Raw genomic sequence first — 57671 nt, forward strand, 5'->3', positions numbered from 1 at the left:
GCTCCAGCGCGACAACGCGACGGTCACCGGCGCGATCACCCGCCTCACCGCGCGCGGCGCCGTCGACGACCAGGGTCGCGAACACGAAGTCGACACGGTCGTGTTCGCGACCGGGTTCACCCCCACCGAACCGCCCATCGCGTCGGCGATCACCGGGCGCGACGGACGCACGCTGGCGCAGGCGTGGGCGGGTTCGCCGCGCGCCTACCGCGGGGTCGAGGTCCACGGCTTCCCCAACCTGTTCTTCCTATACGGCCCCAACACCAACCTGGGTCACAGCTCGATCGTGCTGATGCTGGAGCCGCAGGCGTACTACATGAGCAAGGCACTCACCGAGCTGTCCCGCAGCGGCCGGTCGACCTTCGAGGTCACCGAGGACGCACTGGATCGGTACAACTCCGACCTCGATCCCGAACTCGAACGCACCGTGTGGAACTCGGGCGGATGCTCGAGCTGGTATCTCGACTCCACCGGACGCAACTCGGTGATGTGGCCGAAGTTCACGAGCGACTTCCGCCGCATGATGTCGTCGTTCGATCCCGCAGACCACCGCTTCGATGACGCAATACCCCTCGCGCCGGTCGACCAGGCCGCCGGCACCGGCGCCACCGAATCCGACACCGAGAGGACCGTCGCACCGTGAGTTCCCTCCCTGTCCACTACGACGCCGTCGTCATCGGCTCCGGTTTCGGCGGTTCGGTTGCGGCCCTGCGACTCACCGAGAAGGGCTATCGGGTCGCGGTCGTCGAGTCCGGGCGGCGGTTCGCCGACGGCGACCTGCCCAAGACCAGCTGGCGCCTCAAGGACTACGTCTGGGCGCCCGCGCTGGGACTGTTCGGCGTGCAGCGCATGCACCTGCTGCGCGACGTGCTCGTGATGGCGGGCGCCGGCGTCGGCGGCGGATCGCTGAACTACGCGAACACCCTCTACCGCCCGCTGCCCGCCTTCTTCGAGGACCCGCACTGGGGTTCGATCACCGACTGGGCGTCCGAGCTCGACCCGTACTACGACCAGGCGTCGCGGATGCTCGGCGTGACCACCTACCCGAAGGTGACACCCGCCGACCGCGTGATCCGCAAGGTCGCCGAGGAGATGGGGGTCGGCGACACCTTCGTCCACACCCCCGTCGGCGTGTTCTTCGGTGAGGCGGGCAAGACCGTCGACGACCCGTTCTTCGGCGGCGCCGGCCCGGCGCGTACCGGTTGCACCGACTGCGGTGCGTGTATGACGGGATGCCCGGTGGGAGCGAAGAACACGCTCGTCAAGAACTACCTGTACCTGGCCGAGCAGGCCGGCGCGGACATCATCCCGATGACGACCGTCGACACCGTCCGTCCGCGTCCGCGCGGCGGATACGTCGTGGAGTCGCACCGGTCGGGCCGTCGCTGGTCGCGCCGCGGGCGCCGCACGTTCACCGCCGATCACGTGGTGTTCGCCGCAGGCACCTACGGCACCAACAAGCTGCTGCTGGACATGCAGCAGGGCGGCCACCTGCCCGGGCTGTCGTCGCGCCTGGGCAAGGTGGTCCGCACCAACTCCGAGGCGGTGCTGGCCGCCACCGCGCGCGACCTCGAGACCGACTACACCGAGGGTGTGGCGATCACGTCGTCGTTCCATCCCAACGCGCACACGCATATCGAGCCGGTGCGATACGGCAAGGGCAGCAACCTGATCGGCTTGTTGCAGGCGATCCTCGTCGACGGCGGCGGCCCGCTGCCACGGCTCCTGCAGGCGCTGATCGAGATGGCCCGCCACCCGGTGATCACGCTCCGCGGCCTGTCGGTACGACGCTGGTCGGAGCGCACGATCATCGCGCTCGTCATGCAGACCGCCGACAACTCGCTTGAACTGTTCTCCCGCCGTGGGCGATTCGGCCCGATGCTGCGAAGCAGACAGGGCGACGGCGATCCCCCGCCCACCTGGATCCCGGAGGGGCACGACGCGGTCCGCGCCGTCGCACGCGAGATCGACGGTGACGCGGGCGGTTCTGTCGTCGACCTGTTGAACATCCCGATGACGGCGCACTTCCTGGGCGGTTGCTCGATCGGGCGGTCGGCACAGGACGGCGTGGTGGACCCGTATCACCGGGTGTTCGATCATCCGGGCCTGCACGTCGTCGACGGCGCAACCGTCTCGGCCAACCTCGGCGTCAACCCGTCGCTGACCATCACCGCACAGGCCGAACGCGCGCTGGCGATGTGGCCCAACGCCGGTGAGGCCGACCCGCGGCCCGAGCTCGGAGCGTCGTACCGCCCCGTCGAGCCGGTGGAACCGAACCACCCGACCGTCCCCGCGCACGCCCCCGGCGCCCTGCGTCTCCCGATCACGCCGGTCTCCGACGCCACCCGCGCCGGTTGAGCACACTCGAACACATGTGCGATTCCGGTGTAGTCTGTACCCATGTCTCTTGGCACCCAGGGTTCCCTGTTCGCCGTGGAGTCCGCGGAGCCAGCACTCGGCAGTCTGTCGGCGTCGCTCTCGCGGCGCCCTCTCACCGAGGGGGCGTGGGTCGATCTGTGTCCGGGTTGGATCTCTGGGGCAGATGACCTCTTCGACCGGCTCCGCGAGTCGGTGCCGTGGCGAGCGGAGCGGCGTCGGATGTACGAACGTGTCGTCGACGTCCCCCGGCTCGTGTCGAACTATCACGCTGACCAGGAGTTTCCCGACCAGATCATCACCGAGGCGAGGACCGCCCTGAGCGAGCACTACCGCGGCGAGCTGGCTGAGGGATTCGCGACGGCGGGGATCAGCCTCTATCGCGACGGCAGCGACTCCGTCGCATGGCACGGCGACCGCATCGGTCGGGGGTCCGTACACGACACGATGGTGGCCATCATCTCGCTCGGCTCACCTCGGCCGCTGATGCTCAGACCCCGTGGGGGCGGCAGGTCGCTGAAGTTCACGCTCTCATCGGGCGATCTTCTGGTCATGGGAGGCAGCTGCCAACGCACTTGGGAGCATGCCGTGCCCAAGGTGCCCGGCGTCGGGGCGCGTATCAGCATTCAACTGAGGCCACCCGGGGTGTGGTGAGGTAGGCCTTCTACCGCTGGCCGAGCAGCGCCTCGCTTCACTCGGAGCCCGCTCAACCAGCGGGGGCGGTTGCCTACGCACCCGCCGATCCTCGTGCTTTAATCATTTCGTTATAAACCGCGAGGACCGAGAGAAGTCATGAAGCGCACCCGTATCGCCGCCGCCCTGCTCGCCACCGCCGCCCTGGCCCTGCCGGTCGCCCCGGCGACGGCCAGTCCGCTCGACACACTGTTCGGTAGCGCGAGCGGCAGCCTCGACTCCGGCAGTGCCGCCCTCGGCTCGTCGGGTGGCGACAAGGTGACGCACTACGGCAAGCTGGGTCGTCCCGGCGCACCGAACGGCATCAAGTCGATCAACGTGTGGGTCTACACGCCCGACAAGACCCCGGCGATCGTGCCCAACACCTACCCGAAGAACTCGCGACTGGGTGTGCGCTGGAACTCGATCATCGATGCCGGGCCGATCGTCGACGGCAACGAGTGCCGCATGGAGGTGCGCCTGTCCGGACCCAAGGTCCCCAAACAGGCCTCCCTGTTCAAGACCCAGGACTGCACCGCGGTGAAGTCCTACTTCTTCAAGGGCGCCGGCGACTTCACCATCCGCGTCACCGACACCATCTCGGGGGCGTCGAACAGCATCGCGTTCAGCGTCCAGTAGCTCAGCCCGCGGCGCCGACGTCGAACTTCTCGCCGGTGAGGCGCTCGGACTCCTCCCACAGCGCCGCACGGAATCCTGCGTCGTCGGCGGCCTTCTTGTAACCGCTACGACCGGGCGCGCCGCGCATGCCGAACATCTCCGTCGGCCCGTAGAACGTGCCGGACTCGACGTCGGGGACGGTCGCGGCGTACAGCTGAGGCAGTGCACCGTCGGCGGCCGGCTGGGCGATCGGCAGCTTGTTGCCCAGCTTCGCGAAGAAGTCGGAGAAGTTCTCGCTCCGGCCCTGCAGTTCCGTCGAGGCATAACCCGGGTGCGCGATGAGCGACTTCTTCGACGACCCGGCCGCGGCCAGCCGCGCGGCGAGTTCCTTGCCGAACATCAGGTTGGCCATTTTCGAGTCGCCGTAGGCCCGCCACCGGCGGTAGCGGCGCTGCTCCCAGTTCAGGTCGTCGAGTTGGATGTTGCCGATCTGGTGCATGGTCGACGACACGGTGACCACCCGCTCGGTGATCTTCGGCAGGAGCAGCGCGGTGAGGGCGAAGTGCCCGAGATGATTGGTGCCGATCTGCATCTCGAAACCGTCGGTGGTGCGCCGGAAGGGCACCGCCATCAGCCCCGCGTTGTTGATCAAGACGTCGGCGCCGGTCACCCCGGCGGCGAAGCTGCGCACCGATTCGAGGTCGGCGAGGTCCAGCTTGGCGACGGTTGCCTTCGGCCCCAGCTCCGACGCCACGGCGTCGGCTTTCGCGGTGTTCCGGCACGCGAGGACCACATCGGCGCCGGCGCGGACCAGGACCTTGGCGGTCTGATAGCCGAGACCGCTGTTGGCACCGGTCACCACGAACGTCCGGCCCGTCTGGTCCGGCACATCTGAATTCGTCCAACCACTCATCGCGACCCCCTGGATGCGTTGTCTCGCCCGGCACCGACGCCGGATCCATGCGGCCCACGCTATTGACAGGCCGGGACGACGTCAACGAGTCGTCTCCGACGGCCCAGGGCGTGCGGCGGGCTCACCCGCCGAAGAATGTCGTCAGCCGCAACGGATTCGCGCCGACGATCCGCCGGGCAGGCCGCAACAGTTCCGCGATCAGATTGGTCGACGATCCGAGCCGCTCGACGAGCTGGATCGGTGCATAGAAAGCGGTCGGCTCCGATCGCCCGCGCATGATCCGGGCGCCGAGGAGCTTCCATTCCTCGGCTTCCTCGCCGGCCGACTCGACCGCCGCACCGCTCGCCAGGGCGGGGATGCGTCCGGTCTTGGCCATGTCGGACAAGCGGGCGCACTCGTTCACCGGGTCGCCGATGACGGTGTACTCGTAGCGTCGCTCGGCACCGATGTTGCCGGCGAACGCCTCGCCGTAGGAAACGCCGATCCCCCACCGGATGTCGAGGCTGCTGGCCAGGCGGTCGGCGAGATCGCGGGCCGCACCCAGCGCGGCGCCGGCCGGGTCGTCGATCTCGACGGGTGCGCCGAAGACGGCGAGCGCGGCGTCGCCCTCGAACTTGTTGACGAAACCGGAGTGCTGATCGACCACATCCGCGACGATGCTGAAGAACGCGTTGAGTAGCGCGGCGGTGTCATCCGGACTGCGCTGCTGTGCCAGCCCGGTGGACCCCACGATGTCGACGAAGAGGACGCCGACGCGGGTGTTGGTGCCGTGCATGCCGACCCCGTCGGAGATCGCGAGATCGGCCACGGTGTCACCGACGTGCCGCGCGAATATCTCACGCATGCGGTCACGTTCGGCGAGGCCTTCGACCATCTGGTTGAAACCGTGTTGCAGCACACCGAGTTCCGACGAGTCGTACACGGGTACGCGCGCCTTGTAGTCGCCGTGGTCGACGCGGTGAACCGCGCGACGCATCTCGGTCAGCGGGTCGGTGATCGCCTGTCCGACAAGCGCGATGACGCGGGCTCCGGACGCCAGACCGACCAGGGTCAGAACCACCGTCGTCCAGTCGACGGCACCGTAGACGTCGGGCAGCAGACCGGTCCACCGGCCGGCGTTGACGGTCAGCAGACCGACCATCGGCACCGCCGAGCTCACCGCCCACACGGCCAGCATCCGTACCCGCACGCCGTTCATCACGTGATTCGTCGGGAAGTCCTCGAGAACGACGACGGCAAGGGGCCGCGCCGCGCGCTCGGCGAACAGGTATGTGAGACAAGCACTCGACAACCCGGCAAGGGCGAAGGCCACGGCGACACCCGCGACGGTGGCGGTTGTCAGCTCCTCGGCGATGAGCACGTAGAACAGCACCGCAGCGCTCCAGGAGACGACCGTGACCCCGAGTTGGACGATCGGTATCCGCTGGACGGCGCGTCGGCGGGCATGGTCGGCGGGTTGGCAGCTGATGAACCAGCGCAGTTGGGGCCGGACCGCGAGCATCCCGAGCAGCAGGTTGGTGAGGATGCCGACGACGATGGCCCCGACGACCACGGGGAAATTGGGTGCGCCCAGGGTCTCGTCGAACGTGAGTTGCCCGCCGTTGAAAGCGAGTTGGACGAGCAGGAAGGTCTCGACGCCGATCACCGCATTGCTGGCGATCACGGCCGTCATGGCCGTGACGGTGGCATGCAGCGCGATCTTGCTGCGCATCGGCGGCCCGATCCGGGCCCAACCGCGCGGACTCGGGACCGTCGACACACCCCACAGAAAACCCGCGGTGCGTCGGCGCAGACGTGTCCACGGCGCACCACGGCGGGTCCGGCGCGGTCGTCCCATCGGCCTCTCCTGCCTGACGGCGTTCCCCGCAGCCTACCGCCGAGACCACGAATGGACCGGCACCATAGCGGTGCCGGTCCATCGGGGTTCGGTTGCAGATCAGGCCTGCAGGGCCTCGATCTCGAGCGTGATGGTGATCTTGTCGCCGACGACGACGCCACCGCCCTCGAGCGGCATCTCGATGTCGATGCCGAAGTCCTTGCGGTTGATGACGACCTTCGCCTCGAAGCCGGCAACGGCGCCCTGGCCCATGCCGGGGTTGGTGCCCTCGAACTCGAGCTCGAGCGTGACGGGCTTCGTGACGCCCTTCAGGGTGAAGTCACCGTCGAGCAGGTAGTCGTCGCCGTTCTGACGCACACCCGTGGAGACGAAGGTGGCCTTCGGGAAGGTCTCGGCGTCGAAGAAGTCGGCGGACTTGATGTGACCGTCGCGCTGCTCGTTGCGGGTGTTGATCGAGGTGACGTCGATCTCGGCCTGCACGGCGGGGGTGCCGTTCTCGTCGACGGTGATGGTGCCGGAGAAGGTGTCGAAGCTGCCGCGGACCTTGCTGACCATGAGGTGCTTGACGGAGAAGTTGACCGCCGAGTGCACGGGGTCGATGGTCCAGGTGCCGGCGGGGATGGGTGCCTTGACGGAGGTTGCGGAGGTCATGTCGTGGTCCTTCCAGAGGTGTGTCGTTCGGGTCTCGAATTGGTGGCCGTGGGCCTTCGCGACCCATCACCAGACTCTAACCGGACCGCGGTCCGATTTCATCCCGCACCCACAAGTGATGTGCGTCACATATCTACCGCCAGGCGAACACCGGCTGCTCGAAGCCGTCGACCCGGGTCGGCCGATCCCGCAGGACCACCTCGACGAACTGGTAGATCACCGCGGCCGTGGGCGCGTGGACGAGGGAGCCGACGATGGGCAGCTGGATGACCGGCAGATCCGACTGCGGAATCGTGAGGAACCGCGGTTCGACGAGCAGTTCCTCGAACGTGACGAAGAACAGCAGTGCCACCTCGTCGGGGTTGGGCGTCGGTTCCTGGTACTCCTCGGCCCAGCAGACGATCGGGGTGATCACGAAGCCCGAGCGTGTCGGATAGTCGTCGAGCGCCCCGAGTACCGAACTCGACGGCAACCGGATGCCGAGCTCCTCGTCGAGTTCACGCAGGCCGGCCGTGATGTGGTCCTCGCCGGGGTCCAGCCGACCGCCCGGAAGGGCGAACTGGGCGGCGTGGCGACGCATGGTCGGCGGGCGCTTGCACAGCCAGATCCCCTGGTGTCCGTCCTTTTCGGCGACGGCGAGGACGACGGAGGCGGCCCGGGCACCCGGGACGTCGGCGGTGCGCCGGTCGAACGCTTCGACGCGCGCGGCGGCCACTGTCCGATCGAGAAGAGTCACACCCTCAGTTGATCATGTCGGCCGTCCGACGTGACCGCCTGCGTGAGGTGGTAGCTCACGATACTGAGGGCGAACAACCCGAGGGCGAGGTTGAAGAGGGCGCCGAAACCCTCGAGCGCGAAGTCGACGAGGGCGTTCGACAGCATGAACACCAGCGCGGCGATGCGCAGCCCGCGCAGCGGCCAGGCCGAGGCGACCCCGCGTCGGCGCGCGACCATCGCCGGGAGGGCCAGAGCCAGGGTGACGACGCCACTGAGCAGCAGGATCCACGTGGCCGGAGTGCTGCCGGTCAGTTCGATGTAGATGTCGAGTTCTTCGCTGCGGTCACCGGTGAAGTAGAAGCTCAGGGCGCCGACGACGATCGTGAGTGCGGACGCCAGGACCAGGCCCCAACCGACGATCGGAATCCATCGGGGACTTCGGAAGAAGCCGGGGATCAACGCCACCGCCCGGTCACGGAGCCGCATCAACCGGTCCGGCGTGCCCTCGCTCGACTCGAGCAGGGCCCGGATGTGCCCGATCGTCTCGGCATCGAACCGCTTGTCCTCCGCGACGACGAGAAACTCCTCGGCTTGGCGTCGTCGACGCTCCGGAAGTCCGTGCGCGACCCCATCGGCCGCGATGACCGCCGCATTGGCGAGCGCCTCGGCGCCCGTGGGACGCTTCACATCTCGGACGATACGACTGATCAACAGGATCATCACGACGAGCACGTACATGATCTCCGCCGACGGACCGTAGAAGTAGTCGTTGGTGCGGGTGACGAATTTGCCGACCTCGTCGAGGAACAACCCGAAGCCGATGCCACCCAGCACGATCGCGACGATCCGCGCCGTCGCCCCCAGGAACAGCCATCCGGTGATCAGTGCCAACATCATCAGCGCCCCACCCCACAGCGCGTGCGCGATGTGCAGGGTCCCGCCACCGATCTGCGGGTAACCGGTCAGATGGAGGTACAACCGGGTGACGATAATCGTCGCGATCGCGATGATCAGGAACCACTCGACGGCCGCGGTGCCGTACACGCTGCGGACGACCACCGTGGTCGTGCGAGTTCTCATCGGACGAGTATGGCCGGTTCCGGCAGCTGCACAGCCTGAATCGGCGGGAAGCGACACGATCCCGCTGATCGGCCGGGCGTTGCAATTCGTCGACCGTGCCTCACATTTCGTCGACTGTGCGTCGCGTTTTGTCGACTGTGCATGTACCCTCCCGCTGGAGGAGCCACTTCGCTGCTGGTTGAGCCGGAACCGAGGTCGAGGCGCCGTGTCGAAGCCACCTGGTGACCACGGCGCCGATCGCCACCATGGACTCGAGCCATTCCCCGTGTCGGTCGTCGATGACGAATATGACTGCACAACAACACCTCCGGCCGGAAACGGATCTCTTGTGGATCGATTCCCGGACTTGTCGGTGGTGGGCTTTAGATTGGTGGGTAACAGATCACACCCCGGTCAGCGGGTGGGTCGGGGTCAACGTATCGGGGGGTGCGTGGTGGGGGTGTGGACTGATCTTCCGGGCGAGTTCGTCGCCGGGGTCGATCCTGCCCGGGCCGGGGAGACCGACATGGTGGTGTTGATGGCCGGCCTTGGCGCGGCACGTCGTGGTGCCTCGTATCTGGCGTGGCATCAGTATCAGACGATCGCGGCGATGACCGACCGCCTCATCACCACCAACGCCGCCGGGTTCGTGATGGACGGTCACGCCGACTGCGCGGCCCGCATCTCCCGCCAGGCCGCGGTGTCACGCCGGCAGGCGGAAATCCTGATCGACGACGCCATCGCGCTACGCGACCGGCTCCCCGAGGTTGCCGACACCCTGCGTGACGGGATCCTGTCGCAGTGGCAGATCCGGTTGATCATCTCCCGTACCGAGTTGATCCCGGCCGATGACCCGATCACTCCCGCGTTGGATGCCGAGATCGCCGCGACGATTCGCCGCCGCACCGGGGTGTGGGATCGGGCGCGGCTGCGGGACATGGTCGACCGCCTCGTGTTCCGCCACGATCCGGATGCGGTACGCCAACGCCGCAAAGACGCGATGGACCAACGTGGGGTGTGGACCCACGAACTGCCTGATGGCACGGCCGAACTGACCGCCGTCATGTCGGCGGAGAACGTGCGGATCGCAGCCAAAACCGTCAGCGTCCTTGCTGATGCGGTGTGCGCCCGGGATGGCCGCACACGCGGGCACCGCCGATCCGATGCGATGTTCGCCCTGCTGACCCGGACCAGTTTCGACTGCCACTGCGACAGCCCGGAGGAATGCACCGCACAGATCCCCGACCCGCAGGATGTGCTCGAGTACGTCGGTACCGAGGTCGTGATCCATGTGGTCACCGACGCCGCCACCCTCGCGGGAGCGCCAGGGGTGGGGTTCCTCGACGATCACGGCCTCATCTGCGATGAGCATGTGCGGGACCTCGCTGCCCGCCCGGATGCCACCCTGGCCCCGGTCACGCCTGCCCGTACCCAACCCACCTTTGTCGCCGGGACCGCCGGCGACGCTCCAGAACCGGGCGAGGTCGAACCCGGCGCCGTCGCCGTGGTGTATCCGGCGACCCATCCCGGCAACGGGTACCGGCCCACCGCGTCGTGCGCCGATTTCGTGCGGGTGCGGGACGGGTACTGCACCGAACCGGGTTGCACCCGTTCCGCTTTCGACTGCGACCTCGACCACGTCGTCGAATACGACCACACCCACCCCGCCCGGGGCGGGGCGACGTCGAGTGAGAACCTCAACAGCAAATGCCGGGGTGCGCATCTGTTGAAAACCTTCGGCGACTGGGTTGATGTGCAGTACCGCGACCGCGAGGGTCGTCTGGTCACCGAATACCTAACCCCCGAAGGCCTCACCCTGTACGGGGACGCCGAAACSCTCGAAGACACCTTCCCCAACCTGCGGCGGATCCGGTTCGAACAGCCTGCCCAAGCACCACCCACACCACGCGTCATAACCCCGGCCGACAACCCCGAACGCACCCGCAGCCGACTCGACGCCAAACTGGCCCGCCGGCGAAACGAACGCGCCCGCAACAAGAGGCAACGCGAAGAACTCGATCGCCTCGACCCGCCGCCCTACTGAGCCGGGAGGGCCTAGGACTCCAATCTGATGACGCGGGTTGTCAGACTTGGTAGCCTGGCGCCACGAGTTCGCCCGACCGACCGCGTATCGGGGTCGCGCACGGTGGACCGGTTATGGGATGCGGTGAACGGTGCAGCGCGATAACCGATATGGGTGAAACGGACATCAGCCGGCTGGGCCGGCAATATCCTGGACCTGTGTCGCGGCTGGTGACGAAGGTGACCAGCGGTGCGTCGACAACGCAGCCAAACCCGAAGACGGCACGACGCGGCCCAGCCGCGAAAGGTGGGGTGGACATGGTCTCGGTGACCGGTGCAGTCGGCACGGTGGTCGAATCGGCGCAGGACGCCTTCGGCGCGTTCAAGGTCCTGAGGCGTTCGGGTCTGGTGGACCCGACGCGACCCAAGGAACTGTTGACGACGGTCAAGCGTGCCAAGATCATCGGCCCGTGCGCGGCGGCGGTGGCGCATGGCGCCGACGAGTACCCCGAGGCCGGGGCGGTCGCCGATGAGCACGGCGAGCTCACCTTCGGCGAACTGAACGCACACGCGAACGCGCTCGCCAACTTCTTGCTGTCGTCGGGGATCAAGCCGGGATCGGTCATCGGCGTCATCGCGCGGGACCACCGAGGTCTGTTGACCACGATGAGTGCCGCGGGCAAGGCCGGGTTCCGTCTCGCGATGATGAACACCGGCTTCGGGAAGACACAGTTCGCCGAGGTGGCCGAGCGCGAGAAGATCGTCGCGATGCTCTATGACGAGGAGTTCACCGACCTCGCCGACACCCTGCCCGCCGACACCCTGCGCATCGTCACGTGGGTCGACGGCAATCGCCCGATCGGCGACGGCGTCCGGACCCTCGACGACATCGTCGACAGCGGTGACTCGTCCACTCCGCCCGAGCCGGCCGAGTGGGGCGGGCTCGTCATCCTCACCAGCGGTACCACCGGCCTGCCCAAGGGCGCTCAGCGGTCGAAGATGTCGCCGTTCGCCAGTGCCCTTCTCCTGGACCGCATTCCGATTCCGCAGCGCAGCGCCATGGTGATAGTCTCGCCGATCTTCCACTCGACCGGTTTCGCGCTGTGGGGCGTGGGGACCGCGTTGGGCAACAAAACGGTGGTGATGCGCCGGTTCGACGCCGAGAAGACCCTCGCCGCGATCGCCGAACACAAGGCCGAGGTGCTGGTCGCGGTCCCGACCATGCTGCACCGCATGGTCGCTCTCGGACCCGACGTCATCGGCAAGTACGACGTCTCGTCGCTGAAGATCATCGTGCTCGCGGGTTCCGCACTGTCGCCGACACTCTCCGAAGCAGTGCAGGACACCTTCGGCGACGTGCTCTACAACCTGTACGGCTCGACCGAGGTCGCGATCGCCACGGTCGCCCAGCCGAAAGAGCTGCGTCTGGCGCCGGGCACGGTGGGCCGCGCACCGGTCACCAGCCGGCTCGCACTGTTCGACGCCGACGGCAAGCGGATCTCCGGCACCAACGTGCGCGGACGGCTCTTCGTGCGCAACGGCGCGCCGTTCGAGGGGTACACCGACGGCCGCAACAAGGAGATCATCGACGGCTACATGTCCACCGGTGACATGGCCCGGTTCGACGAACACGGACTCCTCCACATCGACGGGCGCGACGACGACATGATCGTCTCCGGCGGCGAGAACGTCTACCCGCTCGAGGTGGAGAACCTCCTGGGCCGGCATCCCGACATCGACGACGTCGCGGTCATCGGCGTCGACGACGACGAGTACGGAAAACGGTTGCGCGCCTTCATCGTCGTCGCCGAACACGCCAATCCGACGCCCGAGGACATCAAAGCCCACGTCAAGGGCCACCTGGCCCGGTACAAGGTGCCGCGCGACGTCGTCTTCGTCGACGACCTGCCGCGCAACCCCACCGGCAAGCTGGTCCGCCGGCACCTGCCGACCGGGCCGCTCTGACCCTTCGTGGCTCGTCGCTTGCGCTCCTCGCACCTCAGGGAGCGGAGGGGCGGTCGCTTGCGCTCCTCGCACCTCAGGGAGCGGAGGGGCGGTCGCTTGCGCTCCTCGCACCTCAGGGAGCGGGGGTCACAGCCGCGGATCGACGGCCTCTGACTCCATCGCGAGGACGCCGAACACGCACTGGTGGACGCGCCACACCGGTTCGCCGGCCGCTGAGCGGCGGAGTGCTTCGAGTCCCAGCGCGTACTCGCGCAGCGCCATCGACCGTTTCAGACGGAGGTTGCGGTTCTTGAGACGGGACAGGGTCGACGGATCGGTGTAGTCGGGACCGTAGATGATCCGGAGGTACTCGCGCCCGCGGACCTTGAGTCCCGGCTGTACGAGGCCCTTGGGTCCGCGCACGAGATTGGCGAGCGGCTTGACGACCATGCCTTCGCCACCACGGGCGGTGAGGGCTTCCCACCAGGACACGCCGGCCGCGCGCGACGATTCCGCGGTGGTCTCCACGACGACGCGCCGGGTGGTCCGGAAGAGCTCCGGATCCACCGCGACCAGGCGGTCGGCGATGTCGAGGTGCCACTGGTGGTCTCGGGTCTCATACGTCTCGGCCTCTCCGGCGAGGACCTGGAAGGGCGCCACCTGCACACCCAACGGTGACGCGATCGGTTGAACGTGGTGGCGATAGGAATCGACGAAGAGGTCGGCGTTCACGGCGCGCACCCGGGTCCTCGCGAGTAGATCGCCGACGTCCGCGCCTCGCGCCGCCGCAGCCGTCAGTACGTCGATCGTGGCCGGCAACGCGGATGTCGCCGCGGCCCCGACCCTGGCGTACTGGCCACGAATCATGGCCTCCGCCTTCGCAGTCCACGGCAGTATCTCGGCATCGACGAGGAGGTGTGCGGTGTCGAGTTCCGCCCACAGGCCCGCGGCAGCGACGGCCTCGGCGATCCGCGACAGCACTTCCGTCTGCCGTTGATCGGAGAAGAAGGCGCGTCCGGTCCGCGAATGAACGGAGCCGGACCCGTCGCTCGTCACCCGGATGACGGCGCGGGACCCCATGTGCTTCTCCTCGCAGATGACCCGACCGACGGAGTGCTTCGCGTAGTGGTCGAACGCCTGATCCGGGTGCTCCAGGAATTCGTCGCGCGACGAACTGTCCACCGGCGACATCGTCGGCGGGAGGTACCGCAACTCGGCCGGCGGGATCGCGAACCTGCTCATCACCTCCAGTGCGCCCGCGGCGGTCTCGTCGCGCAACGAGACACGGCCCAGGTGATGGGTGTCGATGACGCGGTGCCCGAGGACGTCGCTCAGCGCCAGCACCTCTGGGCGACGCGATGGCGCGACCAGGGGGCGGACGGGTTGGTAGTACGTCGCCCGTGCCGGTACCGAGACCACCTCTCGCTCGGGGTACCGGAGCGCCGTCAGGCTGCCCCCGAAGACGCATCCCGTGTCCAGGCACATCGTGTTGTTGATCCACTCCGTCTCGGGTACCGGGGTGTGCCCGTACAAGACCGTTGCGGCACCGCGATATTCGTCGGCCCACGGGTAACGGATGGGCAGGCCGAACTCGTCGGTCTCACCGCTGGTGTCCCCGTACAGGGCGAACGCCCGCACCCGGCCGGACGCCCGGCCGTGGTACTTCTCCGCGAGCCCTGCGTGTGCGACGACGAGTCTGCCGTCATCGAGCACGTAATGGGCGACGAGGCTGTCGCAGAACCGGCGCACCTCGGCGACGAACGCATCGTCCTCGCTCGCCAACTGGTCCAGGGTCTCCTGCAGGCCGTGGGTGGCTTTGACGTTCCCGCGACCGAGTGCACGAACGAGTTTCGCCTCGTGGTTTCCCGACACGCACAAGGCATTACCGCTCGCGACCATGCCCATCACCAGCCGAAGAGTGCCCGCGGAGTCCGGGCCGCGATCGACCAGATCGCCGACGAAGACTGCTCGGCGACCACCCGGATGAACGGCGTCCACAGCGCGGCCGTCGCCGCGGTGGATCACGTATCCCAGGCGTTCGAGCAGGACCTCCAGCTCGTCGCGACACCCGTGCACGTCGCCGATGACATCGAACGGACCGTGCTCGTGTCGCCGGTCGTTGAACAGGCGCGTCCGCACGATCGACGCCGAGGCAACGGCCTCCGGTGAGTCCAGGACGTGGATCGTGCGGAAACCCTCATGCTTCAGACTGCGCATCGACCGACGCAGCTGGTCGTGCTGACGCTTGACGACATGCGCGCCGAAGTCCCGATCCGGCCGAGAAGCATTGCGCTCCACCGCCAGCGCGACCGGGAGGTCGAGGACGATCGCCACCGGGAGCACATCGTGATCCTTGGCCAGTGCCAGCAGCGACCCGCGTGCCGAGGCCTGCACGTTGGTGGCGTCGACGACGGTCAGCCGGCCGCGATCGAGCCGCTTGCCGGCAATGTACTCGAGCAAGCCGAACGCGTCTGATGTCGCCGCTTGATCATTCGGGTCATCGGAGATCATCGCCCGACACTCGTCGCTCGACACGACCTCGGTCGGAAGGAAGTGGGTGGCCGCGAACACGGACTTGCCGGAGCCGCTCGTCCCGACCAGGACGACCAGGGACAGTTCCGGAATGGTCAACTCGGTCATGCCGTTTCCTCCGTCGTCAGTTCGGTGAACACGGCCATCTGCGTCGGCGACCCCAGATCCTCGTCGTGCTCGCCCACGGACCGGAGATCGACGGTGTACCCGTAGAACTCGCCCACCGAGCGGGACCAGATCTCGAACTCCCCCCGGGTCCACTCGAAACGGTGGTCGGGGTGTCGGAAGCCGCCGGCGACCAGAGCCGGATACCGCACGTTGTACTCGCTGTTGGGTGTCGTGACGACGACCCGGCGAGGCCGCATCGTCCCGAAGACGTTGTCGACGACCGCCGGGAGCCGCGGTGGATCGATGTGTTCGATGACCTCCATGAGAATCGCCAGATCAAGGCCGTTGAGTCGATCGTCCTCATACTGCAGCGACGACAGCAGCAATGTCAGGCGCTCTGATTGACGCTCGGTCATCCGGTCGACATGCAACCGCTTGGCCGCCTTGGACAGCGACGAGTCGGACACGTCTGTGCCGATCACCCTTGTCACGCCGCGCACTTCGAGCAGCGCACCGAGCAGCGCTCCCGCCCCACATCCGAGGTCGACGACCGTCGTCGGACGGAACTCCCGTACGACGTCGAGGACCGCATCGTGCCGCAACCGCACCAACGGGCGCGAGACGTCGGGTTCGGTCTCCTCCGCAGCCTCCTCGACCGGTCGGTCGTCCAGCTCGACGAGCCGTTGCGTGGCAGCGTCTTTCAGTCCGCGCTGGTGGACCAGGTAGCGATGGGTGATCAGCTCCCTCTCCGGGTGGGCGGCCAGCCATCCCGATCCGGCGCGGACGAGTTTGTCCACCTCGTCGTCGCCGACCCAGTAGTGCTTGGCGTCATCGAGTACCGGCAGCAGGACGTAGAGGTGATTGAGGGCGTCCGCCAGCCGAAGCGTGCCGACCAGGGACAAGGACACCAGGGGCGCAGGCCCCCAGTCGGGCCGAGTGGCATCCAACGCGATCGTCTCGGCGGTGACGGCCCACCCCATGGGTTCGAACAACCGGCGCACCAGGGCGGGGTCGCCCGGGACCACGGGGAGGGCGATCGTGAGATCCAACTCCGAATCCGCGAGCTCTTCCCGATGCGCGCAGCGTCCGTGCAAGGCGGACCGGAACACCTTCCCCATCGCGACCGCCAGCAACGACGACGCGACGTACGGGCGGTCATTCACGTACTGGCCCAGCGCGAACCCGTCCCGCGCACCCGAACGCCCTCGCACCAGCGCAACCGGATCGACCTCGACGACCATCGCGGCCGTGCACCGATCGTCGCCGACCTCGGGGTAGAAGACATGCGCCGTGCCACCGTATACATCGAACGGCTGCACCTTCGCCGGATGCTTGTGCAGCAGAAAGCCCAGATCGCTCGGTGTTTCGAGGGTCGACGAACGGTCGGCGGAGATGGTCAACAGCATCAGGACAGTCTGACCGACCTTCGATCGTCAGGAAACAGGTTTCTCGGCGAGCCGCCCTTCGAGGCTCGCTCCGCTCGCACCTCAGGGAGCGGAGGGCGGTTGCTTGCGCTCCTGCACCTCAGGGAGCGGAGGGCGGCGCCGGGTGGGTCTGCGGTTCCCTCGGATCAGCGTCGCGGAGCGCGCGCACGACGAGATGCAGTGCGGCGGTTGTGGTCAACGACCGGACGCGCTCGCGGTCGCCGGGGAACCTGCGGGTGACCGTGACCGTTGGCCGACCGCGGAGGGCCACGCCGAAACACACGGTCCCGACCGGCTTCGTCTCGGTTCCCCCGCCGGGACCGGCCACACCGGTGGTCGAGACTGCGATGTCGGTGCCGAATCGGGTGAGCGCACCCTCGGCCATCGCGGCGGCGACCTCCACACTGACGGCTCCGTGCGTGGCGATCAGTTCGGCCGGGACGTCGAGCAGATCCGACTTGGCGTCGTTGGAGTACGAGACGACACCGCCCATCACGTAGGCCGACGAGCCGGGCCGGTCGGTCAACCGGGCCGCGACGAGTCCGCCGGTGCACGACTCGGCGGTCGAGATCAGCCTCCCGTCCAGCGCGGCGACCAGCTGATCGTCGACCGTGGAACCGTCGGTCGAGAAGATCTGCCGCCCATGGTGTTCGACGAGGAGGTCGAGTAGGGCGTCGTAGACCGGCGCGTCTGCGGCGGCGAATCGGGTCACCATGTCGAGCTCGCCTCGCCGCAGGCAGGTGGTGATCTCGAGTCGTTCGAAGGCGGGGATCGCGGTCTCCGCGGTCCGGAGCGTCTCGGCGAGTTCGGCTTCGAGGAGGCCGTAGGCGCGGATGGTGGCCTGCCGGAGGTCGTCGGCGCGGGACAGGACGTCGGCGACCGCCGCGGTGGCGATCGCGGTCGGCCACATGGCCTGGAGTTCGCCGGGTGGGCCGGGCAGGACGACGATCGTCGGCACACCGGCGGCAGCGGGGATGACGACACCCGGAGCGGTGCCGGTCGGCGGTACCGGAGCCGCACCGACCGGGACGAGCGCCTGCTTGCGGATGCCCGCTCTCGTCGGGCCGGATTCGACGTCGAAACCGACCCCGCGCCAGCGCTGGATGATCGCGGCGATGTGTTCTTCGAGCCCGGGATCGAGGAGCAGTTCGCGGCCGCAGAACTCGGCGACGGTGGCCACGGTCAGGTCATCCGCGGTGGGACCGAGCCCGCCGCTGGTGACGATGAGATCCACGTGCTGCTCGGCGAGGAAGCGCAGTTGGGCGGTGAGGTCGGCGGGCCGGTCGCCGCAGATCGTGATGTGGGCGACGTCCACCCCGAGTTCGAGGAGTTCCTCGGACAGCCAGGGTCCGTTCTGGTCGGCGATCCGGCCGGTCAGGACCTCGGTTCCGGTGACCACGATTCCTGCGCGCACACTCACGGCACCGAGCCTAGTGGTACCGACGCAGAACGCGCCCCCGTCAGAGGGCGCGTTCCACGGTTCGGCGAGAAAAAGGTCAGGCCTTCTCGGCCTTGGCCTTCTCCTGCATGGACGAGCGTGCCGGGTTGGCCTGATCGTCCTTCTTGGGGTCGGATTCGTCCTGCTTCTCGGTCACCCCGGACTTGATCCGTGCACCGATGTCGGGGTCGACGCGGTGCCAGTACTCGAACGCCCGCTGCAGGATCGGCTCGGACACGCCGTTGAGGAGGTGCCCGACGACGTTGTCCACGAAGCGTTCACGCTGGTCGTCGTCGAAGACCTCGCGGACCAGGGTGCCCGCCTGACCCCAGTCGTCGTCCTCGGGGTGATCGACGTAGGCGCTACGCAGGATCTCCCCGTTCGCGGCCCACTGCGGTTCGCCCTGGCCGGGATAGAGCGCGGACGGCCCGCCCTTCGAGTTCGGGGCGTACACCGGGTCGGGGACGTTGTGAATCCGCATCGCGCCGTCCTTGGAGTACGAGTGGACCTCGTTGGTCGGCGCGTTCACCGGGATCTGCTTGTAGTTGCCGCCGATCCGGTGGCGGTGGGCGTCGGCATAGGAGAAGACGCGCGCGAGCAGCATGCGGTCGGGGCTGAAACCGATGCCCGGCACGACGTTGTTGGGCTCGAACGCCGCCTGCTCGATCTGCGTGTGGTGATCCACCGGGTTCGTGTGCAGGGTCATCTTGCCGACCTCGATGAGCGGGTAGTCGCCGTGCGGCCACACCTTGGTCAGGTCGAACGGGTTGAACCGGTAGCTCACCGCATCGTCGAAGGGCATGAGCTGCACCTTGAGCGTCCAGCTCGGATGATTGCCTGCGGCGATGTTCTCGAACAGGTCCCGAGTGTGGAAATCGGTGTCGGCGGCGGCCATCTGGTCGGCTTCGTGCTGGGTGAGATGCTCGACGCCCTGATCGGACTTGAAATGGTACTTCACCCAATGCTTCACGCCTTCGGCGTTGACCCACAGATAGGTGTGGGAGGTGTAACCGTTCATGTGGCGCCAGGTCTTGGGAATGCCGCGGTCGCCCATCAGCCAGGTGACCTGGTGGGCGGACTCCGGAGAGAGCGTCCAGAAGTCCCACTGCATGTCGTGGTCGCGAAGGTTGTTGTCCTGTCGGCGTTTCTGCGAACGGATGAAGTGCTGGAACTTCATCGGATCCTTGACGAAGAAGACCGGCGTGTTGTTGCCGACCATGTCGTAGATGCCTTCGGACGTGTAGAACTTCAGTGCGAAACCGCGCGGGTCACGCCAGGTGTCCGGGCTACCGCGCTCGCCCGCGACCGTCGAGAACCGCGCCACCATCTCGGTTTTCACGCCGGGCTGGAACAGCGCCGCGCATGTGTAGGCCGAGATGTCTTGTGTGGTCTCGAAGGTGCCGAACGCGCCGCTGCCCTTGGCATGTGGCTGGCGTTCGGGGATCCGCTCGCGGTTGAACTGCGCCATCTGCTCGATCAGGTAGTGATCGTGCAGGACGATCGGGCCGCCGGCGCCGACGGTCAAGGAGTGTTCGTCACTCCCGGCCGGTGCGCCCGAATCCCGGGTGGTGAACAGAGAATCGTCGGACATATCGCCTCCGAGAGGTCGTCGTATCCGTGCATGAACAACGGGACCCGAGGGCTGCAGGTCCGTTCCGCCGATCCTACGCTGACGGGGTCGGCGGGACGTCGATCCCGAATTCCCGCAACACCGCCTCGGTGTGCTGCCCGAGGGCCGGTACGGGGCCCATCGCCAGTTCCACGTCGTCGAAGGTCAGCGGCGGCAGGAGTGCTCGTACCGGGCCGACCTCGGTGTCCACCTCGCGCCAGCGGTCGCGCTCGCTGAGCTGGGGATGGTCGACGACGCCCTCGAGGTCCCGGATCTCGGCGGCGGGTACCCCCGCGTCGGCGAGGCGCCGATCGAGCTCGTCGGTGGTGAAGCGCTTGGTCTCCGCCCCGATCACGGCATCCACCTCGGCTCGGCGTGCTACCCGGTCGATGTTGGTGCGGTAGCGAGGGTCGTCGGCGAGATCCGGGCGATCGAGTGCGACTCGGGTGAGGGCGTCCCAACCACGGTCGTTCTGGACACCGATGAGGATGTCGCCGTCCTGGGTCGGGTACTTGTCGTAGGGCACGATGGCCGCGTGCCCGAGCCCGGCGCGGGCGATCTGCCGGCCGCCGTAGAGCCGCATGTACATCGGGTGGCCCATCCATTCGACCGTGGCATCGAACATCGCCACCGAGACCCGCGCGCCGACCCCGGTGGTGGCGCGCCGGAACAATGCCGACAGCACGGAGGTGAGTGCGTACATGCCGGCCGCGATGTCCGAGGAGGGGATGCCGGTCTTCGACATCTCGTCGGGGGTCCCGGTCACCGAGATGAGTCCGGCCTCGGCCTGGACCAGCATGTCGTAGGCCTTGCGGTCGCGGTACGGTCCGGCGTCGCCGTATCCGGACATGTCGACGACGACGAGCCCGGGGTGCTCGGCGCGCAGGTCGTCGGCGCCGAGACCGAGCCGGGCGGCCGCGCCGGGTGCGAGATTCTGCACGAAGACATCCGCGCCTGCGATCAGGGTCTGGATGGCCGTGCGCCCGGACTCCGTCTTGAGGTCGAGTGCGACCGACTCCTTGCCGCGGTTGAGCCACACGAAGTGCGACGCCACCGCCCCGCGCACCGCCGCGTCGTACTGCCTCGCGAAGTCCCCGTCGCCGACCCGTTCCACCTTGATCACCCGGGCGCCGAGGTCGGCGAGGTGTCGGGTCGCCAGCGGCGCGGCGACGGCCTGTTCGAGCGCCACCACGGTGACGCCCTCGAGGGGCAGCAGTCCTTCGTCCGGAGTCACCGGCCAAGGATCGCCGACGGTGCGACGCCCGTCAACGAGACCCCTCGCGGGCCTCGGGGTCGTTGGTGGCCTCGGTGAGACGGTGCAGCAGATGGGTGAGCGTGCGGATGTCGTCGGGGTCCCATTGGGCGAGCCGGGCGCGCCAGTCGGTGACCGCGGAGGCGAGCACCGCGTCGATGCGTTCGCGGCCGTGGTCGGTGAGGGTGACCACGCGGGCGCGGGCATCGCGTGGGTCCGGATGCCGCTCGGCGAGTCCGAGACGGACGATTGCGTCGATCTGACGCGTCACCGTCGACTTCTCCATGCCGACGGCGGTGACCAGGTCCGACATGGGCATGGAGTTGTGCCGGGCGAGCACGGTGATGAGCGGGTAACACGACGGATCGAGGCGGGGGTCGATGGCCCGGGCCCGCAGGCGGGTGCGGACCCGCCCCCGGCGCCAGAAGTCGGTGAGCTCGGCCTCGAGGCCGCTGATGGGATCGATGCCGCTGGGATCGGTGCCGCTGGGCTCCGGACCGGCGGAGTCGTCGGTCGACGCGGTCATCTCCGAACCCATGCGGGTCAGATTACCCAGCCGATGTGGGGGAGGCGACGTTGGACAACCACCACACGTGGTGCACGATCGAGTGGTGGCCACCTCACAGCGCACCAAGCCGAATCCCTGGGAGTACGTGAAGTACGCCTACTGGGCGCGTCTGCCGAAGTCGATGCTCGACTGGGTGGCCAACGATCTGGCCGGCCCCGGCGCGTCCGTCCGGATGGTGGTGCGCTGGGCGGTGCCCTGCGTCATCGTGCTGATCCCGATGCTCTTCGTCCCCGCCGACTGGGGTGTCCGGATCACGATGACCATGCCGATCCTGCTGGCCTACCTGTTCTTCTCGATCGCGCTGAACCGGGTGTACCGGCGTCACCGGCTGGCCCAGCACGGCCTCGATCCCGATCTGGTCAACAAGCTCGAGCGGGAGAAGAACTCCGACCTCTACGACGAGTACCACCGCAAGTACCGCGGCGAGCGCCGGCGACCCGGCGCGGCCGGTTGATCCGGTCCGGGATCAGTACAGGTAGTCCTCGCCGCTGGCCCGCACCGTCACGTCGGACAGGCTGATCCCCCACGGCTGGTCGATGACGTGGACGACCGCCCGGGCGAGATCCTCCGGGGTGATGAGCCAGTACTTCACCGAGTCGACGTCGGTGAGTTCCGCGGGCAGCGTGCCCTGCATCAACTCGGTGACGTGCTCGCGATACGACGCGGCGCGCTGTCCGACGATTCCGCGAATCGCGCGGTCGTTGACGATCCAGCTCGCCAGGTTGGTGCCCGCGACGCCGGTGGGTTTGACCGTCGTGACCTTGATCTTGCCTTTTGCCTCGATGCGCAACGAGTCCGACAGCATCGTCACCGCAGCCTTGGTGGCGCTGTAGACGCCCGATCCCTCGAAGCCACCGTTGCCGTAGATCGACGCGATGTTCACCACCTGCCCCCGGCCCTGCGCGATCATCTGGTCGTAGACCGCGGAGATGCCGTTCACGACGCCCTTGATGTTGATGTCGATGGCCTTGTGCCACTTCTCCCAGGCACGTTCGTGGTCGGCGAAGAACGCCAGCGGCATGACCCCGGCGTTGTTGACGATCACGTCGATCGCGCCGAAACGCTCCACGGCCGTCGCCGCGGCGCCCCGCATCTGGTCCATGTCGGTGACATCGGCGACGTGTGCGACAGCCGACCCGCCCGCGGCGACGATTCCCTCGACCACCGCGGCGAGCCCGTCGGCGTTGATGTCGACACCGACGATGTGGGCGCCCTGTGCCGCGCACATCTCCGCGATGACCTTGCCGAAACCTCCTCCGGCGCCGGTGATGATGACGGTCTTGCCCTGCAGATGATCAGACATGCTTCTCCCCGGCTGTGAAAATTTCGGGTCATCGTAGCAACGCCGACCCGGCCCGATCCGACCCCGGCAGAAGCCGGTGGGCGAGCCAGGGAAAGGCGCGTCGGAAACCCTCTGCGGCGAAGGGCCAGCAGTGTCGCCCCGGTCGAGCGGTGACGATCGTGGCGATTCCGTGGGCCCGGCTGACGCTGCTGAGTGCGTTCGTCGCGGCGATCTGCGACGAGGCGAGACGATGTGGACCGGCGACATGCCCCTCGTCGTCGAACCACCCAGCGGAGTCGAGGTAGCTTCCGTGCCGTCGGATCGCGGTGCGCGGGTCGAAGCGCGACCACAGGTCGCCGCGACCGCCATAGAGACGGTCGACGGTCTGCTGGTGGTCTCCCAGATTGGGCCCGACGTCGCCGGAGATGTCGAGGAATGTCGCAAACTGCGACGGATGTTCGACGGCCAGATCGACGGCGCACGTGCCTCCCATCGACCATCCCGCTGCTGCCCATCCCCGGGCATCGGGGCGGGCGCCGAAGACGCGGACGACGTACGGGCGCACTTCGCGGGTGATCCGCGTGTCGACGTTGCCGTGCGGCCCGTCAACGCATTCGGTGTCGTCGGTGAACGAGCCGGACGGATCGACGAACACCAGAATCGGTGCAAATCCATTGTGCGCAGCGGCATATCGACGGTCCGTCGTGATCGCCTCACCGCTCACGGCCCAGTCGAGTGGGGTGTTGATGACGCCACCGAACAACGCGATGGCCGGTAGCGGCGGTGGGTGTGCGCCGGTGAACCAGGCGGGCGGCAGGTAGACGTACTCCGTCCGGTGCTCGAATCCACTGATCCGATGCGGGACGTCGATGGCGACGGTCCGACCGTCCGGCTGCGGACTGCCGCGGAGGGTGCGCAATGCCGACAGTGACGTTTCATTCGGCGGGGACTGACCGATGACGGCGCTCCACGCGCGTCCGACATCGGGATAGAACCCGGCCCACTGGTTGGCGGTCAGCGCGACGCACAGGACTGTGAGGAGTCCGGCGATAGCGACCACGGCTCTGCGGGTCCACGACGCCGCGGCCACAGTGAGCCCGAACATGGCGACGGTCATCACGGTGAGGAACAACCAGACCCAGAAAGCGAGGGGACCCGTTTCCGGGCTCAGATCGTGACTCTCCAGTATCGCGTAGACGACCCCGGTCACCGCCATCGCGCAGACCGATGCCACCACGAGAAGTGCGATGCTCCGCACCGGTTTCCGCCACCGGACCAGTCCGAGCAGGGCGACCCCGGCAACGATCTGCACGGCGATCGGCAACCACCCGTCGAGGAGCGGAAGATCCGCGAGTATCCGCACCGTGAAATGATCGCCCCGCAACGCTGAGTGGACGCTGTGAACAATCTGGAAAAAGGTTATGCCCTCGAACGGTATTCGAGCACCTCGACTCCTTTCGCCATCCGCCGGCTCGTGTCTCGGTTCCCCGCTCGGGGTCCGCTCCCACGTGGAATTCAGTCATATGACTGAGAACGTGTCAAGTACTCGACGACAAGTGAGCTGAATCAAGCGTGGTCCGCGATGTTGCGCTTGACACATCGGCCGATGTACCAAATCCTTCATCGGTAGGCCACGTCCGTTCGCCGTTCGCCGTTCGCCGTCCGCCGGCTCTCCCATCGCGGTCGAATCGCTCTACCGGCCGCGACTTCTCGTCCCCTCTTCGCCCATTTCGCATGCCCACGTGCGACCAACCGCGCAGTGAAGCGCGAGACTTCCTCGCGCACCGACGACAGGAGAACCATGACCGGGGTGTCACCGACGAGACGTACCTTCCTCCGAGCGGCGGCGTTGACCGCGGCGGGAACGGCGACCGCTGTCGTCGCCGGCGCCGGCGCCGGTTCGGCCTCGGCCGACCCGTCGCGCCGGATCCGGCGGACACGCGAAGAGCATCGCGTGGTGATCGTCGGCTCCGGATTCGGCGGTGGCGTCGCGGCGCTCCGCCTCGCCGAGGCCGGCGTGCCGGTCCTGCTGCTCGAGCGGGGACGACGATGGCCGGCGGGGCCGAACTCGGAGACCTTTCCGCGCGCGTCGAGCCCGGACAAGCGGGTGCTGTGGCACGAGTCGACCCCGAACCTCTTCGGGAAACCGCTGAGCGTCGAACCCTATGTGGGACTGTTCGAGTCGGTCGCCGGTGTCAACATGACCGCACTGTGTCCGGCCGGCCTCGGTGGTGGTTCCCTGGTCTACCAGGGCATGACACTGCAACCGAGCGAGGCGGTCTTCGCCGAGCACTTCCCCGACGCGCTCGACTGGCAACTGATGAACCGTGTGCACTACCCGAGGGTCGCGCGGATGCTGAAGGTCGCGGTGGCCCCCGACTCGGTGGTGCGGTCCCCGCAATACCTGGCACCGCGCCAGTTCGCGAAACGGGTCCGGGCCGAGGGGCTCCCGTTGCAGAAGATCCCGATGCCGATCGACTGGGGTTATGCCGCAGCCGAATTGCGCGGCGAGATGAAGCCCGCGTACACCAACGGCGACGGGGCCATCGGGGTGAACAACGGCGGCAAGCACAGCGTCGACGTCACCTACATCCGCGCGGCGGAGGCGACCGGGCGCGTTCAGGTCCGTACCCTGCACACGGTGCGGCAGGTCGCGCGCCGCCCGGACGGCCGGTGGTCTCTCGAGGTCGAACGTACCGACGAGTCGGGAAAAGTGTTGGAGCACAAAGAGTTGATCGCGCGGACTCTCATCCTCTCGGCGGGTAGCGTCAACACCACCAAGTTGCTCGTCAAGGCGAGCGCGACGGGCACCGTGCCCGATCTGCCGGACGGGCTGGGGCACGGTTGGGGCACCAATGCCGACCGGATCTACACCTGGACCAGTCCGAGTATCGACTTCGGAACGGTGCAGGGCGGCCCGGTCGTCTTCGGTAGTCCCAACTGGAGTGACCCGAAGAGCGCGTTCACCATCATCCAGGCGTCCCTTCCGCCGCTGCCCGTGTATGCAGGCACGACGATGATGGTCGGCTTCGGGGTGAGCTCGGGTCGTGGTGTCATCTCCTACGACTCGGCGATCGGGGACGCGCTGATCCGCTGGCCGCACGAAGGCGATTCGGAGATCCAGACCAAGCACATCGACCGAACGGTGCGGCGGATCGCCGGTCCCGACGCGATCCTCACCGACACCAACGCGGTGTTCCCGTCGACCTGGCATGCGCTCGGCGGGGCCAACATGGGTACCGTCTGCGACCTCGAGGGACGGGTCGAGGGTCAGCGCGGACTCTATGTGATCGACGGCGCACTCATGCCGGGCAACACCGCGGCGTGCAATCCGTCGATGACAATCGCCGCGGTGGCCGAGCGGGCGCTCGACCGGATCGTCGCCGAGGACGTCGGCACGGTGATCTAGTCCCGTGTCTCGGCGACACCGCTGGTGGTGTGGGCGGTGACCGGGGCGAGCCACATCCCGGTCAGCGCATCGACCACGAGATCGCGCTGATGCTGCCAGGGGATCGTACGCGCCTCTCCGCCCTCGGCGGCCCGCTCGATATCGGCCAGCGCGTTGACGATGATGTGGCGCGTCAGGTTGTTACGCACCTCGAGCACGTCGTCGGAGAAGGTCGGCAAGGTGGCGTAGAACCGGTCGAGGATCGTCATCAGGACTTCCGACCTCGCGGTCTCCTCGTAGAGGAGGACGGTCGCGGACGGGTCACTCGACACCTGGGCGAAGAACCGGGCGAAGTAGCTGGGCGCACCGAGCTCCGCCAGATACTCGACCTCCGGTCCGACGAGACAGCGGAGCCAGTCGCGGACCCCGGGTTCGGACCCGACCTCGGTCAGGCATCTGCGGCGTAACCGCTCGATCGGGACGTTGTGCGCGGTCAACGTCGCGCGGAGCAGATCGTCCTTGGAACCGAAATGATGGCCGACGGCGTAGTTGTTCCCCTGCCCCGCCGCCTTGCTGATCTGGCGGCTCGAGACGGCGGCCACGCCGTTGAGGGCGATCAGCTTTTCGGCAGCGCCGATCAGGAGCGCACGAGTGCGGGCAGACTGCTCCGTCTTCCCTTCGCTCACGATTTAGATGATGCCCTATCGGAGACGTCCGAACCGGCGGGGCCCCGGCCGCCCCCACGGGTTCGAGAAACGGGCATAGCGGACGAGCCCGCGGTTCGCGGTCCGTCTCGACGCGCGAACCGACCTCCGGCAACGGGGGAAGTCCCTGCGCGGCTGGACACCCGGCCCTAAGGTGAATCGACGAACGCCCGGATGATCCACCGTCCGAACGACCATCGGTCGCAGGACCCGACTGTTGGGAGGGACACGATGGCGACTGCGCCTCCGGCCACCGCGAATCTACGGGAGCTGACTCTCCGGGGCGCCGTCCTCGGCGGGATCATCACGCTGGTCTTCACCGCCGCCAACGTCTATCTCGGGCTCAAGGTGGGTCTCACCTTCGCCACCGCGATCCCGGCGGCCGTCATCTCGATGAGCATCCTGCGGTACTTCGCGAACCACTCGGTGGTGGAGAACAACATCGTCCAGACCATCGCGTCGGCAGCCGGGACACTGTCGGCGATCATCTTCGTCATCCCCGGTCTGGTCATCATCGGGTGGTGGACCGGGTTCCCGTACTGGATCACGATGGCTGTGTGCGCGATCGGGGGAATCCTCGGCGTCATGTACTCCATCCCGCTGCGTCGCGCGCTGGTCACCGGATCCGACCTGCCCTATCCCGAAGGTGTTGCGGCGGCCGAGGTCCTGAAGGTCGGCGACTCCGCGGGCGGTGCCGCCGAGAACAAGGCGGGTCTGCGCACGATCATCCTGGGCTCGGTCGCGTCGGCCGGCTTCGCGTTGCTCACCAAACTGAAGGTGCTCAGCGACTCGATCTCTACGACGATCAAGATCGGCACGGGCGGAACGCTCTTCAGTGCCGGGTTGTCGATGTCGCTGATCGGCATCGGTCACCTCGTCGGGGTGACCGTCGGTATCGCCATGCTCGTCGGCGTCGTGATCTCCTACGTCGTACTGCTGCCCATCGAGACCCAGGGACGGACGGCGGGGGAGGACCTCGGCGATGCCGTCGGTTCGATCTTCGCCAACGACGTGCGACTCATCGGGGCCGGTGCGATCGCCATCGCGGCGATCTGGACCCTGATCAAGGTCATCGGACCGATCGTCCGTGGAATCAAGGCGGCCATGGTCTCCTCACGGTCGCGTCGTGAGGGCGTCACCGTCGACATCACCGAGCGGGACATGCCGATCAACATCGTCGGCGGCAGCATCCTGGTGCTCCTCATCCCGATCGGGGTGCTGCTGTGGGACTTCGTCCACGACACGGTCCTGGAGGGCAGCGCCACCGGGATCATCGCGGTCAGCATCGTCTTCGTGTTCGTCATCGGACTGGCGGTCGCGTCGGTGTGCGGCTACATGGCGGGCCTCATCGGGTCGTCGAACAGCCCGATCTCCGGTGTCGGCATCCTGGTGGTCCTCATCGCCGCACTGCTCGTCAAGCTGACCTTCGGGCCCGCGGATGCCTCGCAGACCGATGCGCTCATCGCCTACACGCTGTTCACCGCCGCGGTCGTGTTCGGCGTCGCGACCATCTCCAACGACAACCTGCAGGACCTCAAGACCGGTCAGCTCGTGGGGGCGACGCCGTGGAAACAGCAGGTGGCCCTGATCATCGGCGTGCTGTTCGGCTCTGCCGTGATCCCGCCGATCCTGCAGCTGATGTACGAGGCCTTCGGATTCGTCGGCGCGCCGGGAGCGACCGAGGACGCCCTCGCGGCACCGCAGGCCGGCCTGCTGACGACCCTCGCGCAGGGCGTGCTGGGGGCGGACCTGAACTGGGGTCTCATCGGTATCGGGGCCCTGATCGGCGCGGCGGTGATCGTGATCGACGAACTCCTCGGCCACGCAGGACGATTCCGGTTGCCTCCATTGGCCGTCGGCATGGGGATGTATCTGCCGATGTCGGTGGTCCTGGTGATCCCGATCGGCGCCTTCATCGGCCACTACTACAACCGATGGGCCGAACGCAGCGGCGGCGCAGTCGAACACAAGAAGCGGATGGGCGTCCTGCTGGCCACCGGCCTGATCGTCGGCGAGGCCCTCTTCGGCGTGGTCTTCGCCGGGATCGTCGCGGCCACCGGCGACGACTCGGCGCTGGCCATCGTCGGTGACGGGTTCGAGCGGTGGGCGCAGATCCTCGGCGTCATCGTCTTCGCCGGGACCATCGCCCTCCTCTACGACCGCGTCCGCAAGATCGCGATCGCGAGCGGATCCGCGTCGTCGACCACGGCCGACACCACGAAGGACTGACCGAGATGAGTGAGGGTTCACTACCGGGGGCGATCGACGACTTCACCGCCGGCGCCCGGCATCTGACGCAGTTGGTCGACCTGATCGGTGACGAGGGGTGGGACGGCCCCGGACTGGGGGAGTGGTCACTGCGATCGCTCGTCGGACACGCGAGCCGATCGCTGACCACCGTGGCCGACTACCTGGCCGAACGGGCTCAGGTGTCGAGTTGGACTCGACAGCAGCATATTTCGCGTCCATCCAGGGTTACGGCGACCCCGCCTCGGTCCGACAACGTGGAGTCGACGCCGGTCTGGCGCTGGGGGACGATCCGCGGGCGGGGGTTCTGGAGCGTCGGGCACGGGCAATCGAAGCCCTTGCAGGAGTCGATGATCGGCCGCTGTCGACACCGTTCGGCGGCATCATGCTGTCCGATTACCTGCCGACCCGGACCTTCGAACTGGCGGTACACGGCCTCGACATCGCCCGCGCGATCGGCGCGGATCTCCCACTCCCGGCGCCGGTGCTCGCGTCAGCTCTGTCGACCGCGACGGCGATAGCAACACTGACCGGACAGGGTGAGCGCGTGCTGCTCACCCTGACCGGTCGGGAGTCGGCGCCCCTGTCCCTCGTCTGAGGCGTCTCGCGCGGAGTCAGCCCGCGACGTTGCTGTGCGCGAATTCGGCGACGATCGCGGCGTTGAAGGCGGCGAGGTCGTCGGGCTTGCGGCTGGTGATCAGCACGTTGTCACCGTCACGGCACGTGACGACCTCCTCGTCGACCCAGGTGCCGCCGGCATTGATCACATCGGTCCGCACGCTCGGGAAGGACGTGAGCGTCCGCCCGCGGACCACGTCGGCCTCGATCAGCGTCCACGGCGCGTGGCAGATGGCCGCCACCGGCTTGCCCGCGTCGAAGAAGCTGCGCACGAAACGGACGGCGGGCTCCGAGGTGCGCAGGAAATCGGGATTGGCGACACCGCCGGGTAGGACGAGCCCGTCGAAATCCATCACGCGAGCGTCCTCGAGCGTGAGGTCGACCGGGAAGGTGTCGGCCTTGTCGAGGTGGTTGAACGCCTGGACGGTCCCGGAGTCGGTGGACACCAGGACGGGCTTCCCGCCACACGCCTCGACCGACTTCCAGGGCTCGGTGAGTTCGACCTGCTCGGCGCCCTCCTGGGCGACCAAGAATGCGATGGTGGTGCCGTTGAGTTCTTCGGCCATGGCTCGTGTACCTCCTCTGTGCACCGCAGATGGCAGCGGTGCCTCGCCATGTCCGGTACCCGGAGGTGCCGCGCACCAAACGGTCGCACCCCGCCCGGACCCGGCCCGGCCCGGGTGTGTTGAATGTCCCCGGGCAACGACTGGGAGGTAGTGGTGGCAGGCTTCGACGGCGTCGCGACGCTGGTTCATCTGGCGCGCGGCGGGGAGATCGGTGAGTCGCACGAGACCCCGCACACGCTGATCGCCGATGGCCCGCACCGCACGCTGCGGCGGTACGGCACCGACGACGAGGTGGTCGCGGCAGCCGCCACGGGACGGCGACCGGTGCTGCTGGTCCCACCGCTCGCGGTGTCGACGGCGTGCTACGACCTCGCCGACGGATTGTCGGTGGTGCAGTTTCTGCTGTCGACCGGTCGGGTTCCGTACGTGCTCGACTTCGGTGACATGACGCGCGCCGACCGCCACCTGGGTTTCGCGGACTTCTTCGACGACATCGTCCCCGGAGCCGTCGCCGCGACGGTCGCGGACTTCTACGGCACCGGTGACCGCGGCGCGTCCGGAACGACCCCGGGTCCGGCCGGGGTCGATGTACTGGCCTGGAGCATCGGCGGGACCATCAGCCTGCTCACGGCGGCAGCGAACCCGGATCTCCCGCTGGCCTCGGTGGTCGCGGTCGGTACCCCGCTCGACTACGCCAAAGTGGCGCCGTATCCGCTGGTGAAGTCCCTGATGCGGCCGGTCGGCCCCACGCCGGTGAAGCTGGCGCTGCGCGCGCTCGGCGGGATTCCCGCGCCGCTGGTCCGCCTTGCCTACCGGGGCACGGCGTGGCAGCGCGAACTGAAGAAGCCCGGCTACATCCTGCGCAACGCCGACGACACCGAGGCCCTCTCGCGGATGAAGGCCATCGACCGCTTCCAGGCGACGATGCCCGGCTACCCGGGCAAGGTGTCCGAGCAGATGTGGGAGAACTTCATCATGCGCGGCGAACTGGCCGGCGGCGTGCTCGACTTCGACGGTCGCGTCGTCGATCTCGCCGACGTCGCGGTACCGGTCGCGCTGTTCGGCAGTCACCGGGACGCGATCGTCAGCTGGGCTGCGGCCCACCACGGGGTGGAACTCCTGGTTGGGGCGCCACGCGTGGACTTCACGACCGTCGAGACCAGTCATCTCGGATTGATCGCCGGGTCCGCGGCGGTGGAACACACGTGGCCGGTGATCGAGGAGTTCCTGAGCGACCTGGATCCGCGCCGCTCGTAGATGAAAAAACCTTCATCTTCGACTCATGGTCGGCTCACCGGAGTCCGACAGAGTCGTCGACATGAAGATCTCACGAGTACTCGCCACCCTCGCCCTCGGTGCGCTCGCGGTCGCTGTGGTGACCGCCAGCTTCTTCCTCATCCGTTCGCCCGAGCCCGACCTGGCCGCCGACTCGGTGTCGGTCGATGTCGCATCGCAGGCGGCCCAGACCGAGGCACCTCGAACCCAGACCACTCCGGCGCCCGTTCCGCAGATCCCGGCCGGCGCGCCGGTGCAGCGGGCCGTCCCGCCGAACCTGAACTCCGACGACGACGATTGGTGTGACGTCCGAGTGGTCGATCGCGACGACGACTGCGATGACGACCGGGACGATGACTGGGATGACCAGGGCGGCGACGACCGGGGCGGCGACGACCAGGGCGGCGACTGGGACGATGACATCGATGACGACCGGGACGACTGACGACGCGAGCGGGCCGAGTTCAGTCGAGAGGGCGGGTGTGCGGCAGCGCCCCGCGCTCTCGGCACGCTGGCGTATCACGGCCTGGATCATGCTCACCACGTTCCTGCTGCTGGTGGTCGTGTTCGTGGTGACCCGCAATCTGCTGCTCCGCGACGTCGACAGTCGGGCGAACCATGACGTCGCGCAGGAGGCCAGCGAGTTCCGGACCTTCGCGGCCGAGGGCGTCGACCCGACGACCACCGAACCCTTCACGTCGGTGTCGCGGCTGCTGGAGGTGTTCCTCTCCCGGCAGTCGGCCGGGCAGGGCGAGGTCATGGCCGGCGTCGTCGGTGACACCGAGATCCTCGAACTCCCCGGGAACGCCTGGCCGGCCGCGGGGGAGGGCCGCCGGGTGCTCGACGAGCTACGAGCCCAGACCGGTCCGGCCGGCGTGTTGATGACCGATCACGGTGAGATCCGCTGGGGGAAGGTCGAACTGGAACCGTCCGGGGAAGGTTCGGCCGATCCGGTGGCAGGTCCGGCGCAGCCGGGGACCTTCCTCGTCGGCATCTACACCGATCCCGGTAGGGAACTGGTGGACCGCACGATGCGGGTCCTCGCGATCGTGGGACTCGCCGGCATGATCGTCACCACCGGGGTGGCCTACCTGGTCGCCGGCCGGATTCTGGCGCCGGTGCGCAGTGTGCGGATGGTCGCCGCGGAGATCAGCGAGAACGACCTCACCGCGCGTGTGCCGGTCATCGGGCGCGATGACGTGGCCGCACTGGCACAGACCTTCAACGCGATGCTCGACCGGATCGAGGACGCGTACACGACGCAGCGCCAGTTCGTCGACGATGCCGGCCACGAGCTACGGACTCCCATCACGGTCGTGCGCGGTCATCTCGAACTGCTGCCCGACGATCCGGAGGAGCGCCGTAAGACGCTCGACCTCGTCGACAGCGAGCTGGGCCGGATGGGGCGCATCGTCGGGGATCTGCTCATGCTGGCGAAGTCCGAGCAACCCGATTTCGTGGTGGCCAGGACGGCCGATGCGGCACAACTGATGCTCGACATCGAGTCGAAGGTGCAACCGCTCGGCGACCGGCGGTGGCTGCTCATGGAGGTCGCCGAGGGGACGTGCACGGTCGATCACGAGCGGATCACCCAGGCGATGCTGCAGTACGCGTCGAACGCCGTCCGCCACACGGACGACGGCTCCGTGATCCAGTTGGGGTCACGCTTCGCCGGGGTGGGACCGCAACGCCACCTGTCGATCTGGATCACCGACGACGGCCCGGGCGTCGAGCAGGAGGACGCGGCGCGGATCTTCGAACGTTTCCAGCGCGGCCGCTCCGCGTCGGCGCCGCAGCACTCTGCCGGCGCCGGTCTGGGTCTGGCGATCGTCCGCGCCATCGCCGACGCCCACCACGGTGTCGCCTGGGTGCGCAGCGTCCCGGGTCACGGTGCAACGTTCGGCATCGATGTCCCGGCGCCCGATCCGGACCCGCGGGCCACGAATTCGTCCGCCGGCGCTGTGCCGCCGGCACCAGGAGAAGGAGACCGGCGATGAGCCGTGTTCTGATCGCCGAGGACGACGCGCGGATCGCCTCGTTCATCGGCAACGGCCTGCGTGCGGCGGGTTACAGCACCGAGCATGTGTCCGACGGACTGTCGGCGCTCGAAGCCGCGCGCGGCGGAGGTTTCGACATGGTGGTCCTCGACATCGGCCTGCCGTCGATGGACGGATTCGACGTGCTGTACTGCATGCGCGGCGAGGGGATCACGACCCCGGTGATCGTACTCACCGCCCGAGACAGCGTGAGCGACACGGTCAGTGGGCTCGAAGGTGGCGCCAACGACTACATGACCAAGCCCTTCCAGTTCGCCGAGCTGCTCGCCCGCATCCGGTTGCGGCTCGTCGACGACTCGGCAGTCGCGTCGGAGAACCTGTTGGCCGCCGGGGATCTCCGCCTCGATCTGAAATCACGCCGGGCACGTGTGGGCGCGGACACGATCGACCTCACCGCGCGCGAGTTCGCTCTGCTGGAGGTGTTCCTGCGGCATCCCGACCAGGTGCTGTCGCGGGAGCAGATCCTCGGCCACGTCTGGGGTTACGACTTCGACCCCGCGTCGAACGTGGTCGACGTCTATGTGCGGGCGCTCCGCAACAAGATCGGCTCGCATCGGCTGGAGACGGTGCGCGGCATGGGATATCGGCTTCGTGTCGTCGACTAGGTCTGCTCTCGCTCCGGTGCGACACTGAGCCAGTCGGTGAATCCCGACGGATCGTGCCGGCCCAGCGCCCCGTGCTCGAAGAGTCCCCAGCCGGTGCGTGTGGTGCCGTCGGCCTCGCGGCACTCGGCGCGCCCGACGTGATCGATGACGCCGAACGGCGCGCGTCCGATGATCTCGGAGCTGGTCATGTCGTAGGTGAGGCGTTCGGTGAAGTCCGCTCCCCGCCAGACACCGTGGGTCCAGTCGGGGTCGCCGCCGTACCCACCGCCCACGTGGATCGGGACGGGGAGAAGCGATTCCACCGTCAACGTCACCGCCGAACCGCCCGCGCCGGTGGTGGAGATCGTTGCACCGGTGGGCACGCGGGTTCCGGGCGCGTAGTGGACGGTGACATTCGGCCACCCCAGCTGTTCGACGCGCCCGTCTTTCCAGACCCGTGAACAGTCGTTGAGGGTGCGGTAGCCATCCGGGTTCTCCTGGATGATGACGACGAGCTGGAAGTCGTCGAAGGCGATCGGGACGTACAGCCACCACATGCCCTCGAACGGCGGGTCGGCCGGCCGACCGGCCGGTTCGGGCTCGCCGACCGGCCGGATTCCCCACGAGCGGTCGCGGGTGCCGACCCAGGTCGCCGGGTCCACGACGATCTGTTCGCCGTCGACGGTGATCGACCCGCGCCACGTGCCGACCTGGGCGAATCGCTGCGCGTCCAGGGTGACCTTCGCGCCTTGCCGCATCACATGGGGTTGTTCGAGAAGGGCGTCGAACAGGCCCTCCCAGTGCAGGTCCAGGGCGATGCCCTCGGTCTCGGCGAGGGTCAGGTGGAGTGCGCGGAGCGGGTCCGCGACGGCCAGTCGATAGTTGCCGACGCGCTGCTCGAGCCGGTTGTCGTCGATCGCGTCAGCGAGGTGCACCGCGGTCTGGGTGTCGGTGCCGTCGGGCTGCCGGCGCCGGATCAGGACGAACGCGTCCTTCACGCCGAGGTTGGGGTAGTACCCGATGCCGGTGATGAGGAAGATGGAGCCGCTACGGTCGTGTGCGTTGAGGTAAGCGCGATCGTAGAAGTTGCGGTCGCTGTTGCCCGGCCATGCGATCGGCTGCGGCAGTTGATGAATGGGATACTCGTCCATCGGTCCCAGGCCGGTTCGGCTCATGCGGTCAGTCCTCCTCGAGGAGTCGTTCGAGCAGTGGTCGGTGGTAGAACAGCGTGCCGTCGACGTCGTCGGGGCGATCGAGTTCGCCGAAGTGCACGCGGCGGGCGCCGGTGCGCATGAAGACGCAACACCACTGGACGGCAGCGTGGACGTAGAACCATCGCAGGTCCCCGAGTTCGACGCCGGTCCGCTGCCGGTAGGTGTCGCGGACGTCGCTCTCACGCAGCAGATCCGGCAGGCCCGGCAGGCCCGCCATCGTCGCGAGTTCGTGAAAGACCTGGTGCGCGAACACCACCCAGGCGATGTCGAGTTCACGCGGACCGGTGCGTGCCATCTCCCAATCGAGTACCGCGGTGGTCGTGAAGTCCGCGAACATCATGTTGCCGATTCGCGAGTCGCCCCAGGACAGGACGGGTTCGGTGTGCGCGACGTCGTCGGGGAAGTTGTCGGCGAGCCATGCGAGTGCACGTTCGACCAGCGGTGAACGGCCGATCCCCTCCACCGAGAAGTCGTACCAGTCCTGCAGCCAGGCGAGCAGACGGGCGAGGGGGGTGTCACCCGCGGGGAGATCGTCGGCGAGGAAACCGAACTGCCGGGCCGCGTCGGGGATGGAGTGGAGGTCGGCGATCACGCCCACCGCGGACTCCTGGGCCCGGCGGCGATCGGCCTCGGTGGCGTCCCCGAACCAGTTGTCGCCGAACGTGTACGGCATCACGTCGGGCGGGACCTCACCCTCGCACCGGTCCATCAGGAAGAACGGCGCGCCCAGGAGCGTGCCACTCGGTTCGAGGTGGTGGACGGCGGGCACCGGGACGTCGCTGAGTTGCGCGATCAATCGCATCGTCTCGTACTGGTGATCCATGCGGTAGGAACGGAACACGGGAACGTCGGCGCTCGACGGCGCCATCCGCATGACCCAATGCCGGGTGGGTTCGCCGGGCCAGGACACCGATACCGGGATGGTCTCCGACGACATGCCGTTGCTGTCGCCGCTCGCGGTGACCGTGACCTCGGGCACGGCGTCGGGAGTGTCGCTCTGCTCGGCCAGCCAGCGCGCGAGCGTGTCCGGGACCGAGGCGTTGTCCCGACTGGAACGCTGCAGATGGTCGACCTGCTCGACGGCGGGTTCGGTGGCCATGGGCACCCCCTGTGATCAATACCGGCATATTCGCTACGGTGAGTAGCGTTATGACAGCAGAAGGGTCGCGCGGTTCGCAGCGACTTCGGGAAATCCCCGATCACAAGGTTCCGACGGAGAGCGGGTGGGCCGATGAGCACCGGGACGGGAGAAGCGGTTTCGGGGCGTCCACGCGACCTCCGGATCGATTCGGCGGTGCTCGACGCCGCCGCGGAACTGGTCGTCGACGTCGGCTATCGGAAACTCACGATGGCTGCGATCGCCGATCGTGCGGGAACGACGAAGACCGCGCTCTACCGCCGCTGGTCGGGCAAAGCCGAGCTGATCCACGACCTCGCGTTCTCCCGGATGGCGCGGCTTCCTCCGTCCAGTGGTGAGGTCGAGGCGGACCTCCGCATCATGGTCGCGGCGGCTCGCGATCTCTTCGCCAGCCCGGTGACCCGTGCGGCGCTACCCGGGCTGATCTCGGACATGGCTGCCGAACCCGAACTGGCGGCGCGTGTGCACGCCGGGTTCGCGGAGGTGTTCGGTGCATTGCGTGACCGGTTGGTGACCGCCGTCGACCGCGGCGAGGTGCATCCCGATGTGGATCCGGATCGGCTCATCGAAGTCGTCGGCGGAGCGGCGATGCTGCACGCGCTGCTGCTCGACGACCGTGAATTCGACACCGCATGGGCGGATCAACTCAGCGCGCTGGTCGTGCACGGAGTTCTGCGATGAGGCCGGCCGACCCACCTACACTCGTGGGATGACCGCACCGAGCAACACCGACGACGTCGTCGAACAGATCTTGTCCACCTACGACACGATCACCGTGGTGGGTGCCAGCGCCAATCCGTCGAAAGCCGCCAACGAGGTCCCGGCGTACATGAAGAATCGCGGCTGGCGGATCATCCCGGTGAACCCCACGGCCGACGAGATCGTCGGTGAGAAGGTGTACCGGACCCTCGCCGATGTGCCCGAACAGGTCGGCCTCGTCGACGTCTTCCGCCCCGGGCCCGAGTGTGCCGACGTCGCCCGGGCGGCCGTCGCGGCCGGTGCGACCGCCCTGTGGCTGCAGCTCGGTATCCGATCGGCGGAGGCGCGGTCGATCGCCGAGGACGCAGGTGTGTTGTACGTCGAAGATCGCTGCCTCATCATCGAGCAACGCCGCACCGGCATCGTTCCCGGCTGACGGCAGGGTGGCCCGGTGACCTTCCTCGACGAGCTCACGCACCAACGACTTCCGCTGTTCCTGCTCTTCGCGTCGTTCGTCGTCACGTTCATCGTCACGCGGGTGATCACCCGACTCATCCGGGCCGGCAAGGGCCCCTTCCGCAACAACGTGTCGGACGGCGTGCACGTGCACCACATGGTGCCGGGTCTGATCCTGACGATCGTCGGCGCCTTCCTCTCGGTGGGTGTCAACGGGGCGTCGCCCGGCGCGGAGATCAGTGCGGTGCTGATCGGCGTCGGCGCCTCACTGGTGCTCGACGAATTCGCGCTGATCCTCCGCCTACAGGACGTGTATTGGTCACCGGAAGGCCAACTCTCGGTCCAGGTGGTCGCCCTGACCGTCGCCGCACTCGGGATGGCGGTGCTGGGTTTCAACCCCCTCGACGACGCGAACGTCGAACTCGGTCCCGTCGCGTTGGTGGCCACGGTCCCGATCAACGTCGCATGCGCCATCCTGTGCGTGCTGAAGGGCAAGTTCTCGACGGCTATTGTCGGCGTCTTCATCCCGGTGTTTGCCTGGTCCGGTGCGATCCGGCTCGCTCGCCCACATTCGGCCTGGGCTCGCCGGCGGTACACACCGGCCAAGATCGACAAGGCACGCGCCCGTGCGAAGAGCTTCGACGAACGATGGGGGCGTTGGGGTCTGAGTATCGGAGACCTCATCGCGGGCAAGCCCACCGATCCTGTGACCGTGGTGGCCAAGCCGACGGACGGCACGACGACCGCCGACGCGCGGTCGACGCCCCCGGTTACCTGATCCGGGTGCCCGATTGATGATCTACGACTACTCCTGCGAGTTGCTGATGTTCGTCGTCTCACCGAAACACGCCTACTTCGGCAGGCCCAAGGACGGCCCGGCCGACGAGGTGGAGACCCGCACGCCGGATTCGGTGGAGATGATCGCCGACAAGGGAATTCGCGGGGATCGCTTCTTCGGCGTCCGCGCCCACACCGAGGCGGCGGTGACGTTTCTCGCGCTCGAGGCCTGGACGGCCGCGGCGGGTGACGCCGATCCGGTCCTCGCCCGACGCAACATCGTGGTGCGCGGCGTGGAACTGGATCCTTTGCGGGGCCGGGAGTTCGAGCTGGACTCAGGGGCGGGACCCATCCGGTTCCGCGGCGGACGCCCTGCCCACCCGTGCTCGTGGATGGACACCGTCGCCGGCGACGGCGTGCGCAAGGCGCTGATAGGGCGGGGTGGCCTGCGAGCGCAGCCGTTGACGTCGGGAATCCTGAGTCTCGGTCGTGCGGTGCTGATCAGCGATGTCGAACTCGACGCCACTCGCGCCGCCGACCAGGTCCGTCGGGCCCAGCCGTTGTAGTGGGCAGCGGACACCGAGAATCGGCCTTCTCTGTGGAGCTGTCAAGGGACGGACACCCCGAGCTGGGCTCGGGTGTGGAAGGTGCTACGCGCATGTGTGGACAGTCGGTGGGTGCGGCCCACCACCCACGCTCAGGGGCATAACGTTTCGCCCCATCCTCATTCGGTTCCTCCGAACGCGTCCGTGGCCACCTCGACGAAACGCGCGGCAGCGGCAGACGGTCGCGATCCCCACAGCAAGCCGAGATGGGCGGTGCCGTCGACGTCCCGGATCGGAACCCCGGACACGCGTTCGTCATCCGCGACGATCGACTCACTGAGAATTCCGACTCCCATTCCGCTGCAGACCAACTCGATGATCGCTTCCGGTGAGGAAGCTTCGATGGCCGGCCGGATGGGTCCGCCCGCTGATACCGCTGCCGCGTCGAAGACACTTCGGATGCCCGCGCCGCCGGGTAGGCAGATGAGCGACCGTTCGCGAAGCAGGGCGAGGTCGACCGTCCGCCCGGGGACCCGTCCGTTCGCGGGCATCACGGCGACGACGCGTTCGGCGATGACAGTCATGGCGGACACCCCCGGCGGGAGGTCGCCGCCGTGCCCGGCCAGGGCGATGTCGAGGCGACCGTCCGCCACCGACGCGATCAGTTCGGTCGACGGGGACTCGCGCAGGCTCAGTTCGATCTGCGGATGCGTCGACCGGAAGGTGCCGAGCGCCGCGAACAGGGGCGCGATGGTGCACCCCTCGACCATCCCTACCGACAGCCTGCCGCGGACCAGTCCGGCGACCTCCGCGACGAGCCGGGTCACGTCGTCGGCGGCGGCAAGGGCGCGGCGAGCCGACGGGAGCGCTTCGCGGCCGGCGTCGGTCAGGCGCACCGAGCGTCCGGAGCGATCGAAGAGTGTCGCACCGAGTTCCCGTTCCAAGGAGCGGATCTGCGCGCTGATGTTCGGCTGCGTCGTGTGGACGCGCGCTGCGGCCGCGGTGAAGCTGCCTTCCGCGGCGATCGCTGCGAAGTATTCGAGCTGCCGGAGTTCCATAACTCCGGATGATAGTTGACATACCCAGCATCACTTGGACTTATCTCTTGAGTTGGACGACGGTGGACAGCGAACACATCGAGAGGAGCTGTCATGACCACGCACGAAACCGCACGCACGCCCGAGGACCTGACTCGGCTGTTCGTCGAGTTCTCCAACGCCGGCGACGCCGATGCCGTCGCCTCGCTCTATGACGAGGACGCGGTGATGGCCTACCCGCCCGGCGAGGTCACGCGCGGCCGGGCCGCGATCCGCGACCTGTGGGCGTCGGTTCTCGCACACCGGCCGACCTTCGTGCCTGAGCCGCCGTTGCCGACGCTGATGTTCGGGGACGATCTCGCACTCACATCGACACCGCCCCGCGACGGCGCCGGCGCCCGCGCCCAGGTGGTCGCGCGGCGGTCCGACGGATCGTGGGTACGCATCATCGACCAGCCCGAGTTCCAGACACCGGCCCAGTGAGGCATCGGGCGCCATATTTCTGAGTCCGGATTCAGCTCTCGTGCTAGCTTCGCTGTGGTGGCGGTTACATCCGCCCGGGCGACGGCGCGAAGGGACGGATCGGCGTGGGAGTACCGGAAGCGGACGGGGTCGCCGCGACGATCGCATCCCGACTCGCCGGCCGACGCGGTACCTCGCTCTCGGTCGAATCCGCACGGCTGCTGCCGGCGGGTGCGAGCCGGGCAACCTACGCGGCTGCCCTCGTCGAGGGTTCCGGGCCCGCGGAGCCGATCATCATCCGCGCGGTCCCCGCTGCCACCGACGATGGCGGCCTGCGGGCCGAGGCGCAGGTCCTGCGTGCGGCTGCGGATGCCGGGGTGCCGGTGCCGGAGATCCTCGATGCGGGTTTCGACGACGAGGGCAATGTTCTGGGGTTCCCCTATTTGGCAATGACATTCATCGACGGCGAGTCCATCCCGCGCCGGATACTGCGCAACGATGTCCACGCCGCGGCGCGCGCCCGGTTCGTCGCCCAGTGCGGCGAGATCCTCGCGCGTATCCACCGGATCGACGTGAGTCAGACGCCCGGTCTCGGCGAACTCGGCGATCCCATCGCCGGGCTCCGAGAGCTGTTCCCGCGCGAGTTCGACGCCATGCCGGCGGGACTGGTACTCGCGACTCGATGGCTCGCCGACAACCCTCCCGAACCGTCACCGCGGCAGTGCCTCGTACATGGTGACTTTCGGCTGGGAAATCTCCTCATGGACGCCGAAGGGATTGTGGCGGTGCTCGATTGGGAGCTCGTCCACCTCGGTGATCCGATCGAGGACCTCGGCTGGCTGTGCGCCAAGGCGTGGCGGTTCGGGGGGTCGACACCGGTGGCCGGGATGGGCGGCCGTGACGAGCTCCTCGACGCGTACGCCCGGGAGGCGGGTTGGCGTCCCACCGAGCAGGCGCTGCGCTGGTGGGAGCTCTACGCCACCGTGAAGTGGGGACTGATCTGCGCGGTCCAGGCGGCGCGACACCTCGACGGTGTCGAACGATCGGTGGAACTGGCCGCCATCGGACGTCGAAGTGCCGAGCAGGAATTCGACGCCCTCCTCGACCTCGGGCTCGTGACACCGGCGGCGGTGCCCGATCCGCTCACCGAAGCGACGGGTGCGGGTGCGGGTGCGGGTGCGGGTGCGGGTGCGAACGAGGATCTCTACGGCTCGCCGAGTTCCGTCGAACTACTCGAAGCGCTTGCCGAGTTCCTGTGGTCCGACGCGGTACAGGCAGACCTGTCGCCGCAGGTGCGCTTCCATACGAGAGTGGCCGGCAATGTCGTCGACGTCGTCCGCCGGCAGATCCTGGTGGGTGCCGCACATGCGGAAGCGAGTGCGCAACGCCTGAGTGCCCTCGGCATCGCCGATCACCGCGCCCTCGGTGAGGCACTGCGGTCCGGTGCGCTCGACGGGACCGACGAGGAGGTCCGGGACGCCGTCGTCGCCGACGTCCGTGCCCGGCTCCTCGTGGCAAATCCCAAGTACTTCGCGGTCCCTCATCCGTGACCGCCGGACATCCGATCCCAACCGAGAGGGGTTCATCGTGGACTTCGCACTGCCCGAGTCGCTGAGCGACTACCTTGACGAACTCGACGCATTCATCGAGGCCGAGATCATCCCTCTCGAGCAGACCGACGACAACATCCGATTCTTCGACCATCGGCGCGAGGACTCCCGAACGGACTGGGAGCGAGGCGGCCTGCCGAACAAGGAGTGGGAAGCGCTCCTCGGCGAGGCGCGGCGCCGCGCGGATGCGGCCGGTCACTTCCGCTACCCCTTCCCGTCCGAGTTCGGCGGCCGGGACGGATCGAACCTGGCGATGGCGATCATCCGCGAGCACCTGGCGTCGAAAGGGCTGGGGCTGCATTGCGATCTGCAGAACGAGCACGCCATCGTCGGCAACAACATCGGCTTGCTCCTGATGCTCGAATACGGCACACCGGAGCAGCAGGAGGAATGGGTCGAGGGATTGGCCGCGGGCACGAAGTTCTTCGCCTTCGGTATCACCGAACCCGACCACGGTTCCGACGCCACCTACATGGAGACGACCGCGGTCCGCGACGGCGACGACTGGATCATCAACGGCGAGAAGACGTGGAACACCGGTATCCATGCCGCCCATCGCGACATCGTGTTCGCCCGCACCAGCGGCGAACCCGGCGACGCCCGCGGGATCACCGCATTCCTCGTCGACCCGCAGGACCCCGGGTTCGCCGTCGAGGAATACCTGTGGACCTTCAACATGCCGACCGACCATGCCCACATCTCGCTGCGGGATGTTCGCGTGCCGAACTCCGCGGTGTTCGGGGCGGAGGGCGCCGGTCTGCAGGTCGTGCAGCACTTCTTCAACGAGAACCGCATCCGCCAGGCGGCGTCCAGCCTGGGCGCGGCCCAGTACTGCGTCGACCGCGCCGTCGCCTATGCCAACGAGCGTGCGCCCTTCGGTAAGAAACTGTCGACGAATCAGGCCATCCAGTTCCCGCTGGTCGACCTGCACACCCGGTGCGCGATGATCCGGGCCCTCATCCGCGAAACCGCCTGGAAGATGGACACCTACGGGCCGTTCGCAGCGTCCGCGGAGGTCTCGATGTGCAACTACCAGGCGAATCGACTGTGCTGCGACGCCGCCGATCAGGCGATGCAGGTGTTCGGCGGACGCGGCTACTCGCGGCACGAGCCGTTCGAGCACATCTACCGACATCATCGTCGCTACCGGATCACCGAGGGTGCCGACGAGATCCAGATGCGACGCGTCGCCGGGTACCTGTTCGGTTTCATGTCGGGAAAGGCGCCCAAGGGAGTGCAGTCGTCCTGAGTAGGCTGACCACATGATCGCGGTCATCATCATCGTGGCCACCGTGGTGGTCGCACTGTTCATTCTCGGCGGCGCCGCCTGGTTCGCGTACGACTCGGACAAACGTGTGCGCACCTTCGCACGATCCACCGACCTGATTCCCGGCCGACCGGGCCGGGCGCCCGAGAGCTGGGCCACCGACAACACGCGAGAAGCGTTGCTGCATCGACGAATTCGGTACGCCATCGCCGACGTGCACGCGAACCCGGCGATCCCGCACGACGACGAACTCGTCGCGGCACGCAATCGCCTCGACGATGCGGTGTTCGAACTCGACGATCGGCTGATCGCGTCGGTGGACCTCGGCGACGAGGAATCGACCGAGGCGCTCGATCACGCCGAGTCGGCGATCAAGGACCTCGAGAAGCTGCCGAAGAAGCTGTGGGAAGCGCCTCGCGAGGATCAGCTCGCCGATCTGGACCGCGTCGCTCGCGCGCTGTCGCGGGGCTGACGGCTCAGATCACCGTCGGGCGCGGCGGCGGGTCCGGTTGCGGGGGCGCTGGCTGCGGGTCGGGAGCGGGCGGCGGAGTCGGCACGGGGATGGGTGGTTCCGGCGGCGGCTCCGGGATGGGCTCGGGTGCAGGAACGGGCTCGGGCGGTGGCGGGGGCGGCGGGACCGGTTGACTCATGTCCGGACTCCTCTCGACGCGAGCGTCTGGTTCGTCTGGTCTGTCTCGTGATGCCGCCACCGACGCTACGCCCGTGTTGCGACACCGGCCACCGAGCGGCGCTCAGGAGACGGCCAGCTCCAGTAGCTTCCGGACGGTCCGCAGATTGCGCCCGGTGCCCTGCACACCCAGGCCGCGCGCGATCGCCGGCGCGGTCAGCGTCGAGCGTCCCGCTCCGTCGGCGTAGCGGATGTGCAGATCGGACCCGATGACCCGGACGATGTCCTGACCGAAATCCTTGCGCTCGAATGCGGCCACCTTGTCCGGCGCCGGCCGGCCGGTCAGGAAGTAGACATAGGAGTACTTGTCGTCGACGATGTCGAACGGATGGACGTCGAGCGCGGCGCGGACCTGCTCGGGCGTGCGGCTGATGACCTCCCGGAACCAGCCGTAGCGATCCTCCATCGCGGCCTCGAGAGCGCGGTCGAACTGCTCCGGTTCGGCGGGGGGTGAGCAGAGCAGATTACCCGACGCGATGTAGGTCGAGACGTCATCGGCACCGAGGTCGGTTGCGATCTCCCGCAATTCGGCCATCGGGAGCTTCGCCCCGCCGACGTTGATCGCACGGATCAGGACGATGCGCCGGCTCACCGGCGTGCCTTCGACAGGTCGGTCCGGACCAGCATCACGTTGTAGTCGTCCCACCGGGAGACGACGAAGTACAAGTCCTTGCCCGACGATCGAGGGTGGATGTACGGCGTATAGAGGCCGCTGGACTGCTTGTGAGAGATGAGCACTCGCTCTCCACTCCATGGTCCCACGGGTGACGGCGACGAACGCATCACGATCGTCCCCGCGCGCTCGGTCAGCATCACGAAGCGGCCGAGGAAGGTGTTGTAGGCCACCGAGATCTCGCTGATCGGGCCGGCGACGAGGGGTGCGGCCTCGGCCGGATTCGACGACCACGCCGTGCCCCCGCGGAAGTACTGGTATCGGTTGAGGTTCAGGATGTCGGCGGGACGGAAACGAGCCACATGGGCTGAACCGAAACGCCCGTTGGGCGTGCCGTACTGGTAGATGTACTCGCCGCTACGGAGGAAGGCGCCCATCTGGAACCGGTCATGTCCCCTCGTCACCTGGGGTACGCCCGGAATGGTCAGGTCGGTGTTCCAACGCAGGGTGTTGTTGTCGACGGTCCAGGTCTGGCCGTTGTTGTGCGACACCGCGATTCCCGAATAGTTCGTGCTCCACCTGCCCGGCCCGAGCCAGCGGTGGATCGACATGAAGCTGACGAACTGGGTGCCGTTGATCGAGATCCCGCCGGTCGGGATCCGGCCGACCTCGATGTTGCGCACCCCGACCGCGTTGAACATGGGTTGTGCCCACGTCGGGTGCGCCGACGTCACCGAGGCGCCCGACCGCACCGATCCCGGAACTGCGGTCGGGAATCGAATGCCCTTGGCGAGATCGGAGTTCGCGTCGCTGCGCAGCATCGTGTTGTGCTTCCAGGTCATCTGTCCGGCGCATCGGCCCCACGTGTCACCGAAGGCCATCAGGATCTGACCGGAGCCGTTGTCCCACGGCACACCGACGTCGGTGGCGGTGATCCCGAAACGGGTGTCGGTGCGTGCGGGACTTCGCGGACCGGTCACCCAGGAGACGGCCTTGCTGGCGCCGGTCAATGTCGGGAGCGGACCCTGAGGCTTCTTTCCGTCCGCCCGGTAGCTGCCGAAGTCGAGACTGCCCAACCCGAGCTCACTGGACCCGGAACTGCCGGTGCTGCCGACATCGCCCCCGGTGATGCCGGTGACGTTGCAGACCGCGGCTCCCGCCGGTGCCGAGACGGCGGCGAGCAGACCGCCCGCCACGGCGACAGTGGCAGCGGTGGCGAGGACGCGGCGTCGGACGCGGCCGACCGGGCGCAGACGAGTCCGGCTGCGTCGAGGCATGGACGTACCCCCTGAGGAAGCGACAGGTGGTGTCAGTGTTGCAGAAGTGGCCACCTGGCGGGTGGTGCTCAGCCGAACCGAGTCCGGTACGTGATGCTCTGGGGGCCACTCGCTCAACGGACACAGGCACGATCGACGGGAAATGACGCCCGGTCGACGGCTGTGGGTCAGCGGCGTGTGGCCACGGCGAATGTCCGACGAAACGGCAGCACCGTGCCCCACTCGCGGCGCGGGTAGGCCTCGGCGAAGCGCTTCTTGAGATCGGCGACGAACTGCTTCCGGAGGTCGTCGGTGAGCGCCTGCAGGTACGGACGCGCGCCGGTACCCGACATCCAGTCGAACACCGGGTCCTGGCCGTCGAGCACGTGGAAGTAGGTCGTCTCCCATGCGTTGACGTGGTAGCCGCGCTCGGCGAAGAAGTCGAGATACACCTCGGCGTCGAGCCGGGGCAGCGCCCGGAGGTCACCGAAGGCCCCGACATACGGCTCGGTCGCGGCGAGCTCGGCGAGGGCCGCATGGGTCGGCGAGTCGGTGTTGTTCGGGACCTGCAGCGCGAAGGCGCCGCCGTCGGTCAGGTGCCCGAGCAGACCGTCGATGACATCGAGGTGATCGGGTACCCACTGGAACATCGCGTTGGACAGCATCAGGTCGACCGGCCGGTGTGGAGTCCACTGCGAGACGTCGACGGCGTCGTAGTTGGCGTGCGGGTCGGCGTTGTCGCGGATGGCCCGGTCGACCATCTCCGCCGAGTCGTCGATGCCCAGGATCTCGGCCGAGGGCCAGAGTGCGCGCAGGTGCTTGGTCAGGTGGCCCGGTCCGCAACCCAGGTCGACCACCGACAACGGAGTGGTCGGGATCTGCGCGATGAGGTCGAGAAACGGCCGCGCGCGATCGTCGGCGAACTGCAGATAGCGTGTCGGGTCCCACACGGCCATGAGTCCACCCTAGCCGTCAGTCTGCTGCCGGGCATCGCAGCTGCCGTAGGCTTCCGTGCGTGACAGCTTCTGCGAACCCGACGGCCGACGACTCCTCCGCAGATCCGGGAGCTGGGTCGGCCGTCGTCGAGATCTCGACAGACGGTGCCTGCCTGGGGAACCCGGGCCCGGGCGGATGGGGTGCCGTGCTCCGGTACAAGGGCACCGAGAAGCGGATATCCGGGTCCGAACCCGACACGACGAACAACAAGATGGAACTCACCGCCGCCATCGAGGGTCTCGCGGCGCTGACCAGGCCGTCGACCGTCATCATCTACACCGACTCGACCTACGTCCGCAACGGGATCATGAAGTGGGTCAACGGCTGGCAGGCCAACGGATGGAAGACCAAGGACCGCAAGCCGGTCAAGAACGCAGATCTGTGGCGCCGCCTGGTCGAGGAGGAGAAGCGGCATCAGGTGGAGTGGCGCTGGGTGAAGGGACACGCCGGCGACCACTTCAACGAGATCGCCGACGAACTGGCCACCACCGCGGCCCGATCGGTCTCCCGATGACCCCGATGGCTGTCGCCGTCGAACCCGTCCGCGACGAGCACCTGGTCGCCGCGATCGAGAGCGCCGGTGGACAGATCGTCGGTCTCGACGACGCCCGGGTGCTGGTGTGGATCGGGCCGCCGGCGGACTTCCCGCAACTGCCCGACACCGTCGAGTGGGTGGCCCTCAAGACCGCGGGCATCGAGGATTTCGTGGCCGCCGACATCATCGACGATCGCCGGCTCTGGACCAATGCCTCGGGCTTCTACGCCGAGAACGTCGCCGAGCACGCGCTGGCGCTGCTCCTCGCGGGACTCCGGCAGATCAACACCGCCGTCCTCCGGCACTGGGACAAGGAGCGGATCGACACCGCGGTCCGGTCGCTGCACGGTGCCACCGTCGCCATCGTCGGGGCCGGCGGGATCGGTGCATCCCTCGCCCCACGTCTCCGGGCGTGCGGTGCCCGCGTCGTCGCGGTGAACCGATCGGGCCGAGAGGTGCCCGGTGCGCACGAAGTCCGGCGGTCGGACGAGTTGGACGAGCTGTGGGGGACGATCGATCACGTCGTGCTGGCAGCGCCGGCGACGCCGGAGACGCGGCACATGATCAACACCGAGAGCCTCGCGGCGCTGCCCCGGCACGCATGGGTGATCAACATCGCACGCGGCCCGCTCGTCGACGAGGACGCGCTGTACCGTGCGCTGGTCGACGGCCAGATCGCGGGCGCGGCGCTCGACGTGACCGATCCGGAACCGCCCGCCGACGACCATCCGCTCTGGTCCCTGCCGAACGTGATCATCACCCCGCATGTCGCCAACCCGGCGTCGGGACTGACCCGGGAGCTGGCACCGTGGGTCGCCGAGAACCTCCGCAGGTTCGCCGCGGGCGAGGAACTCCTCTCCGTGGTGACCGCCGACCGCGCCTACTGAGGCCACGTCCCTGCTGATTCCGCCCGATTTCTAGAACACGTTCTCGTTTTGCGTCCCGGCGTGGCATGGTCGACAGGTGATTCTCGACAGATTCCGGATAGACGACCAGGTGGCCATCGTGACCGGCGCGAGCCGGGGGCTCGGGGCGGCGATCGCGGTCGCCTTCGCCGAGGCCGGCGGCGACGTGGTGATCGCGGCCCGCAGTGAATCCGACCTCGAGCAGGTCGCCGAACGGGTCCGCGCGGCGGGCCGACGCGCGCGCACCGTCGCCGTGGACCTCGGCGACCCCGATGCGACGGCGGCGCTCGCGCAGACCGCGGTCGACGAGTTCGGGCGGCTCGACACCGTGGTGAACAACGTCGGCGGGGCGATGCCCCGGCCACTGTTCGACACCAGCCCCAAGCACCTGCGGGATGCCTTCGACTTCAACGTCGGTAACGCGCACGCATTGGTCGTCGCCGGCTCCAAGCAGATCCTCGCGACCAGCGGCCAGGGTTCGATCATCAACATCACGTCGGCGGTGGGGCGCCTGCCCGGACGCGCCTACGCCGCCTACGGCACCGCGAAAGCGGCTCTCGCGCACTACACCCGAATCGCGGCGATGGATCTCAACCCGAGGATTCGGGTCAACGGCATCGCCCCGGGAGCGATCCTGACGTCGGCGTTGGAGATCGTGGCGGGCGACGAGGGGATGCGCACAGCCGTCGAGACGTCGACGCCGCTGCACCGGCTCGGTGAACCGGAGGACATCGCCGCGGCGGCGCTCTATCTGGCCTCTCCGGCGGGCGCCTACGTCACCGGCAAGATCCTCGAGGTCGACGGCGGGATCATCGCCCCCAACCTGGACCTGCCGATCCCGGACCTCTGATCAGTCGGGCATGGATCAGTCCGGCCTGCGTTCGAGGGCGCCGGCGATCTGCTGTTCGAGGTGTGCGGCCGCCACCTGCGGAACGTCGATGATGCCGTCGAGTTCGGCACGTACCCTCTTGTACGCGGCCTGCCGCTCGGCCGGGGTCGCCCCGGCGTCGGCGGCGACGTTGATCAGTTTGCGCGCCCGGTCGAGCGCGTCACGCTCGACCGGCGAGAAGCCGGATTGCTTGCGCCGCCGTGCTTCTCGTTCGGCAGCATCGAACGCGGCGGCGTAGTCGCCGACCGCGTCGCGGTACTCGGCGAAGTCGGCCGGGGAGATAGACGTCGAGGTCGTGGAGACGTCTGCGGCGGCCGGCTCGGGCCGCAGGTCGTCCGCACGAACCCGCGCCCGGTGGAACGCGAGCGTCAGCGGTTCGCGCATGTCGGCCATCAGCGGGTACTCGATCAGCGTCGCGAGGTCGAGTTCGTAGGCGAACCACTTCTCGGTGAGGGCGTCGTGCTGTCCGAGCACCCTGCGCAACTGATCGGCCGAGGTCGTGGTCAGCTTCAGCTGTTCGGTCTGTGCGTTCGCCTTGATCCGGGCGAGCTCGATCTTGTCCTTGCGTCGCTTCTCGTTGTACTTGCCGATCGAACCAGCCCACCCGCCGACGACCGCGCCGATCGGAAAGATCAGCCACCAGTTGTTCGTGGCAAAGTCGACGATCTCGTTCACGGCTCAACTGTACCGAGACGGGCGGCGAGGTCATTAGGGTTGACGAATGGCCGATCCCGATGCTCCCAAGCTGACCGTCGAGACCGTCGACGCCTGGCGAGAGTGGTTGCGCGCCAACCATGAGACCTCGCCGGGGGTGTGGCTTGTGTTCTGGCGCAAGGGCTCGGGTCGCGAGCCGATCGACTACGACGAGTGCGTTCGTGAGGCGCTGTGTTGGGGCTGGATCGACGGCCACACCCGCGTCATCGACGACCGACGCCGCGGTATGTGGTTCACCAGGCGCGGGCGCAACAGCGGATGGTCGGCGTCGAACAAGGCCCGGGTCGCCGACCTCGCCGCCGCCGGCCGGATTCAGCCCGTCGGGCAGGCCGTCATCGACGACGCCAAGGCCCGCGGTCTCTGGACGTTGTTCGACGACGCCGAGGCGCTCATCGAGTCCCCCGAACTCGCTGCCGCGCTCGATGCCGACCCGGTCGCGCGGGCCAACTGGGATGCGTTCCCGCCGAGCGCGCGCAAGTTCGGACTGTCGCAGATCGCCCTGGCGAAACGACCGGAGACCAAGACGAAACGCATCGCCACCCTCGTCGAGCGGGCGGGACGCAACGAACGACCCTGACGCCGGTGCCGTCGGGGCGCGGTGTCGGAGATCGCCGGAGATGTCGTAGTCTCGTCGCATCGAGATCCCTGGGAAGCCGGTTCGATTCCGGCGCGGTCCCGCCACTGTGATTTCGGTGCGTCGATGACGTCGATGCGCTGACTCAGCCAGATACCAGCCTCGATGCTGCTTGTCACGCCACGAGGATGGACCGACGACACATGACGATCGATGGTGCCCGCAGGGCGCCGGCACTGCCGCGTGCTCCGAGACGCGCGGGACGACGCCGTCCCGTGGCCGTCCTCCTCGCCGTGCTCGCGCTGGGCCTCGCCGCTGCGTTCCTCGCCCTCTGCTCGGGTGCCGAAGTGTTGCCCGTGTCCACGGTCGTCGACGTGGTCGCCTCACGTTTCGGCGGGCCTGCCGTCACACGCACCCAGCTCGCGATCGTCTGGGACATCCGGTTACCGCGAATCCTGCTCGGCCTGGTGGTCGGTGCGGGCCTGGCCGTTGCCGGGGTGCTGGTCCAGACACTGGTCCGCAATGCCCTCGCCGACCCGCATCTCCTCGGCGTCTCGTCGGGTGCGGCAGTCGGGGCGACCTCGGTGATCACCACCGGATTCCTGGCCGGTTTCGGGCTGTGGTCGCTGAGCCTCGGAGCGATGGCCGGCGCCCTGGGGGCCGCGCTCCTGGTCTTCGCGATCACCCTGGGCCAGGGCGGGATCACGCCACTCCGTCTCGTGCTGACCGGAACCGTCATCGCCGCTGCATTGTCCGCCGTCGCCAGCTTCCTCGTGTTGCGCACCAACGACTCACAGGCCGCCCAATCGGTCCTGTTCTGGCTGCTGGGCAGTCTTGCCGGCGCATCATGGACCAAGCTGCTGCTCCCGGTCTCGGTGGTCCTGATCTGCACCGCCGTCGCCTTCGCGCTCCACGGCTGGCTCGACGCGCTCTCGGCCGGGCCCGACGTCGCCGTGGCGGTGGGCGTCAGGGTCCCGATGGTTCGAAACCTGCTGTTCGGACTGCTCGCGATGCTGGTCGGCACGATGGTCGCGGTGTCGGGGGCCATCGCCTTCGTGGGGTTGGTGATCCCACACATCGCGCGCATCCTCGTCGGTTCACGGCATCGCTGGGTCCTGCCCACCTCCGCTCTGATCGGGGCGGTCTTCCTGGTTCTCGTAGACGTCGTCGCGCGAGTTGCGCTGCGGCCGGTCGAGATCCCGCTGAGCGTGGTGACCGGGGTCATCGGTGCACCCCTGTTCCTGTTCATCCTCGGCCGGCGCCGCTACCAGTTCGGCGCCGCCGCGTGAGTCGCCCGCCGGTCGGGCTCTCCGCGTCCGGGGTCGAGGTGTGGATCGACGATCACCCGGTGCTGCACGACATCTCGCTCGAGGTGCCGGCCGGGAACATCGTCGGTCTCGTCGGGCCGAACGGCTCTGGCAAGTCGACCCTGTTGCGGTCGGTCGTCGGCGCGCTCCGTCCGCGTCGAGGCACGATCACCGTCGACGGCCGGGCGACCGGGTCGATGAGCACTCGCGAGCGAGCGAGGCAGATCGCGTTCGTTCCACAGGAAGTCGACCTACCCGCGGACATGCTGGTGCACGAGTACGTCGCGCTGGGCCGGCTTCCCTATTCGTCGCCCTGGAGCATGGGCCGCTCCGGTGACCGGGCCGCGGTGGGACGAGCACTGCGATCGGTCGGCATGGCCGAGCACGCGTATTCCGCCGTCGACCACCTCTCCGGTGGTGAACGACGCCGCGTCGCCCTCGCCCGAGGACTCGCCCAGGACTGCGGCGTTCTGGTTCTCGACGAGCCGACCAATCACCTCGACATCCGGCACCAGCTCGACCTGCTCACCTTCCTGCGGACGGTGGGCACAACCGTCCTCGTGTCGCTCCACGACCTCGATCTGGCTGCTCGCCATTGTGATTCGATCTACGTGCTGAATGACGGACGAATCCCCGCACACGGGGAGGCCGTGTCCGCACTCGATCCCGCGGTGGTCGCCGAGGTCTTCGGGGTCTCCGCGCACTGGGCGGTGAATTTCGCCACCGGCCGAACGCACCTCGTGTTCGAACCCGGCCCACCCGCTCAACCCGCCCCTGATCCCACACGACCGACGATGGAGAACCGATGACGAGACCCACCACCGCCCGACGGTCCCGAACGCCGCTCGCGACGGCAACCCTGGCCGCGGCCCTCGTCGTCGCCGGTTGCAGTGCCACGCCACCCACCGACGAAACGGCGGATCGGAAGTCGGTGACGCTGATCAACTGTGGCGCCGATGCGACCTACGATGTGCCGGTCGAGCGTGTGGTCGCCACGAGCAACGGGGCGAACGTCGGAACGATCCTCAAGGTCGGCGGACTCGACAAGCTCGCCGCGGTATCCCTGAACGCGAACAACGATGTGGTGATGGAGTCGATATTCGGCCCGGGGATCGCCGACGTCCCTCACCTTGAGGGCAGTTCCATCACCATGGAGACGGTGCTCGGCGCGGACGCCGATCTGGTGGTCGGTTCCTACAGCGGACTGTTTAAGGGTGCGTCCGGGGTGACCCCGGAGTCGTTGCAGGCTAACGACATCGCGTCGTACGTCATCTCCGACAGTTGCCGCCAGGGCGGTGACGCGCCGGACAAGCTCGGCACCATGGACCCCTGGGACGCGTTGCGCGCCGACGTCGAGAACTACGGCATCCTCTTCGGAACCGAGGAGATCGCCACCGCTGCCGGGACCGAACTCGACGACCGCCTGCGCCGGCTGCGGAGCGCGCCGCGTCCGGCAACCGCCCCGCGCGTCCTGATCTACGACAGCGGCGAGGAGGACCTCTACACCAGTGGCGGCAACGGAGCGCCCAACGGGATCGTCGACGTCGCCGGCGGGGCAAACGTCTTCGCCGATGTCGACAACACCTGGTTCCGGGCGAGTTGGGAAACCGTGGCCTCCGCAGACCCCGACGTCATCGTGATCATGGACTACAAGAAGAGTGCCGACGAAGTCCAGGGCAAGATCGACGCCATCAAGGCCCGGGCGGGTCTCCGGGACACCGCTGCGGTCCGGGACAACCGGTTCGTGGTCCTGCCGCTGGCGATGTTCACCTCCGGCTACCCGAACATCTATGGCGCCGAAGAGCTGCGCAAGTCCCTCGAGGAGTACGGATTGGTCCCCGCCAGCGGGATCGACTTCACGGCGACGCTCGGCCGATGACCACCTCGACGGATTGCCGGATCGTCGTCGTGCTCCGCCCGACGGTGAGTGGACTAGACGAGGCGTCGGCGATGACGATGGTCGACGCGCTGCGGGCATCGGGTGACCGTGACGTCGGCCTCGCCTACCTGGACATCGCGACACCCACCGTCCATGACGAGCTCGACCGCGCGGCCGGCGACGGGCTGTCGGCCATCAGCCTTGTCCCGGTAGCGGTTCCGCGCGACAAGTACTTGGTGACCTGGACGAAGCGGGCGGTCGCGAACTGGCGGGAGAGTCGTTCCGGTGTCGACCTCGACATCCGGATCCTCGAGTCGGACATCACCGGAGCGGTCGTCGCCGGGCTCGCCGACCTCATCGAGCGGGTGCCGCACGCGGAGATCCGCGTCTCGCCGGCGGCCTATCGCAGCCCGGCCTGGTCGGTGATCGAGGACCACGACCGGCACGTGCTCGTGTGTAAAGGTCCACGCTGCATGGCCTATGGCGCCGGACCGCTTCACCGGCAACTCACTGCCACGTCGAAGGGGACGTCGACCAAGGTCACCGGCACGGGCTGCCTGAGTCCCTGCAACCTGGGTCCGCTCGCGATCGTCAACCCCGCCGGCGAGTGGTACGGACGTCTCGAACCCGCCCACGCCGCGGATCTGGTCGCCGGCGACGGTCCGGCCTCGAACCGCCTGCCCCGCTGACTCGGTCGCCAGACCCTTCGTGACGCGCCCTCCGCAAGCTCCGGGCGCTCCTCAGGGATCGGGGTTGATCGCGCCCTCCGCAAGCTCCGGGCGCTCCTCAGGGAGCGGGGGGTCGCGCCCTCCGCACGCTCGGAGCGTTGTTCTGCTCCCTGAGGAGCGAGCGTGCGAGCGTCACGAAGGGTCAGCTCGCCTCGATGGCCCCGGTGAACTGGCTTTCGTACAGCCGACAGTACGCGCCGCGGGCGGCGAGCAGCTCGTCGTGGCTGCCCTGCTCGACGATGTGCCCGTCCTCCATGACGACAATGACGTCGGCGTCGCGCACCGTGGACAGCCGGTGTGCGATGACGAAACTCGTCCGGTCCGACCGCAGGTTCGCCATCGCCTTCTGGATGAGCAGTTCGGTGCGGGTGTCGACCGAGCTGGTCGCCTCGTCGAGGATGAGGATCGTGGGCCGGGCGAGGAAGGCCCGCGCGATCGTGATGAGCTGTCGCTCACCGGCACTCACCCCGCCACCCTCGTCGTCGAGAACCGTGTCGTAACCGTCGGGAAGAGTCCGCACGAAGTGGTGGACATGACTCATCCGGGCGGCGTCGAGTACTTCTTCCCGAGAGGCGGTGGGATCGCCGTAGGCGATGTTGTCGTAGATGGTGCCACCGAAGAGCCAGGAGTCCTGCAACACCATTCCGGTGCGTTCACGCAGGTCGTCCCGCGTCATCTCGGTCGAGTCGACGCCATCGACCCGGATGACCCCGGAATCGACGTCGTAGAACCGCATGATCAGGTTCACCAGGGTGGTCTTGCCCGCACCGGTCGGACCGACGATCGCGACCATGTGCCCGGGGCGTGCCACCAGGCTGAGGTTCTCGATGAGCGGTTTGTCCTCGACGTAGCGGAACGAGACGTCGTCGAACTCGATGAGCCCCTTGTCGTCGGCCGGCGACTTCGGAGTCGCGGAGTAGGGCGACTGCTCGTCGGCGTCGAGGATGTCGAAGATCCGCTCGGCGGAGGCGACGCCGCTCTGCATCAGGTTGATCATCGAACCGATCTGCGTCAGCGGCTGGGTGAACTGGCGCGAGTACTGGATGAACGCCTGCACCTCACCGAGACTCAGCGAACCCGACGCCACGCGTAGTCCACCGACGACCGCGACCGCCACGTAGTTGAGGTTCCCCAGGAACATGATCGTCGGCATGATGACGCCGGAGATGAATTGCGCGCGCCAACTCGACTCGTACAGTTTCTCGTTGCGTTCGTCGAAGGTCGCCTCGATCTCGCGCTGACGGCCGAAGGCGGTCACCAGTTCGTGGCCGGTGAAGGCTTCCTCGACCTGGGCATTGAGAGCGCCGGTCGAGGACCACTGCGCGGAGAAGTGCGGCTTCGACCGTTTGGCGATGATGCCGGTCGCGATGATCGCCAGCGGCACCGTGGCCACCGCGATGAGCGCCAGCAGCGGGGAGATCCAGATCATCATGACCAGCAGCGCGATCACCGTCAGGACCGAGTTGGCGAACTGGGAGATGGTCTGCTGCATGCTCTGTGACAGATTGTCGAGATCGTTGGTCACCCGGCTCAGCAGCTCACCGCGAGGCATCGTGTCGTAGTAGCGCAGCGGCAGGCGATGCACCTTGGCCTCGACGTCGTCGCGGAGCCGCCGGATGGTGCCGACGACCACGATGTTCAGCAGGTAGCCGGCCAGCCATGCGAGCAGCGACGAGACGACGTAGAGCGCCAGGGTGATGAGCAGCACGCGTCCGACGGCGCCGAAATCCACCCCGACGCCGGGTGTCACGTCCATCGACGAGACCATGGCGGCGAAGGTGTCGTCCCCGCTCTCGCGGAGACCGGCGACCGCCTGCTCCTTGGTGAGCCCGTCGGGCAGGGTGCGGCCGATGACGCCGTCGAAGACGAGGTCGGTGGCGTAACCGAGCACGCGGGGCGCGATCGCGATCAGCACGACCGAACCCACCAGCGACCCGAGTGTGATCGCCATCAACAGGCGGTAGGAGGCCAGCTGGGCGACAACGCGTTTGACCGAGGGCCAGAACGAGCGGGGTTTGGATTCGGGTCCGGCCGCCATCGGCGGACCACCGGGCCGGGTCATGCGCGCTCCTCCATCGCCATCTGGGATTCGACGATCTCGGCATAGGTCGGGCACGACTGCCGTAATTCGTCGTGCGTACCGAGACCGACCACCCGTCCGCGATCGAGCACGACGATCTGCTCGGCGTCGACGATGGTCGAGATGCGTTGGGCCACCACGATCACCGCCGCGTCGCGGGTGGCCGGACGCAGTGCGGCGCGCAGGCGCGCGTCCGTGGTGAGGTCGAGGGCGGAGAACGAGTCGTCGAAGAGGTAGATGGCCGGCCGCCGGATGAGTGCCCGCGCGATCGCGAGGCGCTGGCGCTGGCCGCCGGAGACGGTCGTGCCGCCCTGGGAGACCGCGGTGTCCAGACCGTCGGGCATCGCCGCCACGAAATCCGCGGCCTGCGCGATGCGCAGCGCCTCCCAGATCTCGTCGTCCGTGGCATCGGCCTTGCCGTGCAGCAGGTTCGAGCGGACGGTTCCGGAGAACAGGTACGGGCGCTGCGGCACCAGGCCGACGACCGACCGCAGTTCGTCGGGGTCGAGCCGCTTCACGTCGGTGCCGCCGACCCGGACCGCGCCGGACGTCGTGTCGATGAGTCGCGGGACCAGCCCGATGAGGGTCGTCTTGCCCGATCCGGTCGACCCGACGATCGCGGTCGTCGTGCCCGGCTCGACGCGGAAGTCGATGCCGCTCAACACCGGGTCGTCGGCGCCCGGGTACCGGAACTCGGCCGCGTCGAACTCCACCGTGCCGGGATGGGCGGCGAAGCCGATCGGCTCGGTCGGCGGATGGACCGAGGTGTCGGTGGCCAGGACCTCGGAGATGCGTTCGGCGCAGACCGCGGCGCGCGGCGCCATCATCGCCAGGAACGACG

The 57671-nt window shown here is 67.9% G+C and carries 53 protein-coding genes, 1 pseudogene and 1 riboswitch (2 of these 55 only partly in view); of the genes and pseudogenes, 30 read left to right on the top strand and 24 right to left on the bottom strand.

Annotated elements, in window-relative coordinates:
* The 4 genes from CA982_RS10830 to CA982_RS10845 form a co-directional block, all read left to right on the top strand.
* Positions 1-643, top strand: partial view of a flavin-containing monooxygenase gene (locus tag CA982_RS10830; protein ID WP_086535336.1) — the 3' portion only. It extends 926 nt beyond the left edge of the window; only the last 643 of its 1569 coding nucleotides appear in the window; the start codon falls outside the window, past its left edge; its stop codon occupies positions 641-643.
* Complete coding sequence (locus tag CA982_RS10835; RefSeq protein ID WP_086535337.1) at positions 640-2358, top strand: GMC family oxidoreductase; 1719 nt, start codon at positions 640-642, stop codon at positions 2356-2358. The genes CA982_RS10830 and CA982_RS10835 overlap by 4 nt, the downstream gene beginning before the upstream one ends.
* Positions 2359-2400: 42 nt before the next feature.
* The gene (locus CA982_RS10840; RefSeq protein WP_086535338.1) at positions 2401-3030 is read left to right on the top strand and encodes an alpha-ketoglutarate-dependent dioxygenase AlkB; all 630 of its coding nucleotides are present in this window, start codon (positions 2401-2403) and stop codon (positions 3028-3030) included.
* Positions 3031-3168: 138 nt separating this feature from the next.
* Positions 3169-3687 (top strand): hypothetical protein, encoded by a 519-nt coding sequence (locus CA982_RS10845; RefSeq protein WP_086535339.1) that lies wholly within the window; start codon positions 3169-3171, stop codon positions 3685-3687.
* A gap of 1 nt (position 3688) precedes the next feature.
* On the opposite strand, the gene CA982_RS10850 is transcribed toward CA982_RS10845, so the two are convergent.
* From CA982_RS10850 to CA982_RS10870, 5 genes are all read right to left on the bottom strand, one after another.
* A complete protein-coding gene (locus CA982_RS10850) occupies positions 3689-4579 on the bottom strand; it encodes an oxidoreductase (RefSeq protein ID WP_086535340.1) in 891 nt (296 codons plus the stop codon).
* A 121-nt stretch (positions 4580-4700) separates the two neighbouring features.
* Complete coding sequence (locus CA982_RS10855) at positions 4701-6416, bottom strand: adenylate/guanylate cyclase domain-containing protein (RefSeq protein ID WP_086535341.1); 1716 nt, start codon at positions 6414-6416, stop codon at positions 4701-4703.
* Positions 6417-6515: 99 nt separating this feature from the next.
* Positions 6516-7067 (bottom strand): YceI family protein, encoded by a 552-nt coding sequence (locus CA982_RS10860; RefSeq protein WP_086535342.1) that lies wholly within the window; start codon positions 7065-7067, stop codon positions 6516-6518.
* Positions 7068-7200: 133 nt separating this feature from the next.
* Positions 7201-7803 (bottom strand): NUDIX hydrolase, encoded by a 603-nt coding sequence (locus CA982_RS10865; RefSeq protein WP_086535343.1) that lies wholly within the window; start codon positions 7801-7803, stop codon positions 7201-7203.
* Positions 7800-8843 carry a hypothetical protein gene (locus tag CA982_RS10870; protein ID WP_086535344.1) on the bottom strand — a complete coding sequence of 348 codons (1044 nt, stop codon included), beginning with the start codon at positions 8841-8843 and terminating at the stop codon, positions 7800-7802. Before CA982_RS10870 ends, CA982_RS10865 begins: the two co-directional genes overlap by 4 nt.
* 460 nt (positions 8844-9303) lie before the next feature.
* Between CA982_RS10870 and CA982_RS10875 the strand changes: the two genes are divergently transcribed.
* The gene (locus tag CA982_RS10875; RefSeq protein ID WP_208617928.1) at positions 9304-10887 is read left to right on the top strand and encodes an HNH endonuclease signature motif containing protein; all 1584 of its coding nucleotides are present in this window, start codon (positions 9304-9306) and stop codon (positions 10885-10887) included.
* Between the two features lie 296 nt (positions 10888-11183).
* Positions 11184-12830 (top strand): acyl-CoA synthetase, encoded by a 1647-nt coding sequence (locus tag CA982_RS10880; RefSeq protein ID WP_086535403.1) that lies wholly within the window; start codon positions 11184-11186, stop codon positions 12828-12830.
* Positions 12831-12956: 126 nt separating this feature from the next.
* On the opposite strand, the gene CA982_RS10885 is transcribed toward CA982_RS10880, so the two are convergent.
* The 6 genes from CA982_RS10885 to CA982_RS10910 form a co-directional block, all read right to left on the bottom strand.
* Positions 12957-15449, bottom strand: coding sequence for a polynucleotide kinase-phosphatase (locus CA982_RS10885; protein WP_086535346.1), 2493 nt, complete (start codon positions 15447-15449; stop codon positions 12957-12959).
* Positions 15446-16855, bottom strand: coding sequence for a 3' terminal RNA ribose 2'-O-methyltransferase Hen1 (locus tag CA982_RS10890; protein ID WP_086535347.1), 1410 nt, complete (start codon positions 16853-16855; stop codon positions 15446-15448). Before CA982_RS10890 ends, CA982_RS10885 begins: the two co-directional genes overlap by 4 nt.
* A 118-nt stretch (positions 16856-16973) precedes the next feature.
* Positions 16974-18293, bottom strand: coding sequence for a competence/damage-inducible protein A (locus CA982_RS10895; RefSeq protein WP_086535348.1), 1320 nt, complete (start codon positions 18291-18293; stop codon positions 16974-16976).
* 76 nt (positions 18294-18369) lie between these two features.
* Positions 18370-19902 carry a catalase gene (locus CA982_RS10900; protein WP_086535349.1) on the bottom strand — a complete coding sequence of 511 codons (1533 nt, stop codon included), beginning with the start codon at positions 19900-19902 and terminating at the stop codon, positions 18370-18372.
* Between the two features lie 73 nt (positions 19903-19975).
* Positions 19976-21154, bottom strand: a complete 1179-nt coding sequence (locus CA982_RS10905; RefSeq protein WP_086535350.1) for a CaiB/BaiF CoA transferase family protein — start codon at positions 21152-21154, stop codon at positions 19976-19978.
* Positions 21155-21185: 31 nt separating this feature from the next.
* Positions 21186-21710 (bottom strand): MarR family winged helix-turn-helix transcriptional regulator, encoded by a 525-nt coding sequence (locus CA982_RS10910; protein ID WP_086535351.1) that lies wholly within the window; start codon positions 21708-21710, stop codon positions 21186-21188.
* A 55-nt stretch (positions 21711-21765) separates the two neighbouring features.
* On the opposite strand from CA982_RS10910, the gene CA982_RS10915 reads away from it, so the two are divergent.
* On the top strand, positions 21766-22194 hold the full coding sequence (locus CA982_RS10915) for a DUF5313 domain-containing protein (protein WP_086535352.1): 429 nt from the start codon (positions 21766-21768) through the stop codon (positions 22192-22194).
* 12 nt (positions 22195-22206) lie between these two features.
* Here the strand turns inward: CA982_RS10915 and CA982_RS10920 are convergent, their stop codons facing one another.
* Together CA982_RS10920 and CA982_RS10925 are read right to left on the bottom strand one after the other, a co-directional pair.
* Positions 22207-23043, bottom strand: coding sequence for an SDR family oxidoreductase (locus tag CA982_RS10920; protein WP_086535353.1), 837 nt, complete (start codon positions 23041-23043; stop codon positions 22207-22209).
* 28 nt (positions 23044-23071) lie between these two features.
* Entirely contained in the window at positions 23072-24385 is a 1314-nt protein-coding gene (locus tag CA982_RS10925) for an alpha/beta hydrolase (protein WP_244176217.1), read from the bottom strand.
* Between the two features lie 438 nt (positions 24386-24823).
* Between CA982_RS10925 and CA982_RS10930 the strand changes: the two genes are divergently transcribed.
* Positions 24824-26431 (top strand): GMC oxidoreductase, encoded by a 1608-nt coding sequence (locus tag CA982_RS10930; RefSeq protein ID WP_086535354.1) that lies wholly within the window; start codon positions 24824-24826, stop codon positions 26429-26431.
* On the opposite strand, the gene CA982_RS10935 is transcribed toward CA982_RS10930, so the two are convergent.
* On the bottom strand, positions 26428-27096 hold the full coding sequence (locus CA982_RS10935) for a TetR/AcrR family transcriptional regulator (protein ID WP_086535355.1): 669 nt from the start codon (positions 27094-27096) through the stop codon (positions 26428-26430). The two genes, CA982_RS10930 and CA982_RS10935, sit on opposite strands and share 4 nt — an antisense overlap.
* Positions 27097-27345: 249 nt before the next feature.
* On the opposite strand from CA982_RS10935, the gene CA982_RS10940 reads away from it, so the two are divergent.
* Positions 27346-29343 carry an OPT family oligopeptide transporter gene (locus tag CA982_RS10940; protein ID WP_086535405.1) on the top strand — a complete coding sequence of 666 codons (1998 nt, stop codon included), beginning with the start codon at positions 27346-27348 and terminating at the stop codon, positions 29341-29343.
* A 5-nt stretch (positions 29344-29348) separates the two neighbouring features.
* Positions 29349-29959, top strand: a pseudogene (locus tag CA982_RS10945) (maleylpyruvate isomerase family mycothiol-dependent enzyme).
* Between the two features lie 16 nt (positions 29960-29975).
* Here CA982_RS10945 and CA982_RS10950 read toward each other — a convergent pair.
* Complete coding sequence (locus tag CA982_RS10950) at positions 29976-30545, bottom strand: type 1 glutamine amidotransferase domain-containing protein (RefSeq protein ID WP_086535356.1); 570 nt, start codon at positions 30543-30545, stop codon at positions 29976-29978.
* Between the two features lie 153 nt (positions 30546-30698).
* On the opposite strand from CA982_RS10950, the gene CA982_RS10955 reads away from it, so the two are divergent.
* The 4 genes from CA982_RS10955 (at position 30699) to CA982_RS10970 (ending at position 34482) form a co-directional block, all read left to right on the top strand.
* Positions 30699-31802, top strand: coding sequence for an alpha/beta hydrolase (locus CA982_RS10955; RefSeq protein WP_086535406.1), 1104 nt, complete (start codon positions 30699-30701; stop codon positions 31800-31802).
* Positions 31803-31863: 61 nt separating this feature from the next.
* Positions 31864-32265 carry a hypothetical protein gene (locus tag CA982_RS10960; protein WP_244176218.1) on the top strand — a complete coding sequence of 134 codons (402 nt, stop codon included), beginning with the start codon at positions 31864-31866 and terminating at the stop codon, positions 32263-32265.
* Positions 32246-33817, top strand: coding sequence for a sensor histidine kinase (locus CA982_RS10965; RefSeq protein ID WP_086535358.1), 1572 nt, complete (start codon positions 32246-32248; stop codon positions 33815-33817). Before CA982_RS10960 ends, CA982_RS10965 begins: the two co-directional genes overlap by 20 nt.
* Positions 33814-34482 (top strand): response regulator transcription factor, encoded by a 669-nt coding sequence (locus tag CA982_RS10970; protein WP_086535359.1) that lies wholly within the window; start codon positions 33814-33816, stop codon positions 34480-34482. Before CA982_RS10965 ends, CA982_RS10970 begins: the two co-directional genes overlap by 4 nt.
* On the opposite strand, the gene CA982_RS10975 is transcribed toward CA982_RS10970, so the two are convergent.
* Positions 34479-35636 carry an Rv3169 family protein gene (locus tag CA982_RS10975; protein ID WP_086535360.1) on the bottom strand — a complete coding sequence of 386 codons (1158 nt, stop codon included), beginning with the start codon at positions 35634-35636 and terminating at the stop codon, positions 34479-34481. The genes CA982_RS10970 and CA982_RS10975 overlap by 4 nt on opposite strands.
* Before the next feature lie 4 nt (positions 35637-35640).
* On the bottom strand, positions 35641-36774 hold the full coding sequence (locus tag CA982_RS10980) for a phosphotransferase family protein (RefSeq protein WP_086535361.1): 1134 nt from the start codon (positions 36772-36774) through the stop codon (positions 35641-35643).
* A 132-nt stretch (positions 36775-36906) separates the two neighbouring features.
* Between CA982_RS10980 and CA982_RS10985 the strand changes: the two genes are divergently transcribed.
* Genes CA982_RS10985 through CA982_RS11000 form a run of 4 tightly spaced genes read left to right on the top strand, consistent with a single transcriptional unit; the run spans position 36907 to position 39311 of the window.
* Complete coding sequence (locus tag CA982_RS10985) at positions 36907-37494, top strand: TetR/AcrR family transcriptional regulator (protein WP_086535362.1); 588 nt, start codon at positions 36907-36909, stop codon at positions 37492-37494.
* A 28-nt stretch (positions 37495-37522) separates the two neighbouring features.
* Positions 37523-37948 (top strand): CoA-binding protein, encoded by a 426-nt coding sequence (locus tag CA982_RS10990; protein ID WP_086535363.1) that lies wholly within the window; start codon positions 37523-37525, stop codon positions 37946-37948.
* 15 nt (positions 37949-37963) lie between these two features.
* Entirely contained in the window at positions 37964-38746 is a 783-nt protein-coding gene (locus CA982_RS10995; protein ID WP_086535364.1) for a hypothetical protein, read from the top strand.
* A gap of 16 nt (positions 38747-38762) precedes the next feature.
* On the top strand, positions 38763-39311 hold the full coding sequence (locus CA982_RS11000) for a molybdenum cofactor biosysynthesis protein (RefSeq protein WP_086535365.1): 549 nt from the start codon (positions 38763-38765) through the stop codon (positions 39309-39311).
* Between the two features lie 158 nt (positions 39312-39469).
* Here CA982_RS11000 and CA982_RS11005 read toward each other — a convergent pair whose 3' ends face one another.
* Positions 39470-40348 carry a LysR family transcriptional regulator gene (locus tag CA982_RS11005; RefSeq protein WP_086535366.1) on the bottom strand — a complete coding sequence of 293 codons (879 nt, stop codon included), beginning with the start codon at positions 40346-40348 and terminating at the stop codon, positions 39470-39472.
* Between the two features lie 93 nt (positions 40349-40441).
* Between CA982_RS11005 and CA982_RS11010 the strand changes: the two genes are divergently transcribed.
* From CA982_RS11010 to CA982_RS11025, 4 genes are all read left to right on the top strand, one after another.
* Complete coding sequence (locus CA982_RS11010) at positions 40442-40810, top strand: YybH family protein (protein WP_086535367.1); 369 nt, start codon at positions 40442-40444, stop codon at positions 40808-40810.
* Positions 40811-40914: 104 nt separating this feature from the next.
* Complete coding sequence (locus tag CA982_RS11015; protein WP_086535368.1) at positions 40915-42339, top strand: phosphotransferase family protein; 1425 nt, start codon at positions 40915-40917, stop codon at positions 42337-42339.
* A 37-nt stretch (positions 42340-42376) separates the two neighbouring features.
* Positions 42377-43648, top strand: a complete 1272-nt coding sequence (locus tag CA982_RS11020) for an acyl-CoA dehydrogenase family protein (RefSeq protein ID WP_086535369.1) — start codon at positions 42377-42379, stop codon at positions 43646-43648.
* A 13-nt stretch (positions 43649-43661) separates the two neighbouring features.
* Positions 43662-44138 (top strand): hypothetical protein, encoded by a 477-nt coding sequence (locus CA982_RS11025; protein ID WP_086535370.1) that lies wholly within the window; start codon positions 43662-43664, stop codon positions 44136-44138.
* A 280-nt stretch (positions 44139-44418) separates the two neighbouring features.
* On the opposite strand, the gene CA982_RS11035 is transcribed toward CA982_RS11025, so the two are convergent.
* The 3 genes from CA982_RS11035 to CA982_RS11045 all read right to left on the bottom strand — a co-directional run bounded on the left by CA982_RS11035 (position 44419) and on the right by CA982_RS11045 (position 47179).
* Positions 44419-44946 (bottom strand): DUF1697 domain-containing protein, encoded by a 528-nt coding sequence (locus CA982_RS11035; protein WP_086535371.1) that lies wholly within the window; start codon positions 44944-44946, stop codon positions 44419-44421.
* Positions 44943-46244 (bottom strand): DUF4185 domain-containing protein, encoded by a 1302-nt coding sequence (locus CA982_RS11040; protein ID WP_086535372.1) that lies wholly within the window; start codon positions 46242-46244, stop codon positions 44943-44945. Before CA982_RS11040 ends, CA982_RS11035 begins: the two co-directional genes overlap by 4 nt.
* Positions 46245-46411: 167 nt before the next feature.
* Positions 46412-47179: a methyltransferase domain-containing protein gene (locus CA982_RS11045; RefSeq protein WP_086535373.1), complete on the bottom strand. Its 768-nt coding sequence runs from the start codon at positions 47177-47179 to the stop codon at positions 46412-46414.
* A gap of 59 nt (positions 47180-47238) precedes the next feature.
* Between CA982_RS11045 and rnhA the strand changes: the two genes are divergently transcribed.
* The 3 genes from rnhA (at position 47239) to CA982_RS11060 (ending at position 49509) form a co-directional block, all read left to right on the top strand.
* Positions 47239-47733 (top strand): ribonuclease HI, encoded by a 495-nt coding sequence (gene rnhA, locus CA982_RS11050; RefSeq protein WP_086535374.1) that lies wholly within the window; start codon positions 47239-47241, stop codon positions 47731-47733.
* The gene (locus CA982_RS11055; RefSeq protein ID WP_086535375.1) at positions 47730-48641 is read left to right on the top strand and encodes a D-isomer specific 2-hydroxyacid dehydrogenase family protein; all 912 of its coding nucleotides are present in this window, start codon (positions 47730-47732) and stop codon (positions 48639-48641) included. Before rnhA ends, CA982_RS11055 begins: the two co-directional genes overlap by 4 nt.
* Positions 48642-48717: 76 nt before the next feature.
* Positions 48718-49509, top strand: coding sequence for an SDR family oxidoreductase (locus CA982_RS11060; RefSeq protein WP_086535376.1), 792 nt, complete (start codon positions 48718-48720; stop codon positions 49507-49509).
* A 15-nt stretch (positions 49510-49524) separates the two neighbouring features.
* Here CA982_RS11060 and CA982_RS11065 read toward each other — a convergent pair whose 3' ends face one another.
* Positions 49525-50223 carry a hypothetical protein gene (locus CA982_RS11065; protein WP_086535377.1) on the bottom strand — a complete coding sequence of 233 codons (699 nt, stop codon included), beginning with the start codon at positions 50221-50223 and terminating at the stop codon, positions 49525-49527.
* 46 nt (positions 50224-50269) lie between these two features.
* Here CA982_RS11065 and CA982_RS11070 point away from each other — a divergent pair, with 46 nt between their 5' ends.
* The 5 genes from CA982_RS11070 to CA982_RS11090 all read left to right on the top strand — a co-directional run bounded on the left by CA982_RS11070 (position 50270) and on the right by CA982_RS11090 (position 54711).
* Positions 50270-50839: a YdeI/OmpD-associated family protein gene (locus CA982_RS11070; protein ID WP_086535378.1), complete on the top strand. Its 570-nt coding sequence runs from the start codon at positions 50270-50272 to the stop codon at positions 50837-50839.
* Positions 50840-50884: 45 nt separating this feature from the next.
* Positions 50885-51015: riboswitch (cobalamin riboswitch) on the top strand.
* 24 nt (positions 51016-51039) lie between these two features.
* The gene (locus CA982_RS11075) at positions 51040-52125 is read left to right on the top strand and encodes a FecCD family ABC transporter permease (protein ID WP_086535379.1); all 1086 of its coding nucleotides are present in this window, start codon (positions 51040-51042) and stop codon (positions 52123-52125) included.
* Positions 52122-52952 (top strand): ABC transporter ATP-binding protein, encoded by an 831-nt coding sequence (locus CA982_RS11080; protein WP_086535380.1) that lies wholly within the window; start codon positions 52122-52124, stop codon positions 52950-52952. Before CA982_RS11075 ends, CA982_RS11080 begins: the two co-directional genes overlap by 4 nt.
* On the top strand, positions 52949-54022 hold the full coding sequence (locus tag CA982_RS11085) for an ABC transporter substrate-binding protein (RefSeq protein ID WP_086535381.1): 1074 nt from the start codon (positions 52949-52951) through the stop codon (positions 54020-54022). Before CA982_RS11080 ends, CA982_RS11085 begins: the two co-directional genes overlap by 4 nt.
* Complete coding sequence (locus CA982_RS11090; RefSeq protein WP_086535382.1) at positions 54019-54711, top strand: (2Fe-2S) ferredoxin domain-containing protein; 693 nt, start codon at positions 54019-54021, stop codon at positions 54709-54711. Before CA982_RS11085 ends, CA982_RS11090 begins: the two co-directional genes overlap by 4 nt.
* Positions 54712-54892: 181 nt before the next feature.
* Here the strand turns inward: CA982_RS11090 and CA982_RS11095 are convergent, their stop codons facing one another.
* Entirely contained in the window at positions 54893-56812 is a 1920-nt protein-coding gene (locus CA982_RS11095; protein WP_086535383.1) for an ABC transporter ATP-binding protein, read from the bottom strand.
* Positions 56809-57671 carry the 3' portion of an ABC transporter ATP-binding protein gene (locus CA982_RS11100; RefSeq protein WP_086535384.1) on the bottom strand. 871 nt of this gene lie beyond the right edge of the window, so the window shows 863 of its 1734 coding nt (coding positions 872-1734); its start codon lies off the right edge, out of view; the stop codon is at positions 56809-56811. Before CA982_RS11100 ends, CA982_RS11095 begins: the two co-directional genes overlap by 4 nt.

Origin of the sequence: Gordonia lacunae, assembly GCF_002149015.1 — a bacterium.
GTDB lineage: Bacteria > Actinomycetota > Actinomycetes > Mycobacteriales > Mycobacteriaceae > Gordonia > Gordonia lacunae.

What these genes read in the sequence shown, in the direction of transcription:
- CA982_RS10885 (WP_086535346.1), bottom strand. Translation starts at nt 15,449, where the DNA reads ATGACCGAGTTGACCATTCCGGAACTGTCCCTGGTCGTCCTGGTCGGG.
- CA982_RS10960 (WP_244176218.1), top strand. Translation starts at nt 31,864, where the DNA reads ATGAAGATCTCACGAGTACTCGCCACCCTCGCCCTCGGTGCGCTCGCG.
- CA982_RS11070 (WP_086535378.1), top strand. Translation starts at nt 50,270, where the DNA reads ATGGCCGATCCCGATGCTCCCAAGCTGACCGTCGAGACCGTCGACGCC.
- CA982_RS10990 (WP_086535363.1), top strand. Translation starts at nt 37,523, where the DNA reads ATGACCGCACCGAGCAACACCGACGACGTCGTCGAACAGATCTTGTCC.
- CA982_RS11025 (WP_086535370.1), top strand. Translation starts at nt 43,662, where the DNA reads ATGATCGCGGTCATCATCATCGTGGCCACCGTGGTGGTCGCACTGTTC.
- CA982_RS10950 (WP_086535356.1), bottom strand. Translation starts at nt 30,545, where the DNA reads ATGGCCGAAGAACTCAACGGCACCACCATCGCATTCTTGGTCGCCCAG.
- CA982_RS10840 (WP_086535338.1), top strand. Translation starts at nt 2,401, where the DNA reads ATGTCTCTTGGCACCCAGGGTTCCCTGTTCGCCGTGGAGTCCGCGGAG.
- CA982_RS11095 (WP_086535383.1), bottom strand. Translation starts at nt 56,812, where the DNA reads ATGACCCGGCCCGGTGGTCCGCCGATGGCGGCCGGACCCGAATCCAAA.
- CA982_RS10890 (WP_086535347.1), bottom strand. Translation starts at nt 16,855, where the DNA reads ATGCTGTTGACCATCTCCGCCGACCGTTCGTCGACCCTCGAAACACCG.
- CA982_RS10850 (WP_086535340.1), bottom strand. Translation starts at nt 4,579, where the DNA reads ATGAGTGGTTGGACGAATTCAGATGTGCCGGACCAGACGGGCCGGACG.
- CA982_RS11010 (WP_086535367.1), top strand. Translation starts at nt 40,442, where the DNA reads ATGACCACGCACGAAACCGCACGCACGCCCGAGGACCTGACTCGGCTG.
- CA982_RS10910 (WP_086535351.1), bottom strand. Translation starts at nt 21,710, where the DNA reads ATGGGTTCGGAGATGACCGCGTCGACCGACGACTCCGCCGGTCCGGAG.
- CA982_RS10970 (WP_086535359.1), top strand. Translation starts at nt 33,814, where the DNA reads ATGAGCCGTGTTCTGATCGCCGAGGACGACGCGCGGATCGCCTCGTTC.
- CA982_RS10845 (WP_086535339.1), top strand. Translation starts at nt 3,169, where the DNA reads ATGAAGCGCACCCGTATCGCCGCCGCCCTGCTCGCCACCGCCGCCCTG.
- CA982_RS11045 (WP_086535373.1), bottom strand. Translation starts at nt 47,179, where the DNA reads ATGGCCGTGTGGGACCCGACACGCTATCTGCAGTTCGCCGACGATCGC.
- CA982_RS11005 (WP_086535366.1), bottom strand. Translation starts at nt 40,348, where the DNA reads ATGGAACTCCGGCAGCTCGAATACTTCGCAGCGATCGCCGCGGAAGGC.
- CA982_RS11040 (WP_086535372.1), bottom strand. Translation starts at nt 46,244, where the DNA reads ATGCCTCGACGCAGCCGGACTCGTCTGCGCCCGGTCGGCCGCGTCCGA.
- CA982_RS11000 (WP_086535365.1), top strand. Translation starts at nt 38,763, where the DNA reads ATGATCTACGACTACTCCTGCGAGTTGCTGATGTTCGTCGTCTCACCG.
- CA982_RS10965 (WP_086535358.1), top strand. Translation starts at nt 32,246, where the DNA reads ATGACGACCGGGACGACTGACGACGCGAGCGGGCCGAGTTCAGTCGAG.
- CA982_RS10975 (WP_086535360.1), bottom strand. Translation starts at nt 35,636, where the DNA reads ATGAGCCGAACCGGCCTGGGACCGATGGACGAGTATCCCATTCATCAA.
- CA982_RS10980 (WP_086535361.1), bottom strand. Translation starts at nt 36,774, where the DNA reads ATGGCCACCGAACCCGCCGTCGAGCAGGTCGACCATCTGCAGCGTTCC.
- CA982_RS10860 (WP_086535342.1), bottom strand. Translation starts at nt 7,067, where the DNA reads ATGACCTCCGCAACCTCCGTCAAGGCACCCATCCCCGCCGGCACCTGG.
- CA982_RS10855 (WP_086535341.1), bottom strand. Translation starts at nt 6,416, where the DNA reads ATGGGACGACCGCGCCGGACCCGCCGTGGTGCGCCGTGGACACGTCTG.
- CA982_RS10930 (WP_086535354.1), top strand. Translation starts at nt 24,824, where the DNA reads ATGACCGGGGTGTCACCGACGAGACGTACCTTCCTCCGAGCGGCGGCG.
- CA982_RS10900 (WP_086535349.1), bottom strand. Translation starts at nt 19,902, where the DNA reads ATGTCCGACGATTCTCTGTTCACCACCCGGGATTCGGGCGCACCGGCC.
- CA982_RS10940 (WP_086535405.1), top strand. Translation starts at nt 27,346, where the DNA reads ATGGCGACTGCGCCTCCGGCCACCGCGAATCTACGGGAGCTGACTCTC.
- CA982_RS11055 (WP_086535375.1), top strand. Translation starts at nt 47,730, where the DNA reads ATGACCCCGATGGCTGTCGCCGTCGAACCCGTCCGCGACGAGCACCTG.
- CA982_RS11085 (WP_086535381.1), top strand. Translation starts at nt 52,949, where the DNA reads ATGACGAGACCCACCACCGCCCGACGGTCCCGAACGCCGCTCGCGACG.
- CA982_RS11075 (WP_086535379.1), top strand. Translation starts at nt 51,040, where the DNA reads ATGACGATCGATGGTGCCCGCAGGGCGCCGGCACTGCCGCGTGCTCCG.
- CA982_RS10880 (WP_086535403.1), top strand. Translation starts at nt 11,184, where the DNA reads ATGGTCTCGGTGACCGGTGCAGTCGGCACGGTGGTCGAATCGGCGCAG.
- CA982_RS11090 (WP_086535382.1), top strand. Translation starts at nt 54,019, where the DNA reads ATGACCACCTCGACGGATTGCCGGATCGTCGTCGTGCTCCGCCCGACG.
- CA982_RS10985 (WP_086535362.1), top strand. Translation starts at nt 36,907, where the DNA reads ATGAGCACCGGGACGGGAGAAGCGGTTTCGGGGCGTCCACGCGACCTC.
- CA982_RS10920 (WP_086535353.1), bottom strand. Translation starts at nt 23,043, where the DNA reads ATGTCTGATCATCTGCAGGGCAAGACCGTCATCATCACCGGCGCCGGA.